The sequence below is a fragment of the Janthinobacterium sp. SUN176 genome (assembly GCF_030587335.1).
GTDB lineage: Bacteria > Pseudomonadota > Gammaproteobacteria > Burkholderiales > Burkholderiaceae_D > Janthinobacterium > Janthinobacterium kumbetense.
The window spans coordinates 3,702,640-3,759,650 of sequence record NZ_JAPWIA010000001.1 but is presented as its reverse complement, the minus strand read 5'-3'; the positions used below and the strand labels follow the sequence as shown (position 1 = coordinate 3,759,650).

General features: G+C 63.3%; 53 protein-coding genes (2 of these 53 only partly in view). 30 read left to right on the top strand and 23 right to left on the bottom strand.

Annotated elements, in window-relative coordinates:
* The 4 genes from O3299_RS16990 to O3299_RS16975 form a co-directional block, all read left to right on the top strand.
* On the top strand, positions 1–305 hold the end of the coding sequence (locus O3299_RS16990; RefSeq protein WP_370385287.1) for a sigma 54-interacting transcriptional regulator. Its footprint begins 775 nt before the window's first position; 305 of the gene's 1,080 nt are visible here — the last part of the coding sequence; its start codon lies off the left edge, out of view; it ends in the stop codon at positions 303–305.
* The gene (gene ampD, locus O3299_RS16985; RefSeq protein ID WP_305062765.1) at positions 283–894 is read left to right on the top strand and encodes a 1,6-anhydro-N-acetylmuramyl-L-alanine amidase AmpD; all 612 of its coding nucleotides are present in this window, start codon (positions 283–285) and stop codon (positions 892–894) included. Before O3299_RS16990 ends, ampD begins: the two co-directional genes overlap by 23 nt.
* Before the next feature lie 391 nt (positions 895–1,285).
* A complete protein-coding gene (locus tag O3299_RS16980; protein WP_289900290.1) occupies positions 1,286–4,237 on the top strand; it encodes a ribonucleoside-diphosphate reductase subunit alpha in 2,952 nt (983 codons plus the stop codon).
* 118 nt (positions 4,238–4,355) lie between these two features.
* On the top strand, positions 4,356–5,507 hold the full coding sequence (locus tag O3299_RS16975; RefSeq protein WP_071322017.1) for a ribonucleotide-diphosphate reductase subunit beta: 1,152 nt from the start codon (positions 4,356–4,358) through the stop codon (positions 5,505–5,507).
* 835 nt (positions 5,508–6,342) lie between these two features.
* Here O3299_RS16975 and O3299_RS16970 read toward each other — a convergent pair.
* Entirely contained in the window at positions 6,343–7,329 is a 987-nt protein-coding gene (locus tag O3299_RS16970; protein ID WP_305062764.1) for a hypothetical protein, read from the bottom strand.
* Between the two features lie 286 nt (positions 7,330–7,615).
* Between O3299_RS16970 and O3299_RS16965 the strand changes: the two genes are divergently transcribed.
* A complete protein-coding gene (locus O3299_RS16965) occupies positions 7,616–8,149 on the top strand; it encodes a YggT family protein (protein ID WP_251350272.1) in 534 nt (177 codons plus the stop codon).
* 49 nt (positions 8,150–8,198) lie between these two features.
* On the opposite strand, the gene O3299_RS16960 is transcribed toward O3299_RS16965, so the two are convergent.
* The 8 genes from O3299_RS16960 to O3299_RS16925 form a co-directional block, all read right to left on the bottom strand.
* Positions 8,199–9,137, bottom strand: a complete 939-nt coding sequence (locus tag O3299_RS16960) for a carbohydrate kinase family protein (RefSeq protein ID WP_034746615.1) — start codon at positions 9,135–9,137, stop codon at positions 8,199–8,201.
* Between the two features lie 11 nt (positions 9,138–9,148).
* Positions 9,149–10,420 (bottom strand): DUF3426 domain-containing protein, encoded by a 1,272-nt coding sequence (locus O3299_RS16955; protein ID WP_305054014.1) that lies wholly within the window; start codon positions 10,418–10,420, stop codon positions 9,149–9,151.
* Positions 10,421–10,428: 8 nt separating this feature from the next.
* On the bottom strand, positions 10,429–11,373 hold the full coding sequence (gene prmA / locus O3299_RS16950; protein WP_251350274.1) for a 50S ribosomal protein L11 methyltransferase: 945 nt from the start codon (positions 11,371–11,373) through the stop codon (positions 10,429–10,431).
* Positions 11,370–12,785, bottom strand: coding sequence for an acetyl-CoA carboxylase biotin carboxylase subunit (accC, locus tag O3299_RS16945; protein WP_099666524.1), 1,416 nt, complete (start codon positions 12,783–12,785; stop codon positions 11,370–11,372). The genes prmA and accC overlap by 4 nt, the downstream gene beginning before the upstream one ends.
* 101 nt (positions 12,786–12,886) lie before the next feature.
* The gene (gene accB / locus O3299_RS16940) at positions 12,887–13,351 is read right to left on the bottom strand and encodes an acetyl-CoA carboxylase biotin carboxyl carrier protein (RefSeq protein ID WP_077408497.1); all 465 of its coding nucleotides are present in this window, start codon (positions 13,349–13,351) and stop codon (positions 12,887–12,889) included.
* A 91-nt stretch (positions 13,352–13,442) separates the two neighbouring features.
* Entirely contained in the window at positions 13,443–13,880 is a 438-nt protein-coding gene (gene aroQ, locus O3299_RS16935) for a type II 3-dehydroquinate dehydratase (protein ID WP_034746628.1), read from the bottom strand.
* Between the two features lie 82 nt (positions 13,881–13,962).
* Positions 13,963–14,529 (bottom strand): TlpA disulfide reductase family protein, encoded by a 567-nt coding sequence (locus O3299_RS16930; protein ID WP_305062763.1) that lies wholly within the window; start codon positions 14,527–14,529, stop codon positions 13,963–13,965.
* A gap of 19 nt (positions 14,530–14,548) precedes the next feature.
* On the bottom strand, positions 14,549–15,187 hold the full coding sequence (locus O3299_RS16925) for a hypothetical protein (RefSeq protein WP_035822115.1): 639 nt from the start codon (positions 15,185–15,187) through the stop codon (positions 14,549–14,551).
* A 115-nt stretch (positions 15,188–15,302) separates the two neighbouring features.
* On the opposite strand from O3299_RS16925, the gene mpl reads away from it, so the two are divergent.
* The 9 genes from mpl to O3299_RS16880 all read left to right on the top strand — a co-directional run bounded on the left by mpl (position 15,303) and on the right by O3299_RS16880 (position 24,745).
* Positions 15,303–16,691, top strand: a complete 1,389-nt coding sequence (gene mpl, locus O3299_RS16920) for a UDP-N-acetylmuramate:L-alanyl-gamma-D-glutamyl-meso-diaminopimelate ligase (RefSeq protein WP_305062762.1) — start codon at positions 15,303–15,305, stop codon at positions 16,689–16,691.
* Entirely contained in the window at positions 16,688–17,272 is a 585-nt protein-coding gene (locus O3299_RS16915; RefSeq protein WP_305062761.1) for a YqiA/YcfP family alpha/beta fold hydrolase, read from the top strand. The genes mpl and O3299_RS16915 overlap by 4 nt, the downstream gene beginning before the upstream one ends.
* Complete coding sequence (locus O3299_RS16910; RefSeq protein ID WP_305062760.1) at positions 17,269–17,883, top strand: chorismate lyase; 615 nt, start codon at positions 17,269–17,271, stop codon at positions 17,881–17,883. The genes O3299_RS16915 and O3299_RS16910 overlap by 4 nt, the downstream gene beginning before the upstream one ends.
* A gap of 2 nt (positions 17,884–17,885) precedes the next feature.
* Positions 17,886–19,976, top strand: coding sequence for a ribonuclease catalytic domain-containing protein (locus tag O3299_RS16905; RefSeq protein ID WP_099666530.1), 2,091 nt, complete (start codon positions 17,886–17,888; stop codon positions 19,974–19,976).
* Positions 19,977–20,113: 137 nt separating this feature from the next.
* Complete coding sequence (locus tag O3299_RS16900; RefSeq protein WP_305062759.1) at positions 20,114–20,971, top strand: energy transducer TonB; 858 nt, start codon at positions 20,114–20,116, stop codon at positions 20,969–20,971.
* Positions 20,968–21,810: a shikimate dehydrogenase gene (gene aroE / locus O3299_RS16895; RefSeq protein ID WP_305062758.1), complete on the top strand. Its 843-nt coding sequence runs from the start codon at positions 20,968–20,970 to the stop codon at positions 21,808–21,810. Before O3299_RS16900 ends, aroE begins: the two co-directional genes overlap by 4 nt.
* The gene (gene mtgA / locus O3299_RS16890) at positions 21,792–22,532 is read left to right on the top strand and encodes a monofunctional biosynthetic peptidoglycan transglycosylase (protein ID WP_370385303.1); all 741 of its coding nucleotides are present in this window, start codon (positions 21,792–21,794) and stop codon (positions 22,530–22,532) included. The genes aroE and mtgA overlap by 19 nt, the downstream gene beginning before the upstream one ends.
* Positions 22,533–22,753: 221 nt before the next feature.
* Positions 22,754–23,719, top strand: coding sequence for a magnesium/cobalt transporter CorA (gene corA / locus O3299_RS16885; RefSeq protein WP_077408488.1), 966 nt, complete (start codon positions 22,754–22,756; stop codon positions 23,717–23,719).
* A gap of 309 nt (positions 23,720–24,028) precedes the next feature.
* On the top strand, positions 24,029–24,745 hold the full coding sequence (locus O3299_RS16880; RefSeq protein WP_305054007.1) for an HAD family phosphatase: 717 nt from the start codon (positions 24,029–24,031) through the stop codon (positions 24,743–24,745).
* A gap of 2 nt (positions 24,746–24,747) precedes the next feature.
* On the opposite strand, the gene hemL is transcribed toward O3299_RS16880, so the two are convergent.
* Complete coding sequence (gene hemL / locus O3299_RS16875; protein ID WP_305062756.1) at positions 24,748–26,037, bottom strand: glutamate-1-semialdehyde 2,1-aminomutase; 1,290 nt, start codon at positions 26,035–26,037, stop codon at positions 24,748–24,750.
* Between the two features lie 50 nt (positions 26,038–26,087).
* Complete coding sequence (locus tag O3299_RS16870; RefSeq protein ID WP_305054006.1) at positions 26,088–26,945, bottom strand: hydroxymethylpyrimidine/phosphomethylpyrimidine kinase; 858 nt, start codon at positions 26,943–26,945, stop codon at positions 26,088–26,090.
* Positions 26,946–27,041: 96 nt separating this feature from the next.
* On the opposite strand from O3299_RS16870, the gene O3299_RS16865 reads away from it, so the two are divergent.
* From O3299_RS16865 to O3299_RS16840, 6 genes are all read left to right on the top strand, one after another.
* Complete coding sequence (locus O3299_RS16865; RefSeq protein WP_305062980.1) at positions 27,042–27,194, top strand: rubredoxin; 153 nt, start codon at positions 27,042–27,044, stop codon at positions 27,192–27,194.
* Positions 27,195–27,279: 85 nt separating this feature from the next.
* Positions 27,280–27,702, top strand: coding sequence for a response regulator (locus O3299_RS16860; RefSeq protein ID WP_305062755.1), 423 nt, complete (start codon positions 27,280–27,282; stop codon positions 27,700–27,702).
* A gap of 36 nt (positions 27,703–27,738) precedes the next feature.
* Complete coding sequence (locus tag O3299_RS16855) at positions 27,739–28,104, top strand: PleD family two-component system response regulator (RefSeq protein WP_077408483.1); 366 nt, start codon at positions 27,739–27,741, stop codon at positions 28,102–28,104.
* 2 nt (positions 28,105–28,106) lie between these two features.
* Positions 28,107–28,736: a chemotaxis protein CheW gene (locus tag O3299_RS16850; RefSeq protein ID WP_305062754.1), complete on the top strand. Its 630-nt coding sequence runs from the start codon at positions 28,107–28,109 to the stop codon at positions 28,734–28,736.
* A complete protein-coding gene (locus O3299_RS16845) occupies positions 28,736–30,973 on the top strand; it encodes a methyl-accepting chemotaxis protein (RefSeq protein WP_289913197.1) in 2,238 nt (745 codons plus the stop codon). The genes O3299_RS16850 and O3299_RS16845 overlap by 1 nt, the downstream gene beginning before the upstream one ends.
* Positions 30,974–31,013: 40 nt before the next feature.
* The gene (locus O3299_RS16840) at positions 31,014–36,293 is read left to right on the top strand and encodes an Hpt domain-containing protein (protein ID WP_305062753.1); all 5,280 of its coding nucleotides are present in this window, start codon (positions 31,014–31,016) and stop codon (positions 36,291–36,293) included.
* A gap of 1 nt (position 36,294) precedes the next feature.
* Here O3299_RS16840 and O3299_RS16835 read toward each other — a convergent pair whose 3' ends face one another.
* Positions 36,295–37,758 carry a deoxyribodipyrimidine photo-lyase gene (locus tag O3299_RS16835; protein ID WP_305062752.1) on the bottom strand — a complete coding sequence of 488 codons (1,464 nt, stop codon included), beginning with the start codon at positions 37,756–37,758 and terminating at the stop codon, positions 36,295–36,297.
* Positions 37,759–38,144: 386 nt separating this feature from the next.
* Between O3299_RS16835 and O3299_RS16830 the strand changes: the two genes are divergently transcribed.
* The 6 genes from O3299_RS16830 to O3299_RS16805 all read left to right on the top strand — a co-directional run bounded on the left by O3299_RS16830 (position 38,145) and on the right by O3299_RS16805 (position 42,823).
* Positions 38,145–38,747 carry a YqgE/AlgH family protein gene (locus tag O3299_RS16830; protein ID WP_034746689.1) on the top strand — a complete coding sequence of 201 codons (603 nt, stop codon included), beginning with the start codon at positions 38,145–38,147 and terminating at the stop codon, positions 38,745–38,747.
* The gene (gene ruvX / locus O3299_RS16825) at positions 38,744–39,142 is read left to right on the top strand and encodes a Holliday junction resolvase RuvX (RefSeq protein ID WP_223278885.1); all 399 of its coding nucleotides are present in this window, start codon (positions 38,744–38,746) and stop codon (positions 39,140–39,142) included. The genes O3299_RS16830 and ruvX overlap by 4 nt, the downstream gene beginning before the upstream one ends.
* Positions 39,143–39,180: 38 nt before the next feature.
* A complete protein-coding gene (gene pyrR / locus O3299_RS16820; protein ID WP_034780225.1) occupies positions 39,181–39,705 on the top strand; it encodes a bifunctional pyr operon transcriptional regulator/uracil phosphoribosyltransferase PyrR in 525 nt (174 codons plus the stop codon).
* Positions 39,698–40,663 (top strand): aspartate carbamoyltransferase catalytic subunit, encoded by a 966-nt coding sequence (locus O3299_RS16815; RefSeq protein WP_034746695.1) that lies wholly within the window; start codon positions 39,698–39,700, stop codon positions 40,661–40,663. Before pyrR ends, O3299_RS16815 begins: the two co-directional genes overlap by 8 nt.
* Before the next feature lie 24 nt (positions 40,664–40,687).
* Positions 40,688–41,989: a dihydroorotase gene (locus tag O3299_RS16810; RefSeq protein WP_099666542.1), complete on the top strand. Its 1,302-nt coding sequence runs from the start codon at positions 40,688–40,690 to the stop codon at positions 41,987–41,989.
* Between the two features lie 87 nt (positions 41,990–42,076).
* Positions 42,077–42,823, top strand: coding sequence for a 1-acyl-sn-glycerol-3-phosphate acyltransferase (locus O3299_RS16805; RefSeq protein WP_305062751.1), 747 nt, complete (start codon positions 42,077–42,079; stop codon positions 42,821–42,823).
* Here O3299_RS16805 and O3299_RS16800 read toward each other — a convergent pair.
* The 7 genes from O3299_RS16800 to O3299_RS16770 all read right to left on the bottom strand — a co-directional run bounded on the left by O3299_RS16800 (position 42,820) and on the right by O3299_RS16770 (position 49,253).
* Entirely contained in the window at positions 42,820–43,584 is a 765-nt protein-coding gene (locus O3299_RS16800) for an ABC transporter permease (RefSeq protein ID WP_305062750.1), read from the bottom strand. The two genes, O3299_RS16805 and O3299_RS16800, sit on opposite strands and share 4 nt — an antisense overlap.
* A gap of 2 nt (positions 43,585–43,586) precedes the next feature.
* On the bottom strand, positions 43,587–44,831 hold the full coding sequence (locus tag O3299_RS16795; protein WP_305062749.1) for an ABC transporter substrate-binding protein: 1,245 nt from the start codon (positions 44,829–44,831) through the stop codon (positions 43,587–43,589).
* Positions 44,832–44,848: 17 nt separating this feature from the next.
* On the bottom strand, positions 44,849–45,643 hold the full coding sequence (locus tag O3299_RS16790; protein WP_305062748.1) for an ABC transporter ATP-binding protein: 795 nt from the start codon (positions 45,641–45,643) through the stop codon (positions 44,849–44,851).
* Positions 45,640–46,725, bottom strand: coding sequence for an acyl-CoA dehydrogenase family protein (locus tag O3299_RS16785; RefSeq protein WP_305062747.1), 1,086 nt, complete (start codon positions 46,723–46,725; stop codon positions 45,640–45,642). The genes O3299_RS16790 and O3299_RS16785 overlap by 4 nt, the downstream gene beginning before the upstream one ends.
* A 1-nt stretch (position 46,726) precedes the next feature.
* Positions 46,727–47,281: a carboxymuconolactone decarboxylase family protein gene (locus tag O3299_RS16780; RefSeq protein ID WP_099666548.1), complete on the bottom strand. Its 555-nt coding sequence runs from the start codon at positions 47,279–47,281 to the stop codon at positions 46,727–46,729.
* Between the two features lie 118 nt (positions 47,282–47,399).
* Positions 47,400–48,320 (bottom strand): AraC family transcriptional regulator, encoded by a 921-nt coding sequence (locus O3299_RS16775; protein ID WP_289917271.1) that lies wholly within the window; start codon positions 48,318–48,320, stop codon positions 47,400–47,402.
* 93 nt (positions 48,321–48,413) lie between these two features.
* Entirely contained in the window at positions 48,414–49,253 is an 840-nt protein-coding gene (locus O3299_RS16770; protein ID WP_305053997.1) for a symmetrical bis(5'-nucleosyl)-tetraphosphatase, read from the bottom strand.
* Between the two features lie 451 nt (positions 49,254–49,704).
* On the opposite strand from O3299_RS16770, the gene O3299_RS16765 reads away from it, so the two are divergent.
* The 4 genes from O3299_RS16765 (at position 49,705) to waaA (ending at position 53,810) form a co-directional block, all read left to right on the top strand.
* The gene (locus tag O3299_RS16765) at positions 49,705–50,013 is read left to right on the top strand and encodes an H-NS histone family protein (RefSeq protein WP_289917266.1); all 309 of its coding nucleotides are present in this window, start codon (positions 49,705–49,707) and stop codon (positions 50,011–50,013) included.
* Positions 50,014–50,104: 91 nt separating this feature from the next.
* The gene (locus O3299_RS16760) at positions 50,105–51,487 is read left to right on the top strand and encodes a phosphomannomutase/phosphoglucomutase (protein ID WP_305053996.1); all 1,383 of its coding nucleotides are present in this window, start codon (positions 50,105–50,107) and stop codon (positions 51,485–51,487) included.
* A gap of 4 nt (positions 51,488–51,491) precedes the next feature.
* Positions 51,492–52,514 (top strand): lipopolysaccharide heptosyltransferase I, encoded by a 1,023-nt coding sequence (waaC, locus tag O3299_RS16755; protein ID WP_305053995.1) that lies wholly within the window; start codon positions 51,492–51,494, stop codon positions 52,512–52,514.
* Between the two features lie 18 nt (positions 52,515–52,532).
* Positions 52,533–53,810 (top strand): lipid IV(A) 3-deoxy-D-manno-octulosonic acid transferase, encoded by a 1,278-nt coding sequence (waaA, locus tag O3299_RS16750; protein ID WP_289900314.1) that lies wholly within the window; start codon positions 52,533–52,535, stop codon positions 53,808–53,810.
* Here waaA and O3299_RS16745 read toward each other — a convergent pair.
* The 4 genes in view from O3299_RS16745 to glyS are tightly spaced (at most 44 nt apart) and all read right to left on the bottom strand, a layout consistent with a single transcriptional unit that may run on beyond the window.
* A complete protein-coding gene (locus O3299_RS16745) occupies positions 53,807–54,730 on the bottom strand; it encodes a M48 family metallopeptidase (protein WP_099666555.1) in 924 nt (307 codons plus the stop codon). The genes waaA and O3299_RS16745 overlap by 4 nt on opposite strands.
* A 44-nt stretch (positions 54,731–54,774) precedes the next feature.
* Complete coding sequence (locus tag O3299_RS16740) at positions 54,775–55,515, bottom strand: 1-acyl-sn-glycerol-3-phosphate acyltransferase (RefSeq protein ID WP_034746739.1); 741 nt, start codon at positions 55,513–55,515, stop codon at positions 54,775–54,777.
* 16 nt (positions 55,516–55,531) lie between these two features.
* Complete coding sequence (gmhB, locus tag O3299_RS16735) at positions 55,532–56,119, bottom strand: D-glycero-beta-D-manno-heptose 1,7-bisphosphate 7-phosphatase (protein ID WP_072455078.1); 588 nt, start codon at positions 56,117–56,119, stop codon at positions 55,532–55,534.
* A protein-coding gene (glyS, locus tag O3299_RS16730; RefSeq protein ID WP_305062746.1) for a glycine--tRNA ligase subunit beta crosses the window boundary here: on the bottom strand, positions 56,119–57,011 show its 3' portion. 1,210 nt of this gene lie beyond the right edge of the window; only the last 893 of its 2,103 coding nucleotides appear in the window; the start codon falls outside the window, past its right edge; its stop codon occupies positions 56,119–56,121. Before glyS ends, gmhB begins: the two co-directional genes overlap by 1 nt.

Sequence of the window (57,011 nt, the reverse complement as noted above, 5' to 3'; positions counted from 1 at the left end):
GGCTGGCCTTGCCCTTCGCGGCGGGCAACGTGCCCTTGCGGGCGGCGCCGGCCATGCCGGCTGTGTCCGAGCGGCAACAGTGTCTGCCCGGCATGGCGGTGTATGGCGTGGCCCCGGTCTTGCCGCTGGACGTGTATTTGCGCCAGGCCGAGCGCGACATGATCATGCTGGCGCTGGTGCAGGCGCGCTACCACCGCGCACGGGCGGCGCGCCAGCTGGGTCTGAGCGTGCGCCAGTTGCGTTACCGCATGCAGAAATTGATGATACAGGAAGCCATACTTGATGAGCGCATGGACGATAGATGAAGACGGCTGGTGCGACGGCGCGCTGCGCTATGACTCCCAATACTACGATGCGCGTCCGGACGGTGCGCAAGTCGACTTGCTGGTGATCCATAACATCAGCTTGCCGGGCGGGCACTTTGGCGGGCCGCATGTGTCGGACTTGTTTACGGGCCGGGTAGATTATAATGCCGATCCTTCTTTCGCCGACCTGCGTGGCTTGCAGGTGTCGGCGCACTTTTTTGTGCGGCGCGATGGTGCGCTGTTGCAATATGTTTCTGCTGATCAACGTGCCTGGCATGCGGGCGCGTCCGCCTTCGAAGGACGCCCGCAGTGCAATGGCTATTCCATCGGTATCGAAATGGAAGGCGCCGACGATGTGCCTTTCCAGCGGCGGCAATACCAAGTCCTGGCGGTGCTGACGGCGGCGCTGGTGGCGCGCTACGGGCTGAGCCAGGTGCGCGGCCACGAGCATATCGCGCCGGGCAGGAAGACGGATCCGGGGCCGTTTTTCGACTGGCATTTTTATCAAGAATGCTGGCTGGAAACCCTGCGTGGGCAAGCTGCGTTAGCGCTTACTTCGCGGGGATTGGGCTTCCCATCCATGCCCTGAAAAGTCAACCGAAATCGTATATGAAAATACAAAAAATTACATTGGCGGATGCCGGAAAACTATTGCATCGCCCTTCGATGGGTACTACAATTAGTGCAGAAGTTGGATGTAAAGACTATATGTAGTGCCATCACAGACGTTTTCAGAATTATTGTCAAAGCTATCCGGATTGCTGATAAGGCACTGGAACTGGCGGTTCATCACCCTTGATCGTGTTTCGCGCCAGCCGGGCAGTGCGGTGTGGCGATATGGATACTGAGCTGTTTTATGCATTATAAATTTACTATTTAGCAACAAATACCTGAAGAAACCCTGACCATCGGGCGTTCTATTCAACAACACACGCGGCAGCAAAACTGCAGGCTGACTTTAGCTGACAACGGGAGCTTCAATGCAATCACCACAAGATATTTCCATCCATCCAACGCCAGTATCGCCAGCGCCAGGCGCGGCCAACAGCGTGGCGAGCACGGGCGCGGCATTGGGCGACTATCGCATCATCCGCCGCAACGGCGCGGTGGTGGCATTTGAGCCTTCGAAGATCGCCATCGCCATGACCAAGGCGTTTTTGGCCGTTAACGGCGGCCAGGGCGCAGCCTCGGCACGCATCCGTGAACTGGTGGAACAACTGACCGACGGCGTCGTCGCTGCGCTGGTGCGCCGCCACCCGGGCGGCGGCACCTTCCATATCGAAGACGTGCAAGACCAGGTGGAACTGTCGCTGATGCGTTCGGGCGAACACGACGTGGCGCGTGCCTACGTGCTGTACCGCGCCAAGCACATGGAAGAGCGCCGCCTGCAGAAGGAAGCGCAAGGCGCCTCGGCGCAAGTTTCCGCGCCACAACTGAACGTGACCGACAACGGCGTGCGCCGCCTGCTGGACATGCAGGAAGTACGCGACCTGATCAACGCCGCCTGCGCCGGCCTGGAAAAGCACGTCGATGCCGACGCCATCCTGGCTGAAACCGTGAAAAACCTGTACGACGGCGTGCCGGTGGAAGAACTGCACAAGTCGGCCATCCTGGCAGCGCGCGCGCTGATGGAAAAAGACCCGGCCTACAGCCAGGTCACGGCCCGCATCTTGCTGCACACGGTGCGCAAGGAAGTGTTCGGCAAGGAAGTGCCGCAAGCGGCCGCTGCCGCCGAGTACCTGACGTATTTCCCGCAATATATCGCCAAGGGCATCGCCGCCGAGCTGCTGAACCCGGTACTCGCCAGCTTCGACCTGGAACGCCTGGCCAAAGCCATCGTGGCCGACCGCGACTTGCAATTCGGCTACATCGGCCTGCAAACCCTGTATGACCGCTACTTCCTGCACATCCAGGACGTGCGCATCGAAATGCCGCAGGCGTTCTACATGCGCGTGGCCATGGGCCTGGCGCTGAACGAGGCGGACCGCGAAGCGCGCGCCATCGAGTTCTACAGCCTGCTGTCCTCGTTCGACTTCATGAGCTCGACCCCGACTCTGTTCAACTCGGGCACCCTGCGCTCGCAGCTGTCGTCGTGCTACCTGAGCACCGTGTCGGATGACCTGGAAGGCATCTACGACGCCATCAAGGACAATGCGCTGCTGGCCAAGTTCGCCGGCGGCCTGGGTAACGACTGGACGCCAGTGCGCGCCCTGGGCGCCCACATCAAGGGCACCAACGGCAAGTCGCAAGGCGTGGTGCCGTTCCTGAAAGTGGTCAACGACACGGCCGTGGCAGTCAACCAGGGCGGCAAGCGCAAGGGCGCCGTCTGCGCCTACCTGGAAACCTGGCACATGGACATCGAGGAATTCCTCGACCTGCGCAAGAACACGGGCGACGACCGCCGCCGCACGCACGACATGAACACGGCAAACTGGATTCCCGACATGTTCATGAAGCGCGTCATGGAAAAAGGCGAATGGACCCTGTTCTCGCCGTCGGACACGCCAGACTTGCACGACAAGGTCGGCAAGGCTTTCGAACAGGCTTACGTGGGCTACGAAGCCAAGGCCGCCGCTGGCGAAATCCGCGTCTTCAAGAAGATCGCCGCGCTGGATCTGTGGCGCAAGATGCTGTCGATGCTGTTTGAAACGGGCCACCCATGGATCACGTTCAAGGACCCTTGCAACATCCGCAGCCCGCAGTCGCACGTCGGCGTCGTCCACAGCTCGAACCTGTGCACGGAAATCACCCTGAACACCAGCAGCGATGAAATCGCCGTCTGCAACCTCGGTTCCGTGAACATGCCGGCGCACATGAAGGAAGGCAAGCTCGATCACGTCAAGCTGGCCAAGACCGTCCGCACCGCCATGCGCATGCTGGACAACGTCATCGACATCAATTACTACGCCGTCGACAAGGCGCGCAATTCGAACATGCGCCACCGTCCGGTCGGCATGGGCGTGATGGGCTTCCAGGACTGCCTGCACATGATGCGTATCCCGTTCGCCTCGGACGCCGCCGTATCGTTTGCCGACACCTCGATGGAAGCCGTCTGCTACTACGCCTACCTGGCGTCGACGGAACTGGCCGAAGAGCGCGGCCGCTATGAATCGTATGCCGGTTCGCTGTGGGACCGTGGCATCCTGCCACAGGACTCGGTCAAGCTGCTGGCTGAAGAGCGCGGCGGCTATCTGGAAGTCGATTCCTCGTCGGCCATGGACTGGACACCGGTGCGCGAACGCATCGCCAAGTTCGGCATGCGCAACTCGAACTGCGTGGCGATCGCCCCGACGGCGACGATTTCGAACATCATCGGCGTCTCGGCCTGTATCGAGCCGACATTCCAGAACCTGTACGTGAAATCGAACCTGTCGGGCGAATTCACCGAGATCAACGGCTACCTGGTGCGCGACCTGAAGGCGCGCGACCTGTGGGATGAAGTCATGATCTCCGACCTGAAGTACTTCGACGGCTCGCTGGTGAAGATCGACCGCATCCCGCAAGACCTGCGCGATATCTACGCCACGGCCTTTGAAGTGTCGCCAAGCTGGCTGGTGGAAGCGGCTTCGCGTCGCCAGAAGTGGATCGACCAGGCCCAGTCGCTGAACATCTACATGGCTGGCGCATCGGGCAAGAAACTGGACGAGACCTACAAGCTGGCATGGCTGCGTGGCCTGAAAACCACCTACTACCTGCGTACCATCGCCGCTACCCACATGGAGAAATCGACCTCCAAGACGGGCGCCCTGAACGCCGTGGCAGTCGATGGCGGCATGTCGGCCAGCGCGCAGAGCGCCCAGGCGGCGGTCGTGGCGGCAGCAGCAGTGGCCGTGGCGCCGGTAGTGGCAGCGGCAGCGGACGACGCCGATGGCGAAGCTTGCTACCTGCGTCCGGGTGACGATGGCTTTGAGGAATGCGAAGCCTGCCAGTAAAATTTTAGTTGTCAGCCCGGCACGGTCGGGCTGATTCAATGTTGTCAATGTCCGCATTGTCCGATACAACGGGCCTGTTGCGGATCGCCGGTTCGCCGGCATGGAAAGGAAGAAGAATATGTCGTTGTCATGGGATGATGAAACCACGTCGGCAGCTGCGCCGCGTCCGGCGCAGCAAGCGCCACTGGGTAATACCGAATTGAACCTGCCGGCCGGTGCCGAGCCGTCCGAAGCGAACGCCGAGCAAGTCGCGCGCCGCGTGAATGCCGACGACAAGCGCATCATCAACGGCAAGACGGACGTCAACCAGCTGGTGCCGTTCAAGTACAAGTGGGCGTGGGACAAATACCTGGCCGGCTGCGCCAACCACTGGATGCCGCAGGAAGTGAACATGCAGCGCGATATCGAGCTGTGGAAAAACCCGAACGGCCTGACGGACGACGAGCGCCGCCTGGTCAAGCGCAACCTGGGCTTCTTCGTGACGGCCGACTCGCTGGCCGCCAACAACATCGTGCTGGGTACCTACCGCCACATCACGGCGCCGGAATGCCGCCAGTACCTGCTGCGCCAGGCGTTTGAGGAAGCGATCCACACGCACGCCTACCAGTACATCGTCGAATCCCTGGGCCTGGACGAAGGCGAGATCTTCAACGCCTACAACGAAGTCAAGTCGATCCGCGACAAGGATGAATTCCTGATTCCGTTCATCAACACCCTGACCGACCCGGCGTTTGTCACCGGTACGGTGGAAAATGACCAGAAGCTGCTCAAATCCCTGATCGTGTTTGCCTGCCTGATGGAAGGCCTGTTCTTCTACGTCGGCTTCACGCAGATACTGGCGCTGGGCCGCCAGAACAAGATGATGGGCGCGGCCGAGCAGTACCAGTACATCCTGCGCGACGAATCGATGCACTGCAATTTCGGCATCGACTTGATCAACACGATCAAGATGGAAAACCCGCAGCTGTGGACGGCAGCCTTCCGCGAAGAGATCAAGGACCTGTTCATGAAAGCCGTGGAACTGGAATATGCGTACGCGGAAGACACCATGCCGCGCGGCGTGCTGGGTCTGAACGCGCCGATGTTCAAGGGCTACCTGCGCTTCATCGCCAACCGCCGCGCGCAGCAGATCGGCATCGAGCCGCTGTTCGCCCAGGAAGAAAATCCATTCCCGTGGATGAGCGAAATGATCGACATGAAGAAGGAACGTAACTTCTTCGAAACGCGCGTGACCGAGTACCAAACCGGTGGTGCGCTGAACTGGGAGTAACCCTTTTTCAGTCAACGCCCAAAAGCGCCGTCATTGAGACGGCGCTTTTTTTTCGCCTGCATGGTGGCGGAAAAATGCGTGCCTCATCGCGTCATGCGACGAGGCTTGCGCCAGGATTTTCGGCTGCCGCGAATGGCCGCATCGCGGGCCCCAAAAATCATTTCCGGAGACGCTGGCGGCGGCATTTGCCGCGCGATTGTGCGATAGCACGCGTAACGTGCAAAAAAGCGGGCGAAAACGTGTCGTGCCGGTTGCGCATTGACAAGGTTTTCGTGTACTTTATGAGATTGCAAATGCGAGCGTTAGAATGCGGGGTTTTTTAACCAGCGCGGTAGCGAAAAAACCTCGCAAAACAGGGATACAGATTTACACGGATATGCACAAAACCACACCGTTTTCGTCTGCCGCCGTGCCCGAATTTTTTCAGGCATGGCGGTTTTTTATTTGACGGATGGGTGTTGTGGCGAGCGCGATGCGAGGAGCGAAAAAACGCACGGCATCGAAAACGAATGACCGAATTCAGACTTTGCCACCAGCTGCGAGATAAAGCAGGGTGGCACCGACGATGGCTGAAGTGCTGCAAACGTGAGGAGTTGCAGCAGTTCAGCTGGTGCCGAATTCATTAGCGCAAACGACCGTTTGTGCCGATGAATAATTCGCCTGGCCTATCCCTGTGGTGGGTCGGACGGGTTTAAATCTTGTAGCTTAAATTTCTCATCTCAGATGAAGGAGAGACAAATGGCAACAGCCGCTAAGAAATCAGAAGTAAAGAAACCAGCCGCCAAGGCTGCTCCTGCCGCGAAGAAGCCGGCAGCCGCAGCGAAGACGGTTGCCGCTAAACCAGCTGCCAAAGCCGCAGCAAAACCAGCCGCCAAACCAGTCGCCAAAGCCGCAGCCAAGCCTGCAGCAAAAGTGGCTGCCAAGCCAGTAGCGAAAGCCGCAGCGAAACCAGCGGCCAAGGCAGCAGCAAAACCGGCCGCCAAGCCGGCAGCGAAAGCCGCAGCGAAACCTGCAGCCAAGGCAGCAGCCAAGCCGGTCGCGAAAAAAGCCGCAGCCAAACCGGCCGCCAAGCCAGCAGCAAAAGCCGCAGCAAAACCAGCGGCCAAGGCAGCAGCCAAGCCAGCGGTGAAAAAAGCTGCAGCGAAACCTGTAGCCAAGGCAGCAACCAAGCCAGCAGCGAAAAAAGTCGTCGCCAAGGCAGCAGCCAAGCCGGCCGCCAAAGTAGCAGCGAAACCTGCAGCAAAAGCAGCAGCCAAGCCAGCGGCAAAAGCAGCAGCCAAGCCAGCAGTGAAAAAAGCCGCAGCGAAACCTGCAGCCAAGGCAGCAGCGAAACCGGCCGCCAAGGCGGCAGCCAAGCCAGCAGCGAAAAAAGTCGTCGCCAAGGCAGCAGCCAAGCCGGCCGCCAAAGCCGCAGCCAAGCCAGCGGCCAAAGCAGCAGCCAAGGCCGTAGCGAAGCCAGCAGCAAAAGCTGCAGCCAAGCCAGCGGCCAAGCCAGCGGCCAAGGTAGCGGCGAAGCCAGCAGCGAAAGCGGCAGCCAAACCTGCGGCCAAGGTTGCAGCGAAGCCAGCAGCCAAGGTAGCAGCGAAACCGGCAGCCAAGCCAGCAGCGAAAGTCGCAGCCAAGCCGGCAGCCAAAGCAGCAGCGAAACCTGCCGCCAAGGTCGCAGCAAAACCTGCAGCCAAGCCAGCGGCCAAGGTAGCAGCGAAGCCAGCAGCGAAGCCAGCAGCAAAAGCTGCAGCCAAGCCAGCCGCCAAGCCGGCAGCGAAAGCCGCAGCGAAACCTGCCGCCAAGCCAGCCGCAGCGCCAGTCGTGGCAGCCGCACCAGCCGCAGCGCCGGCCGCAGCTCCAGCGGCACCAGCCGCCGTGGCAGCCAAGCCAGCAGCCAAGAAGGCCGCGCCTAAAAAGGCCGCACCGAAGAAGGCAGCTCCTGTCGCCAAGCCATCGGCGCCTATCGCACCTGTAGCAAAAACCGTGTTGGCACCGGCTGCAGCCTGGCCATTCCCAACCAGCACCCGCCCATCGTAATTTCTGCGATACGGGTGCCTGGATGAGGCAACACGCCGCTGTGTGACTCAATCACACAGCGGTTTTTTTTTGGAGAATTAGTCGTGCTGATCGTTATCCTTACATTGATCGTTGATACCATCGCCACCTTGCTGGGCGGCGTGTTGCTGCTGCGCTTCTGGATGCAGGCGGTGCGCGTGCGGCCGCCCTCGTCGGTGGCGCAATTCACGTTTCAATTGTCCGACTGGCTGGTGCGCCCCCTGCGCCGCGTGGTGCCGGGCGTGGGCGGGTATGACTGGGCCAGCCTGATCGGCGCCTTCCTGATCGTGCTGCTGGCCAGCTCGGTGCTGTTTATTTCCGGCTATCCCGTCGAGGTGGTGCTGCTCAAGTCGCTGCAACGCTTCCTGCAATGGATACTCTACGGTTTCATGGCCTTGCTGATCATCGAAGCCATCTTCAGCTGGGTCAACCCGCATGCGCCGCTGGCGCCGTTCGTACGGGCCCTGAACGAGCCGCTGCTGCGCCCGATCCGCAAGGTCGTGCCGCTGGTGGGCAGCCTGGACCTGTCTTTGCTGGTGGCGTTGATCTTGCTGCAGATTGCGCAAGTGCTGGTGGGGATGATTATTGTATTGAGGTAAAACGAGGAGGTCGGCCTGGCGCTAGTGCACAAGCCGACCGGACTACATATTAATAGCGGTAACCGAACGCCGCTTCGAACTGGTCGGCGATGCTTTCCGGCGTAAATACGTGGTTTTGCGCGCCTTGGGTGGCGATCTTGATGGCGCCCAGCAGGCTGGCCAGGCGGCCGCTGGTTTCCCAGCCCAGGTCGTTGGTGATGCCGAACAGCAAGCCAGCACGGTAGGCGTCGCCGCAACCGGTCGGATCCAGCACTTCCTTGGCGGTCACGACAGGAATGTCGATGCGCTTGCCGTCCGTATAGATTTCCGATCCTTTTTCGCCACGCGTGACGATCAGCGCTTCCAGGCGGCTGGCGATGTCCGGCAGGGTCAGGCCCGTGCGTTCCATCAACATCTCCATTTCATAGTCGTTGGCCGACACATACGTGGCTTTGTTGATGAAGTCGATCAACTGTTCGCCGTTGAAGCGTGGCAACTGCTGGCCTGGGTCGAACATGAAGGGGATGCCCAGCTCGGCCAGGTCGGCGGCGTGCTTGAGCATGCCCTGGTCGCCATCCGGCGAAATGATGGCCACCTTGGCCGGCCCTGCATTGGCGATCGGGTTTTCATGCGCAAACGACATGGCGCCCGGGTGGAAGGCGTTGATCTGGTTATTGTCCGCGTCGGCCGTAACGAAGCATTGCGCGTTGTAGCTGTCGGCCTTGATCAGGATGTTGGCGGTGGAAATGCCCAGCTTTTGCAGGCGCTCCAGGTAGGCGGCGCTATCTTGCCCCATGACGCCGACGATGCGCGGGTCGCCGCCCAGCATTTTCAGGCTGTAGGCGATGTTGCCCGAGCAGCCGCCGAACTCCGTGCGCATGGTGGGCACGAGGAAGGAGACGTTTACCTTGTGCAACTGGTCGGCCAGCAGGGATTCGCCGAAGCGGCCGGGGAATTGCATGATGGTGTCGGTGGCAAGCGAGCCGCAGATCAGCGATGTTTTGGTCATGATAGTGTCTGTTAAGGGTAAAAGATGGCGATATGGTAGCCAGACGCCGTGAGCTGGTCTAATGCAAAGTACAGTTTGATGGCTTGTTCCGAACGCGGCGCAAACCCCGTGCTCACGTCGATCGTGGCCGGCAGGTAGTCGCGCGGCGCGATTACGCGGCGCAAGACCGGTTTGTCGTTGGCGTCGTTGAGGATCAGTTCGATGCTGGGCCAGGCTTGCACGCTGCGGCCCTGGTTGCGCAGCAGCGAGACGTAGGAAAAGGTTTGGTCCTTCAAAGTTTGCAACTCGCCTTGCTCGATGGACAGCGCCTCGATCTGCGCCGGCAAGTCGACTTGGCAGCCACTGAGCTTGCACAGGGCTACCAGGGGCGGTTTCCACTGCGGAAATTGCGCCGCCAGCGGATTGCGGAAAGTGGTCATCACTTGCAGGAATAATAATAGCAGCAGTACCACCGAGCCGAGGGCCATGGCCACGCGCAAGGCCTTGCCGCTCTGTTCGCGGCGCCGGCCCAAGGTCACAAAGGCCGGCTCGTCGTCGGACGGCGGCTGGACGGGTTCTTCCTGCTCTTCGGCGGCATCCGGCGTAATGGGGGGGGCGGGCAGCGGGTTGGCCAGCGTGGGTTCCCGGCGCGCGGGGCTGGTTGCGGCAGGCGCCGCCGGCAGGGGCTTGTCCAGGTTGACTTTTTCGGCGGCAGGCAATGTCGGGGCCACTGGGGCTGCCGCTGCTTCCAGGTTCGGTTCGCGGCGGCTATCGCGCAAATACGTGGCGAAGGCGGGCGCGTCATCGACCTGGCGGCGCTTGAAGGGCGCCATTGGCTGGGGCAACGGTGGTTCGGGCAGTTCTGCCGGTATTTCTACTGGTGTTGCTTCAGGTATATCGAGCGGTGCGGCGGCCGGCACGTGGTCCAGCGCCTCGTCGGGCAGGGCCACGTCGAGGTCCAGTTCGATGTGCTCGCCATCGTCTGCATCGTCCTTGAGCTGCGCCGTTTCCGGCAAGATGCCGAACGGGTCGAACGAGGTATCGAAGTCGAGGGAATAAATGGGTTCGTCGTCCGTGGAGGACGGCAGGCTGTTGTCGATCGGGTAACTGGTCGACAGGGGGGCGGCAGTGCCGGGGCCGGATGTTAAAAACGGCGATGCCGCAGCTGGATCGACTAGCGCGGCATTGCCGTCAAAGACTTCCCTGCACGTGCCGCAGCGCACGATGCCCCCACGTAACTTCAACTGGTCAGCAGCGACCCGAAATATCGTGTTGCAATGGGGGCATTTGGTGGCGAGGGCCATTGCTGTGCTTATGCACCTTCCGCGCGGGGCGCAGGTGCTTGCGTGCTGCCCAGGCGGCCATGCAGGGCCACCCAACCGTCTTGCTCGGCCCATACACCCAGCTGGATGAACGGTGCGTAGGCAGCGGCCACTTCTTCCGCCTGGCGTGCCAGCACGCCGGACAGGATCAGGGCGCCGCCGTCGGCAACGCGGCCCGACAGCATCGGTGCCATCAGTTTCAATGGGCTCGACAGGATGTTGGCGACGACGATGTCAAACTTGGCCGTGGCGTGTGCCGAAGTGGCAAACGTGTCCGGCAAGAAATATTCGATCTCGCACTGGTTACGTTCGGCATTGTCGCGCGCCGATTCGATCGCTTGCGGGTCGATATCGACGCCGGCGACAGTTTCCGCACCGAGTTTCTTGGCCACCATGGCCAGGATGCCGGAACCGCAACCGTAGTCGAGCACGGTCTTGCCGGGAGCAGGGTTCGCTTCCAGCCATTCCATGCACAGGCGCGTGGTCGGGTGACTGCCCGTGCCGAAAGCCAGGCCAGGGTCCAGTTCCAGGATCAGGCCGTCAGGATCCGGTGCCTCGTGCCAGCTGGGCACGACCCAGATATTCTTGCCGATGTGAATCGGTGCGAATTGCGACTGGGTCAGGCGCACCCAGTCCTGCTCTTCCACGGGACGCATGGTAAAGACAGGTACGTCCGTCATGCCGACCGCCTGGGCGGCGGCGGCCACGATGGCGGCCTGGTCGGCGTCGACGTCCGTCAGCGCCACCACGCGGCTGCGTTCCCACGCCGCTTCCTTCGGTTCCATGCCTGGCTCGCCAAACAAGGGCTGCTCGGCATCCGTGCCTTCATCGGCGTCTTCCACCGAGACCGACAGGGCGCCCGCTTCCATCAACGCGTCGGACATGGCCTCGGCGTTGTCACGGGCGATTTCGATGACGATTTCCGTCCAGCTCATGCGCCCGCCTTGATTTCGGATTTCTTGGCGATGCTGGGGCTGCCGCTATTCAGGTTCTTGCCCAGGTCCGGCATGTCGGCCAGTTTCTGTTCCAGATAGTGAATGTTGGTGCCGCCTTCGATGAAGCGCGCGTCGATCATCAGTTCGCGGTGCAGGGCGATATTCGTGTTGATGCCTTCGACCACCATTTCGGACAGGGCGATCTGCATGCGGCGGATCGCTTGCTCGCGCGTGGCGCCGTAAGCGATCACTTTGCCGATCATCGAGTCGTAGTGCGGCGGCACGTAGTAGCCGGCGTAGGCGTGCGAGTCGACGCGGATGCCGGGGCCGCCCGGTGCATGCCACGAGACGATCTTGCCTGGCGATGGCGTGAACTTGAAGGGATCTTCCGCGTTGATGCGGCACTCGATGGCGTGGCCCGACAGCAAGACGTCGCGCTGGCGGAAACGCAGTTTTTCGCCGGCGGCGATGCGGATCTGCTCTTGCACGATGTCGATGCCGGTGATCATCTCGGTGACCGGATGTTCCACTTGCACGCGGGTATTCATTTCAATGAAATAGAACTCGCCGTTTTCGTACAGGAATTCGAACGTGCCGGCGCCGCGGTAGCCGATCTTGCGGCACGCTTCGGCGCAACGGTCGCCAATTTTCTCGATCAGCTTGCGCGGGATGCCCGGCGCCGGTGCTTCTTCGATCACTTTCTGGTGGCGGCGCTGCATGGAGCAGTCGCGCTCGCCCAGCCAGACGGCGTTCTTGTGTTCGTCGGCGAGGATCTGGATTTCCACGTGGCGCGGATTTTCCAGGTACTTCTCCATATATACTTCAGGATTGCCGAAGGCCGTGCCGGCTTCCGTCTTGGTCATCGCCACGGCGTTGATCAGGGCCGCTTCCGTGTGCACCACGCGCATGCCGCGTCCGCCACCGCCGCCGGCGGCCTTGATGATGACCGGGTAGCCGATCTTGCGGGCAATTTGCACGATCGCTTTCGGATCGTCCGGCAACGCGCCTTCCGAGCCGGGGACGCACGGTACGCCAGCCTTGATCATGGTTTGCTTGGCCGACACTTTGTCGCCCATCAAGCGGATCGATTCGGAGCGGGGGCCGATGAAGACGAAGCCCGATTTCTCGACGCGTTCGGCAAAGTCGGCGTTTTCCGACAGGAAGCCATAGCCTGGGTGAATCGCTTGCGCATCCGTCACTTCAGCGGCGCTGATGATGGCGGGCATGTTCAGATAGCTCAGGGACGACTGGGCCGGGCCGATACAAACGGATTCGTCGGCCAGCTTGACGTATTTCGCGTCCTTGTCGGCTTCGGAGTGGACTACAACCGTTTTAATGCCCATTTCGCGGCAGGCGCGCTGAATACGGAGGGCAATTTCACCACGGTTGGCAATCAGGATTTTTTCAAACATGGTAGGTTCGCGTATGTCTGTGAGAGCCGGCGAGCCGGCGAAACAACAAGTGTGAGGGGCTAAAACTGCAAACGGCCGTTGCCGGCCGTGTGGACTGGGTTTTAGCCGATCACAAACAAGGGTTGACCGAATTCGACCGGTTGGCCGTTTTCGACCAGGATCTGGGTCACGACACCGGCTTTATCGGAGTCGATTTCATTCAGGAGCTTCATCGCTTCGATGATGCACAGGGTATCACCTTCCTTGACGGTCGAGCCCACTTCAACATAGGCGGCGCTGCCAGGAGCGGAAGAGCGGTAGAAGGTACCGACCATCGGCGACTTGACCACATAGCCCGTTGGCTCGGCGGCGACCACGACGGCGGCTGCCGCAGCGGGAGCGGCGGCTGGCGCGGCTGGCTGGTATTGGGCTGGCATGCCTTGCGGCTGCATCATGACCATCTGGTTTTGCGGCATGGCCGACGATTTGACGATGCGAACCTTGCTTTCGCCTTCGGTAACTTCCAGCTCTGCGATATCCGATTCGGCGACCAGGTCGATCAAGGTCTTGAGTTTTCGTAGATCCATGTAAAACCCCTAGGAATGTAGTTTGTTTTATGAGTGATGCGGTGATGTCCAAGAACCTATCGCCGCGCTAAATGCGTGCAGATCGCGTAGATTAACGTTTTTTAAGCGCAAAGTCGATGGCAAACCGATATCCATCGATACCCAGGCCGCAGATCGTCCCCTGCGCGATCGCGCTGAGAAATGAGTGATGTCGAAACGTTTCGCGTTGATAAATATTCGAGATATGGACTTCCACGAACGGGATGGCGACCCCGGCCAGCGCATCGCGCAAGGCAACGCTGGTATGGGTCAGGCCGCCCGGATTGATGACGATGGCATCGATCCCTTCCGCTCGCGCGGCATGGATGCGGTCGATCAGCGCGCCTTCATGGTTGCTTTGAAAGCAAACCAGGTCGGCACCGGCCGCCATGGCTTGCGCCATTGCTGCCTGCTCGATATCGGCCAAGGTGCTGGCGCCGTAGACCTCAGGCTCGCGCGTTCCCAGCAAATTCAGGTTGGGACCGTTGAGCAGAAGGAGGTTTTTTGCCATGTATGGAAGACCGTTTTAGCGAAAGTTCCGCATTTTGCCGCCAAAGATACGCATTGGCAAGAGAAAAAAGCACGCTCCGAATTTACAATTTATCCAGATCGGCGCGCAACTGATCAAATTTCAAGCGGCCCAGATAGGTCTTTTTGACTTCGCCATCGGCGCCGATCAGCACCGTAAAGGGCAAACCGCCCGTGGCATTGCCAAAATGACGCGACAGGTCGGTGCCGCTCATGCCGGACACATACACGGGATAGGCGATCTTGACCTTGCTGGCAAAAGTGGCAATATTACTGGCCGAATCGATACCGATGCCGATCACCTGCAGGTTTTTCGCCCCGTAGTGGCCTTGCACTTCGGATAACTCTGGCATTTCTTCCACGCAAGGTGGGCACCACGGCGCCCAGAAATTCACCAGCAGGTTTTTTCCTTTCCATTGCGATAACGCCTGCGTGACGCCCGCCGCGTCCGGCAGGGACAGCGCATACAGTTCGTTGACGGGACCCGTCGCGCCTGGCGCGATGGCGGTCGTCTGCGGTCCCGCTTCTTTCCCCGCTTCTTTCGCTTTTTCCTTGCTCAAACCGACGTAAGCACCCATGCCGCCGAACATCAGCGCCACGATGGCGCAGGCGATCCAATTCTTTTTTGTCATAACTTTATCTATATCAATGTTAGTCGGCAGCCGGTACGCCGTCGGCGAGGCTGGCGGCCAGCAGGCTGCGCAACCCGGCGATGTCGGTGCGCAGCACTTTTCCATCCGCCTTGGCTTTCAGCGCGCCGCGCATATCGTCGAGCTCATACATGGCCGCGTGCACGCCTTCGTTTTTCCACAAGAAACTGGCTGTCTCGACCGCATCATAACGCGCTCCCTTGAAATGCGGGCTTTCCGACATGTCGAGCACGACATTTTTATTCAGCAAGAAGATGTGGATGTCCTTGGCGCTCTCGGCAAACAGCTGCAAATAGATCTCGTCATGGGGGCCGGCCGTGCCATTGAGCACGGGGCCGCTGAGCAGGGGATGAAATTGTTGCAACGCTTCCATCACCTGCAACGCAATCGTGCGCAGCTGGAACAATCGCGCCGGCTGGCTGTCGGCCAGAAACAGGGCATTGTATTGCCGCACCTGTTCCTCGATCATGTCGTTGTCCGGCAGGATATTGGGACGGTTCGGCGCGTCGCCCAGGACTTGCCGCGCCGCCTTGCGCTTGGCGCTGCCATAGTCGGCACCATCCTGCGCCACGAGGCGCGCGGCAGCGGCAGCGATTTCCAGGCGCAACTGCGCGCTATCGTCAAATGCATCGTTCGTCATGAGCGAGATGATACTCCGAAGCGGAAAAAGTCATGGCGTCAGGTAAAATCCTGCACTTGCTGTTTTTTATCTCACCGTCTTACTTACTTAAGCGTGCACCTTTCGCACTGATCACATGCATATTCATATTCTCGGCATTTGCGGTACCTTCATGGGCGGCCTGGCTGTCCTGGCCAAGGAAGCCGGCCATAAAGTCACTGGTTGCGATGCCAACGTGTATCCGCCGATGAGCACCCAGCTGGAATCGCAGGGAATCGAACTGATCCAGGGCTTTGATCCGGAACAAACCAAGCTGAACCCGGATTTGTATGTGATTGGCAATGTGGTCTCGCGCGGCAACCCGCTGGTGGAAGAAATCCTCAACCGCAGCCTGCCGTATGTGTCCGGCCCCCAGTGGATCGGCGAACACATCTTGCGCAACAAGTGGGTGCTGGCCGTGGCCGGCACGCATGGCAAGACGACAACGTCGGCCATGCTGGCCTGGATACTCGAAGACGCGGGCTACGCGCCGGGCTTCCTGATCGGCGGCGTGCCGATGAACTTTGGCATTTCCGCCCGCCTCAGCGGCAAGATCGACGGCAAAAGCGCCGATTCGGACTTCTTCGTCATCGAAGCCGATGAATACGACACGGCTTTCTTCGACAAGCGCAGCAAGTTCGTGCATTACCACGCGAAGACGGCCATCATGAATAACCTGGAATATGATCACGCCGACATCTTCCCCGATCTGCACGCGATCGAGACGCAATTCCACCATCTGGTACGGACCGTGCCCGGCATCGGCCGCCTCGTGTTCAACGGCGACGAAGCGTCGCTGCAGCGCGTGCTGGCGCGCGGTTGCTGGAGCGAAAAAGAAAGTTTCGGCCAAGATGCCAACTGGCAACTGCAAGAGCAGGCCGATGGCAGCTTCGACGTGTACTTCAATGGCCAGCAGGAAGGCCATGTGGCGTGGGCGCTCACGGGCAAGCACAACCGCAGCAATGCGCTGGCGGCCATCGCCGCCGCGCGCCACGTGGGTGTGCCGATTGCCCAGGCGTGCGTCTCGCTGGCCACGTTCGAGAGCGTCAAGCGCCGCATGGAAGTGCGCGGCGAGGTCAACGGCATTACCGTGTACGACGATTTCGCGCATCACCCGACGGCCATTGCCACCACCGTGGGCGGGCTGCGCCAAAAAATGAACCAAACCATCGGCAACATCGGCCGCATCCTGGCCGTGCTGGAGCCGCGTTCGAACACCATGAAGCTGGGCGCCATGAAAGATGCGCTGCCCGGCAGCCTGAAGGATGCCGACCTGGTCTTCGGTTTCGGCAGCCATGCCGCGCTGGGCTGGAGCCTGGGCGACGCGCTGGCGCCGCTGGGCCAGATTGCCAGCGCCTATGAAGACATCGATGCGCTGGTAGCGGCCGTGGCAGCTGCCGCCCGTCCCGGCGACCAGATCGTCGTCATGAGCAACGGCGGCTTTGGCGGCGTGCACCAGAAGTTGCTGGAGGCGCTGGGCCGATGATTCTGTACCTGCATGGATTTCGCTCGTCGCCCCTGTCGATGAAGTCGCGCCTGCTGGCCGCGCAGATGCAGGCGCTGGGCCGCGAAGCAGAATGGCTGTGCCCGCAGTTGCCGGCCTCGCCCAAGCTGGCCATCGAACTGGCCTTGTCGCTGGTCAAGGAGGTGGCGCCGGCCGACCTGACGATTATCGGCTCCTCGCTGGGCGGCTATTACGCCACCTGGCTGGCCGAACAGCTCGGTTGCCGCGCCGTGCTGCTCAATCCGGCGATTGTTCCCCTGATTGACCTGGAACAACATGTGGGCGTGACGACCGAATTCCATTCGGACAAGCCATTCGAGTTCAAGCGCGAATACATCGATGAGCTGCGCACGTTTGCTGTAGAGAAAATTACGCAGCCGCAACGCTATTTCCTGATTGCCGCCACCGGCGATGAAGTACTCGACTACCGCGACATGGTGGCGCATTATCAGGGGGCGCAGCAGTGCGTCATCGATGGCAGCGACCATGGCATCAGCGAATTTGCCGATTACCTGGCGCCCGTGCTGGCCTTTTGCGGCATTGACGCGGACGCGACACGGTGAGGCCGGGTTCGCTGCGCCAGGCGCAATGGCATGCGCACGTGAATGCCGTTAATGCGCCGCCGGCCTTGCGCCACTGGCTGACGGGCGGCGGTTCGCTGACGGCCAAGCTGAAAGCGCATAGCAGCGCGTTCCGCGTGCAATGTTTGCATCAGGAAACATCGCGCTGTTTGACCGACGAGGCCGCCATCATCGGTTTGCACCGTGCGGGCCGGGTGTGGGAACGCGAAGTGCTGTTGCGTTGTGATAACAAACCGGCCGTGTTTGGCCATACCGTCGTGCCCATGCAGGCGACGGCCACGGACTGGCCCTTGTTTTCCGCGCTGGGCGAGCGTTCGCTGGGCACGACCCTGTTTGGCGACCGCATGGTACGGCGCGGTGAACTGGAATTTGCCCGCTTGCGCGCCGGGCACCCGCTGGTGCAGCGGGCGCAGGCGGCGCTGGCAGGGGACGGGCAGCGCGTCGGTGACAAGTCGCTGTTTTTTGCCCGCCGCTGCCTGTACCAGCGTCACCAGGGGTTGCTGCTGGTAACCGAAGTATTTTTGCCGGCGGTGCTGGAGTTGACGTCCGTCACTCGCACCGTTGCAACCGACACATTAATAAACAAAGCATAACAATGAATCTATTTTTTGAAGAATCCGGCGATTTCAAGGTCGGCACGGTCCTGTCGCAAGCGGGTGAAGCGTACCAGGTCGAAATGGCCAGCGGCAAGCGCACCAAGGTCAAGGTCAAGGATGTGCTGCTGCAGTATGAAAAGCCGTCCCCGGCCGAGCTGCTCGAGCAAGCCAAGACTGTTGCTGCCGAGATCGACCTCGATTTCCTGTGGGAAGTGGCGGGCGAAGACGAGTTCGGCTTTGCCGAGCTGGGCGCCGAGTATTTCGGTCACGCACCATTGCCGCCGGAAGCTGCCGGCCTGATCCTGGCCTTGCATTCGGCGCCCGTGTATTTCTACAAGAAGGGCCGTGGCCGCTACAAGGCGGCGCCGGAAGCGTCCCTGAAGGCGGCCCTGGCCGGCATCGAAAAGAAAAAACAGCAGGCGCTGGTGCAAGCCGCGTATGTGGAAGAGCTGAAACAGAACCGCTTGCCTGCCTCCATGCAGCCGATGGTGCTGCAACTGCTGTTCAAGCCGGACAAGAACACCATCGAATACAAGGCACTGGAAGCGGCGTGCACGGAATTGCACACGACGCCGCCGCGCCTGATGCTGGCCGTCGGTGGTATTGCTTCGCCGAAAGACTTGCACCTGTCGAAATTCCTCTTCGAAAATTTCCCGAAAGGCGCCGGCTTCCCGAGCGTACCCGTGCCATCCGTGACGGCCAAGCTGCCACTGGCCGACGTGGCCGCCTTCTCGATCGACGACGTGACCACGACCGAGATCGACGATGCTTTCTCCGTGCAACCGTTGCCGGACGGCACCGTGAAAGTAGGTATTCACATCGCCGCGCCGGGCCTGGGCATCCGTCCGGAAGACGTGATCGACAAGATGGCGCGCCAGCGCATGTCGACCGTCTACATGCCGGGCGACAAGATCACCATGCTGCCGGATGAAATCGTGAATGCTTTCACGCTCGCGGAAGGCACGACGTGCCCGGCGCTGTCGCTGTACGCCACGCTGGACCCGAAAGCGGACTGGGCAGTTGTCAGCACGCACACGCGCGCGGAACTGGTGCCGATCGCCAGCAATTTGCGCCATAACCAGTTGGACGACCTGGTCAACGAGGAAACCCTGGCCAGCGGTGAAGGCGAGTATCCGCACAAGGCCGATTTTGCCGTGTTGTGGCAGTGGGCGCAGCAGCTGGAACAGGGCCGCATGAAAAAGCGCGAAGCGTTCGGCCTGAAGCCGGAACAGAATAACCGCGTCGATTTCAATTTCTATGTGGAAAATGACATCGTCACCGTGGCACGCCGCAAGCGTGGCGCGCCGCTGGACAAGATCGTTGCCGAATTGATGATTTTTGCCAACAGTACCTGGGGCAAGATGCTGCACGACCATGGCGTGCCCGGCATCTACCGCAGCCAGGGCGGCGGCAGCGGCAATAGCTGGGCGGCAAAGATGCAGGTGCGCATGGTCACCCATGCTGCGCCGCACCAGGGCCTGGGCGTGGATCAGTACGCGTGGAGCACCTCGCCCTTGCGCCGCTACACGGACCTGGTGAACCAGTGGCAAATCATCGCTTGCGCCGAGCATGGCGTGACGGCCCCGCTGGTGGCGCCGTTCAAGCCGCGCGACGCGAATTTGTTCGCCATCGTCTCGGCCTTCGACGCCGCATATGCCGCGTATGGCGATTTCCAGTCGAACATGGAACGCTACTGGTGCTTGCGTTGGCTGCATCAGGAAAACGCGCGCCAGGTCGATGCCGTCGTCTTGAAAGATGAAATCCTGCGCCTGGTCGACATTCCGCTGGTCATCAAGCTGCCGGGCATGCCATCGGTGGCGCGCGGCGCCCAGGTCAAACTGGACTTGCTGCGCTGGGATGAAGTCGACCTGAGCATCGAAGCGCGCCTGTTGGAAATCGCCGCCGTGCCGGACGCGGCGGCCGACGACGCCGAGCTGGACTACGAGGAAGATGCGGGCGACGAAGGCGCAGACGAGGGCGATGTGGCGCCGGAAGCATCGCCGGAAGCGGCCAACCAGGTCAGCGACGCCGAGGCGGAAGTGGCGGAACTGGCCAGCGAAGACGTGGTCAGCGAACCCGGGGTCAAGTAAGGCGTCCGTCAGGCCATCAGGCGGTGCTGAAAACTGTTGCCGGCATCGCCCTTTGACGTAGAATTCAGCCATCTTGTATCTTGTGCTTGTTGCGAACTGGGTTGCGCGTGAAGTCTTTCCGAGAGAATCGTTTCCTGATGATAGCCGTGGCGGTCTCGCTGCTGGCGCACGGCGCCTTGCTGGCGATGCATTTTGTCGCCCCGGCGCCGCAGCGGGCCGTGGCCACCGATCCCGGCCTGGAAGTGATCCTGGTCAATGCCAAGCATGTGAACAAGCCGCTGAAGGCCGAGGCGCTGGCGCAAGCCAACCTCGACGGTGGTGGACAGGCCGACAAGGGGCGCGCCAAGTCGCCCTTGCCCGACATGCGCAAGGTGGAAGAGGGCGACAGCGTCAAGGCCAGCGCCCGGCGCATTGCCGAACTGGAACAAAAACAGCAGGAATTGCTGACGCAGGCGGCCAAGCCGACGCCGTACAGCGCCGCGCCCGTCACGGAAAAGGACAAGCCCAATCCCCTGGCCAGCGGTTCGGACTTGATGGAAAGCAGCAAGGCCATCGCCCGCATGGCGGCCGAGATCAGCCAGACCGTGGAAGACCAGAATAAACGTCCGCGCAAGACTTTTATTACGCCCAGCACGCAGGAAGTCGGCTATGCCATGTATTACAAGACCCTGCAAAAGCGCATCGAGGAAATAGGCACCTTGAATTTCCCGCAAAAGAATGGCCGCAAGATGTATGGCGAACTGGTCGTCTATATCCCCATCTTCCAGGACGGCACGATTTACCAGAAGGAAGGCGGCGCCCGCGTGGAAAAAAGCTCGGGCAACCCGGCGCTCGATGCGGCGGCCCTGGCCATCGTGCGCCGCGCGGCGCCGTATGGCCGTTTTCCACCGAATATGTTGTCGAGTGACAAGGATGACCTGTGGGTCGTCATCACCCGCTTCAAATTTACGCGCGAAGAAAAAATGGAAGCTAACCTGACTGGCGGCAGCAATTGAGCAAGCAAAACATTCATCCAGATCAATATTGCGTTTTCGGCAATCCCATCGCCCACAGCAAGTCCCCCTTGATCCACGCCGCGTTTGCCTTGCAGACAGGGCAAGCCATGGTCTACGATCGCCGGCTGGCGCCGCTCGACGGTTTTGCGCTGGCGGCCCGTACGTTTGCCGCCGAGGGCGGCAAGGGCGCGAACGTGACGGTGCCCTTTAAACTGGACGCGTGCGCGCTGGCCACCGAGTTGACGCCGCGTGCGCAAGCGGCCGGCGCCGTCAATACCTTGCGTTTCGATAATGAAACCATTCTTGGCGACAATACCGATGGCGCGGGCCTGGTGGCGGACATCGTGCGCAACGCGGGCGTGAGCGTCGCGGGCAAGCGCATCCTGCTGCTGGGCGCCGGCGGCGCGGCGCGCGGCGTCGTACTGCCCTTGCTGGAGCAGGGGCCGCAGGAAATGTTCATTGCCAACCGCACCGTGGCTACGGCCGAGGCGCTGGTGGCGCAGTTTGCCGACGCGCTGGCGCACCCCGGGCAGTTGCGCGCCGGCGGCTTCGCGCAGCCCGATGGCCAGTTCGATATCGTCATCAATGCCACCTCGGCCAGCCTGGCGGGCGACTTGCCGCCCGTGCCGCCGGGTATTTTCGGCCGCCACACCCTGGCGCTGGACATGATGTACGGCGCCCGGCCCACCGTCTTCATGGACTTTGCCGCCCAGCATGGCGCGCAGGTACGCGACGGCCTGGGCATGCTGGTGGAACAGGCGGCCGAAGCGTTTTACGTGTGGCGCGGCGTGCGGCCGCAGACGCAGGATTTGCTGGCGCAATTGCGCAGTGCCCTGTGAGCGCCGGCAAGAAGGGCGCGCGCCGCAGCGGCAGCCGCTACGGCTGGATCAAGTGGCTGTTCATCCTGCCCGTGCTGGCGTTTATCGTCGTGCAACTGTATTTCTTCCTGCAAATCTGGTGGTGGGTCGACCATAACCCGTCCAGCACGGCTTTCATGCGCGAACAGTTGTCTGTCTTGCAGGACAAGAATTCCAATGCCACCATCCAGCAGACGTGGGTGCCGTACAACCGCATTTCGAACAACCTGAAACGGGCCATCATCGCCTCGGAAGACGCGAATTTTTCCGAGCACGAAGGCGTGGACTGGGAAGCCTTGCAAAAGGCATATGAAAAAAACAGCAAGAAGCAGAAGGTCGTGGCGGGCGGCTCCACCATCACGCAGCAACTGGCGAAGAATCTGTTCCTGTCCGGCTCGCGCAGCTATGTGCGCAAGGGCCAGGAATTGATCATCACGTACATGCTGGAAAGCCTGATGGAGAAGCAGCGCATTTTCGAGATTTATTTGAATGTGGTGGAGTTTGGCACGGGCATCTTTGGCGCCGAAGCGGCCGGACGCCACTATTACCGGGTCAGCGCGGCGGGCCTGAGCGCCGGACAGGCGGCAAAACTGGCCGTGATGCTGCCAAATCCCCGCTATTATGACCGTCACCGCGATACGGGCTACCTGAACCGGCGTACCAGTGTCATCCTGCGCCGCATGGGGGCGGCGGAGTTGCCTTGAGGATAGCGGAATTTATTTTCATAAAATCAAGGATGCCTGATTGGCATTATTGCGGCGCAGCATCTTAATCGGCCCGGTTGGTGCAACGCCGCACTTTTTCCGTGAAAAAGCGGTGCCGGGGGTGGTCGTGAAAAGGCCTTTGCGGGTACACTTGCGCTGTTTTCATTTTTGGCGCCAGCGCCAGCACATCACGATAACCCAACATCCGGCTGAGAGCGCGCATGATCAATGTCTTTGTATTACAGAATGGCCGGCTCAACCAGGTGCCGATCGACAGCCGCGCAGACCTCGAAAATGCCGAACCGGTGTGGGTCGACCTGACCGACCCCACCGATGATGAACGGGCCTGGGTCAAGGCCATCTACAACGTCACCTTGCCGGGCGAAGACGAAGTCAAGGATATTGAAGCGTCGGCCCGCTATTACGAAGCGGAAAACGGCGACTTGCACCTGCGCACGGACTTCCTGCGCGAAGAAGACGACGGCCCGTCGCGCGTCATCACGGTAGCCTTCATTCTTGCCCGCAAGATCCTGTTTTCCATGCATACGGACGACTTGCCCGTGTTCCGCCTGGTGCGCATGCGCGCCCGTTCGCGGCCAGGCTCGATTGCCGACTACATGGACGTGCTGCTCGACCTGTACGCCACCGATGCCGAATACTCGGCCGACGTGCTCGAAGGCATCTACCAGAATCTGGAAGAAGTCAGCACGCGCGTGCTGCAAAAGGAATTTACGGATGCGCACGCGGCCGAAGCGCTGAATGCTATTGCCCACGAGGAAGATTTGAATGGCCGCATCCGCCGCAACATGATGGATACGCGCCGCGCCGTGAGCTTTTTGATGCGCGGCCGCTTGCTCAATTCCGAGCAATTCGAGGAAGCGCGGCAGATCTTGCGCGACATCGAATCGCTGGACGGTCACACGTCTTTCCTGTTTGATAAGATCAACTTCCTGATGGATGCCACTGTCGGTTTCATCAACATCAACCAGAACAAGATCATCAAGATCTTCTCGGTGGCCAGCGTGGCCTTCCTGCCGCCTACCCTGATCGCCAGCGTGTACGGCATGAACTTCAAGCTGATGCCGGAACTGGAATGGTCGTTCGGCTATCCGTGGGCCTGGGGCCTGATGGTTACCAGCGCCATCGCCCCCTTCCTGTACTTCCGCCACCGCGGCTGGCTGAAATAAGCCCTTGTCGCCGGGACGCGTCCGCGCCCCGGCGCCACCACCGGATATTGTCCGGATTTCAATGCGAGCGCAGCAATTTCAAAAATCAGCGATAATCACTGGTGTTGCGTGGTATTGAATTGGTATTTTCGCGTAGCCGCTTGCCTGACGCCCGATTCTTTCCCCGTTGGCTGCCTTTGGCAGAAAAGTATCGTCATTCAGACGTTTTCTGCGTGGTAGCGTCCGCCCGTTCCACCTATGATCGTTGCGATGCCAGCCTTGGCCGGCTGGCCGCCGCATTTCCCGTCACTGTTGCCTTCTGGAGAGTCCATGCCTGATACCGCCACCATCCCAACGCGCTTTACCCACCTGATCAGCGACTGCGACGGCGTGCTGGTCGACAGCGAGGCCGTGGCCCTGCAAGCGCTGCTGGAATTGCTGGGGCCGCGCCTGCCCAACCTGCCCGAGGGCGTCACCCTGCAGGGCTTGATCGAGCCGCGCCTGGGCCAGCGCCTGGTGCCGCTGATGCAGGACATCTACAAGGAGCTGGGCTTGCCGCAATTGCCGGCCGACGAGATCATGGCCATCGGCAACGCCGTCGATGTGGCTTGCGATGCGCAGTTGCGCGCCGTGCCCGGCGTGGCGCAGGCGCTGGCCGCCATTCCCCTGCCCAAGGCCGTGGCCTCGAACAGCGTCAGCGCGCGCGTGCTGTCGTCGCTCGAGCGGACTAGCATGGCGCCGCTGTTCGACAAGCGCGTTTTCACGCCGGACCTGGTGGGGCACGCCAAGCCGCATCCGGGCCTGTACCTGGCAGCGGCGGCTGCTTTCGGCGTGCCGCCTGGCCAGTGCCTGGTGCTGGAAGACAGCGTCACGGGCGTGACGGCCGCCGTGGCGGCGGGCATGACGGTATTGGGATTCATTGGCGGCGGGCATATCGCCGCCGGCCAGGAAGCGCGCCTGAAGGCGGCTGGCGCGCATGTCGTGTTCAGCGACATGGCCAGCCTGCCGGCGCTGGTGGCCGCGGTGATGGACACCGCGGTGGTGTAACTTTACGCGAGCTTGGCAAACACCTTGCGTGCGGCGGCGATGGTGGCGTCGATGACGGCATCGTCGTGCTGCGCCGAGACGAAGCCCGCCTCGAAGGCGGCTGGCGCGAAGTACACGCCTTCGTCCAGCATGGCGTGGAAGAAGGCGTTGAACTTGCTGCGGTCGCCCGCCATCATTTCCGCGTAGCTGGTCGGCGGGGTGGCGCTGAAATAAATGCCGAACATGCCGCCGATATAGTCGGCGCAGAAGACCACGCCCGCTTCTTTGGCTGCGGCCGTCAGGCCTTCGGCCAGGCGCTTGGCCGTGGCGCCCAGCTGCTCGTAGAAGCCTGGCTGCTGGATCAGTTTCAAGGTGGCCATGCCGGCCGCCACGGCGACGGGGTTGCCGGACAAGGTACCGGCCTGGTAGACGGCGCCCAGCGGCGCCATATGGTGCATCAGCGCCGCGCTGCCGCCGAAGGCCGCCACCGGCATGCCGCCGCCGATCACCTTGCCCAGCGCCGTGAGGTCGGGCTGGATGCCGTACAGCGCCTGCGCGCCGCCCAGGGCCACGCGCAAGCCGCACATGACTTCATCGAAAATGAGCAGGGCGCCGTGCTGCGTGCACAGGTCGCGCATCGCCTGCAGGAATGCCGGGGTGGCTTTCACCAGATTCATGTTGCCGGCCACCGGTTCGACGATGACGCAGGCGATTTCCGCGCCGAAGCTGTCGAAGGCATCCTTCAGCTGTTCCACGTTGTTATAGTCGAGCACCAGCGTGTGCTTCACGAAGTCTTCCGGCACGCCGGCCGACGTCGGGTTGCCGAAGGTGAGCAGGCCGCTGCCCGCTTTCACCAGCAGCGAATCGGCGTGGCCGTGGTAGCAGCCTTCGAACTTGACGATCTTGTCGCGTCCCGTGGCGCCGCGCGCCAGGCGCAGGGCGCTCATGGTCGCTTCCGTGCCCGATGACACCAGGCGTACCTGCTCGATCGACGGCACCAGGCGCGTGATTTCCTCGGCCATCAGCACTTCGCCTTCCGTCGGCGCGCCGAACGACAGGCCCAGCGCGGCGGCATCCTGCACCGCTTTCACTACTTCCGGGTGGGCGTGGCCGACGATGGCAGGGCCCCAGGAGCCGATGTAGTCGATATAGCGCTTGCCATCCGCGTCCCAGAAGTACGGGCCTTCGGCGCGCGTGATGAAGCGCGGCGTGCCGCCCACGGAGCGGAAGGCGCGCACGGGCGAATTGACGCCGCCTGGCGTGGTTTTTTGTGCGCGGGTAAACAGGATGTCGTTCTGTGAAGTCGTCGTCATGATAATCGTGCCTTGAAAGTGGATCGTTGTCTGTGTCGTCTGGTCAGTGTTTATTGGCCGCCGCGCGGGCGCTGCTGCAGGAACAGCCGGTTCGGCACCAGCTTGCCCATGCCGTGGCGCTGTGCGTGGGCCAGTGCGCCGGTGGTGAATTCCTGCGCCGCCACGACCACCTGCGGCACATCGTCTTCGTTTTCCGCCAGGGCCAGCAGGGCGGTGGCCGCGGCCGACAGGGTGCTGCCGGCGCCGTTGAAGATGCCGGGCAGGTGCTGCCATTCGTCGTGGCGCACGACGCCGTCCTCGCCGAACAGGGTATTGGCGCGCAATTTTCCTTCGGCCGTGCCGGATTTGCTGGCGTCGGCCGGCATGCCGGTGACGAGCACGTATTCGCAGCCCAGGGCCACCAGATAGTCGACGTCATTTTGCAGGGTGTCGTCCGGATCGGCGTCGCGCCAGGTCTCGGCCAGGCGTTCCAGCTCCACCGGCGAGAGCACCAGCAGGGTCGTTTGCGGGATCAAGAGCTGGCGCACGGCCGTGAGGATGTCTTCGTCGTCCATGCCCTGTTCCGGCAGCGCCGAAATGAAGGGATCGAGGATCAGCGGCACGTTCGGATAGTCGGAGACGATTTCGGCGATGGCCGTGACGTTTTCCACGCTGCCCAGCGCGCCGATCTTGATCGCGGCCACGGACATGTCTTCCAGCAGCACGCGCGCCTGGTCGGAAACCCAGTCCGGGTCGACCGCCTGCACGTCTTCCACGCGCGCCGTATCGCTGATCAACAGGCCCGTGGTGACGGACAGGCCATGGCAGCCGAAGGCTGAAAACGTGGCCAGGTCGGCCTGGATGCCGATCGCGCCGACCGGATCGGACACGCCGAAGCTTAATATGAGGGGAGAAGTTTGGTTTTGCACGGCGGGTAGATTAAGATACCTAATTCAGCATTTTACTTGATTGAAGGGTGGCAGAACGTGAGTAGCAACGAAACAACGCAGCAATTCCAAACGTGGATGTGTCTTATTTGCGGCTGGGTTTATGATGAAGAGGCCGGCCTGCCGGACGAAGACATCGCTCCGGGCACGCGTTGGGCCGATGTTCCGATGAACTGGACCTGCCCTGAATGCGGTGCGCGCAAGGATGATTTCGAGATGGTGGCGCTGTAATTGATCGCAGTCCATGGGATGCCGCTGCCGCACGCAGGTATCGCGGCAGGCTGTGCTATGGTATGAAAGATTGTCGAATAATCACATGACGCGTCCCTTTTTGCCCGAGGCGCCGGCCGATGCCGCGTGCACCGGCACCACGATACTCATCATCGACGACAGCGCGACGATACGCAGCGCGGCCGCGAAGATCCTGGGCGAGGCCGGTTATCGTGTGGTGGTGGCGGAAAACGGCTTCGAGGCCCTGGCCAAGATCGCCGACTGCCAGCCGGCGCTGATCGTGTGCGACATTGTGATGCCGCGCCTGGACGGCTACCGCACCTGCGCGCTGATCAAGGCCAGCGCGGCGCATCACGCCACGCCGGTGCTGATGCTGTCGTCGAAGGAGGGGCTGTTCGACCGCGCGCGCGGCGCCATGGCAGGCGCCAGCGCCTGCCTGGCCAAGCCGCTGGCGCGCGAGGCGCTGCTGGAGGCCGTGCGGCTGCACCTGGCCGGGCATTTTGAGTAAGTGGTTTTATTGATTGACAACGCAGCAAGGAAGCAGATGGCCATACACACAATTCTGATCGTCGACGACTCGCCGACAGAACGCTATTACCTGAGCGAGATCCTGGTGCGTGCCGGCTACGCCGTCCTCACGGCGCAGGATGGCGCCGACGCGCTGGCGCAACTCAAGCAGGCCAGGCCCGACCTGATCCTGATGGACGTGGTGATGCCCGGTGCGAATGGCTTCCAGATCACGCGCGCCATCGCGCGCGATCCCGAATTGCAGGACGTGCCGGTGATTATCTGCTCCAGCAAGAGCCAGGAAACGGACCGCATCTGGGGCTTGCGCCAGGGCGCGCGCGATTACCTGGTCAAGCCGGTAGTCGAAGCCGAGTTGCTGGCCAAGATCGCCGCGATTTCCTGAGCATGCAGACGATGCCAGGTCACGGCGTATCCACCGCGGCTTATCCGTCCGCCGCCATGCTATCTTTCGAGACGGGTGCGCGGCAGGGGCGCTTGCGCCAGTATCAGCTGCAATTGATCGAGCGGATACAGGCCGCGCGCAGCGGCGCGCTGGCGGCGCGCAAGGAACTGGGCGTGATGCTCGGTGGCCGGCCGTGCCTGCTTGACCTGACGCAGCTTGGCGAAATCGTCATTGCCGCCGGTGTGCAGATCCAGGGTGTGCCGCTGGCGCAGGACTGGTATCTGGGCCTGGCGGCCATGCGCGGGCGTTTGACGGGGGTCGTCGACCTGGCCCGCTACATGGGCGAAGCGGCTTGCGCGCCCGGCAATCACTGCCGCATCATCACCTTTTCTCCCCGCCTGGGCCTCAATTGCGCATTGCTGGTCGAACGCGTGCTGGGTTTGCGCCAGTTGCGCGCGATGCAGCACGTGCAGGATACGGCGCAGGGCGTGCTCCCATCGTGGGCGGCGCAGGCGCTGCGCGACAGCGAAGGGCAGCAGTGGCTGCGCCTGGACCTGGCGCAGCTGGCGCAGTCGGCACGCTTCCTCGATGCCGGCTTTGACGGCCTCCCTGACCACAAGGATATTTGCTGATGGGTGCCCATTCCCCGATCCTGGCGGCCGGCTTGCCCGAAGCGCAGCACGCTCCGGAAGCGCCGGCATCGACGGCCGACCTGCCGCTGCGCCTGCGCGACGCGCTGGGACGGCGCAAGTCGCTGGCCAGCGCGCCTGCCGGGGACTGGAAGCTGCCGCTGATCGGCCATTTTCCGCTGCAAAAACAATTGAGCATCCTGTCGACGGTGATGGCCCTGAGCCTGGCCGCCAGCCTGCTGTTCGTCGGGCTGAACACGCGCAGCGGCAATATTGCCTCGGCGCAGACGCAGCTGGCCAGCGATGCGCTGATGCATTCGCAGCGCATCGGCAAGGCTGCGCCGAACGCCGTGCAAGGCAATCCGGAAGCCTTCCGCCAGCTCGAGGAAAGCCGCAATGAACTGAATCAGGATTTCCGACTGATGCTGCGCGGCGGGACGTATCACGGGCGCGATATCGGCGAGTCGCGTTCCGCCCTGTTGGCGGCGGTGGCCGACGCGCGCAAGAAGTGGGCCAGCAGCGACCGCGCGGCCAGCACCATCTTGCGTCTGAAACTGGAACTGGGCGAGTTCGACAAGACCTTGCAGCAATTGAATGCGCTGTCGCCGGCGCTGCTGGCGCAGACCGAGGAAATCGCCGCGCTCAAGGTGCAGCGTGGCGGCAATGCGCGCGACCTGGCCGTCATCGGCCGCCTGATGATGCTGAGCCAGCGCATGAGCCGCAGCGCCAGCGAGTTCCTGTCGTCGGGCAGCATCAGCTCGGAAACGGCGTTCTCGCTGGGACGCGACACGACGTATTTCCGCACCGCCGTCGAAGGCCTGCTCAATGGCAGCGTGTCGCTGCAATTGGCGCCCACGCGCGACGCCGAACTGCGCGACCGGCTGGTGGCGCTGAAAGCCAGCTTCGACACTTACCAGAAGCTGGTTTCGTCGATACTTGACCGGCTCGATAAATTCAGCTCGGCGAAAAGCGCCGAACAGCTGATTTTCAACGAGAACGAAGACCTGCGCCAGCGTTTGACCCTGCTGCAGCAGATGTACCACGTGAACCAGGAAACCCTGGGCGTCGCCTTCTGGATGATGGTCGGCGGCGTGTTGCTGACCCTGATCGCGGCGGCCGGTATCGGCCGCGTGCTGCTGCAGGACTCCGTCAACCGCACGCGCGACGCCGAGCGGCGGCGCCAGGAAGCGGAAATCCTGCGTCTGCTGTCGCAGGAAAAGGAAGAGCAGGCCAAGGCCAAGAATGAGCAGAACCAGGCGGCCATTCTGCGCCTGATGAACGAATTGCAGAAGGTCGCCGACGGCGACCTGACGGTGCAGGCGACCGTCTCGGAAGACATCACGGGCGCCATCGCCGATTCCGTCAATTACACGGTCGAGGAATTGCGCGGCCTGGTGGGGCGGGTGACGGCAACGGCCGAACAGGTCAATCGCGCCTCGACGCAGGCGCAAAGCATCTCCAGCAAGCTGTTGATCGCGTCGCAGCAGCAGTCGCGCGAAATCCAGGGCGTCAGCGCCACCGTGGTCAAGATGGCCAATGCGATTACCGATGTGTCGAAATCGGCCAGTGTCTCGGCTGACGTGGCGCGCCAGTCGGTGGCTGCGGCGCAGCAGGGTTCGACGGCGGTGGAAAACGCCATCAAGGGCATGCATGAAATCCGCGAGCAGATCCAGGATACGTCCAAGCGCATCAAGCGCCTGGGCGAATCCTCGCAGGAAATCGGCGAAATCACCGAGCTCATTTCCGACATCACCGAACAGACCAACGTGCTGGCGCTGAATGCCGCCATCCAGGCGGCCTCGGCCGGCGAGGCGGGGCGCGGCTTTTCCGTCGTCGCCGAGGAAGTGCAGCGCCTGGCCGAACGCTCGGCCGCCGCCGCCAAGCAGATCGGCGCGCTGGTGCGCACCATCCAGGCCGATACCCAGGATGCGACGCGGGCGATGGAAACGTCCACGCAGGGCGTGGTCGAGGGCGCGCGCCTGTCCGACGCGGCCGGCGCAGCCTTGAACGATATCAGCCAGGTGTCGAAACACCTGGCTGAACTAATCCAGGGCATCTCGTTCGCCACCGGCACGCAGGCCGGTTCGGCCAGCGGCGTGGCCTTGAATATCCAGCATATCCTGAGCGTGACGGAGCAGACCCAGGATGGCACGCAGCAAACGGCGCAGTCGATCCATAAACTGTCGATGCTGGCGCAGGAACTGAAAAATTCGGTGTCGCGCTTCCGCGTCGCCGCCTGAACGCCGCGCCAGTCCAGGCGATTTCCTTACCGAGGCATGCATGAGCACACCTGATAGTCCACTGCAGTCCAAGCCGTTCGACAGCGAACCTTTGTCGTGGGTGATGGTGGAAATCCGCGAAGCGCTGGGCCGCTCGAAAACAGCTTTGTTCGAGGCGGGTGGCCGCGAGCGCGAGGAACGCGCCACGGCCCTGCAGCATGCGCGCTCGCATCTGCACCAGGCGCACGGCGCACTGGTGATGGTCGACGTGGCCGGCGCCAGCCTGCTGACGGACGGCGCGGAGCAGGCGCTTTCGCGCTTTCGCGACGGCAGCCTCGAATACACCCTGGACCATGCGCAAGTCGTCGCCGAACTGTATCAGGCCCTGACCGAATATCTGGAAGACCTGGTGGCCGGCACGCCGCCGCAGCCGACGCGCTTGTTCCCCTACTACCGAGACCTGCAAACCATGCTGGGCGCCGAGCGCAGTCACCCGGCCGACCTGTTCTTTCCGCCGGCGTCGGTGCTGGAAGGGTATGCGATTGCGCTGGCGGACGCGCCCCCGGTAGCCGACTATCCGGCCTGGCGCGGGCGCTTTGAAAAGTCCCTGCTGCCCTTCCTGAAGGCGCAGGATGACGCGGCGCGGCGCCAGCATGCGAGCGACTTGCACGCCACCTTGACGCTGGTGGCCGATGCGCAGCAGGAAGCGCCGGCGCGCACCTTCTGGTTCGCCATGCAGGCGTTTGCCGGATTGGCGGCCAGCGGCGAGGGCATGGGTACGCTCAACGTCAAACAGTTGTTCGGCCTGATCAATCTGCAGTTGCGCCGCCTGGCGCAGGGCACGGCCAGCCTGCCCGAAGCGATGCTGCGCGACGCTCTGTTCTTCATTGCCGCCGCCACCGAGCCCACGCCGGAGGCGCGCCAGCTGCGTGCCGCCTTCGCTCTGGACGGGCAGGTGCCCGCCGATCTGGAAACGCGGCGCTACGGTCAGGTCGACCAGGAGGCCTTGCAAGGCGCCCGCACGGCACTGGCGCAGGCGCGTGCCAGCTGGAGCCGCCTGGCGCAAGCCGACCTCGATCCCGCCCTGGGCACGGATTTTGACGCATCCCTGCAACAGGTGGCCGCGCATGCGGAGTCCCTGAAGCAGCCGGCCCTGGCCAGCCTGTTGCGCGAATGCGCGGCCGTGGCGCGGCAAGCCGTGGCCAGCGGACGCAGTGCGGCCCTGGAAAATGAAATCGGCATGGCGCTGCTGTTTGCCGACACGGGCCTGGAGCAGGTGCGCCGCCTGCCCGACGATTTCGCCGGCAATGCGGAAACCATCGCCGCGCGCCTGCAGGCGCTGCTGGCTGGCGAAGCGCCGCCGCCCGTCACGGCGGGCGAGCTGTCGCGCCAGATCGAACAGGGGCAGACGGTGGCCGCGCTGGCCGAGGAAATGAAGACGGGCCTGCGCCAGGTGGAAAAGGTGCTCAATGCGTATTACGCGGATGCAGCGGGGGCGAAGGCGGGGGCACTCGATGGCGTCGCGCCCGTGCTGGAGCAGTTGCAGCAGCAGTTGGCCGGGCTGGAACAGGAAGAGGCGCGCGCCGCCGTGCTGCAGGTCGATGCGGCCGTGCGGCAGCTGGCCGGTGGCGACGCCAATACGGAGGCGCGCGCCGGGGCGCTCGACGAGATCGCGCAAAATGTCAGCGCGCTGGGATTTTTTGTCGACATGCTGGGCCGTAACGCGCAGGCGGCCAGCGGGCGTTTCCATTTCGACGCCGCCGCCGGCGCCTTCCGCGCCCTGCCATTTGAAAAAGTCGCCGCCGCCGGCGCCGTGCCCGTACCCTTGCTCGACCAGGCCCTGGCGCCCGCCGCGCCTGCCGGCATGGATGCCGCGCCGGCAGTGACCGATGTCGATGCGGAGATGCTCGACATTTTTATGGCCGAAGCGCGCGAAGTGCTGGCCTTTGTCGACACCACGCTGGCCCTGCCGCGCGAGCAAGCCGCCAGCGGCGACCACCTGGCCATGCTGCGCCGCTCGTTCCACACCCTGAAGGGCAGCAGCCGCATGATCGGCCTGGCGCAGTTTGCTGAAGCGGCCGGCGCCATCGAGCGCGTCATGAATACCTGGCTGGCCGAAGCGCGACCCGTCAGCGACGATCTGTTTACCCTGCTGAATTACGGCTGGTACCAGCTCAGCGAATGGGTGGCGGAACTGGAAGGCGGCGCAGGGCGAGAGCGCGAGGCCGGCATGCTGCTGGCAGCGGCAGAGCGCGTGCGCGAAGGCGGTCCGTTCGAATTGCGCAAGCCGCGCCCGGCCGCGCCCGTGGCCGGCAATGGCAATGTGATCGGCCTTCCCCTGGCCACGGCGCCCGCGCTCCACGAAGCGCCGGACGATCACCTCAAGCACGTGGGCGAACTGCGCATCAGCCTTCCCTTGTACAACATCTACCTGGCAGAGACGGATGAATTGCTGCGCGTGCTCACGCGCGACTTTGGCGAATGGCGTCATGAGCAGCGCGCCGTCAGCGCGGAAGCGCTGCAAGCCGTGCATACCCTGGCGGGGACGTCGGGCACGGTCGGCTTCCAGTCCCTGCGCGACCTGGCGCATGCGCTCGAGACGGTGATCGAAACGGTGGTGCCGCCGCTGGCCGGACTGCGCGCCGAACAGCACGACGTGCTGGAGCAGGCCACGCAGCGCATCGGGCAAATGCTGCAGGCGTTTGCGCTGGGCGACCTGGCACCAACGCAGCCGGACATGATCGAAGCGCTCAACACCCTGTGGCGCGCGCTGACGGCGGCACCCGGCGAGAGCAAGGAAGAGCGGCTCGACGCCCTGTTTGCGGCCGCTTACGCCAGCATCGTCGGCGCACCGGCGCACTCTGCGAAAGCGCTGCCCGACGCGCTGGCCGAGGTTCCTGTGCCGCAGCTCGAGACCCTGTTCGAGGCGACGTATGCCAGCATCGTCGCCGACGCGCTGCAGCCGGCTGCTGCCGAAGTACCTCTGCCAGCGCCGTTGCAGGACAGCGGCGCCAGCGACGACCTGTTCGACGCCGGTTTCGAGCACGCGCCGCCATTGGAGCACGCGGCGCCGGAAGCGCCGGCGCCCGCCATCATGCCAGCCGATGCGGCCGCGCTGCTGGCGGCCAGCGCCGGCATCAGCGATGAACTTGACCTCGATTTATTGTCCGTCTTCCTGGAAGAGGGCGCCGACCTGCTGCCGCAGATCGGCGAGGCGCTGCGCAGCTGGCAGCAGCAGGTGCACGACAGCGGCCAGGCACAGATGCTGTTGCGCACCCTGCATACGGTCAAGGGCAGCGCGCGCATGGCCGGCGCCATGCGCCTGGGCCAGCATGCGCATGAAATCGAGACGCATATCGAAAACATGCTGCACGCGGGCACCGCCACGCCGCAGGCCTTCGAGGAATTGCTGGCCCATTACGACCATGCGCTGCACCTGTTCGAGCAGTTGCAGCAGCCCTTGCTGCCCTTGCCGGGCATGGAAGACACGCCGGCCGCCGAACCGAAGGCAGCCCTGGTGCGCGTGCGCGCCGATATTCTCGACCGCCTGGTGAACCAGGCCGGCGAAGTGTCGATCACGCGCTCGAAGATGGAAAATGAGGTCGGCGTGCTGGGCGCTTCCCTATCCGAGTTTTCCGACAACCTGGCGCGTTTGCGGCGCCAGCTGCGGGAGGTGGAAATGCAGGCCGAATCGCAGATCGCCTCGCGCATGGCCGTCGGCAGCGAGCGCGATTTCGATCCGCTCGAATTCGACCGCTTTACGCGCCTGCAGGAACTCACGCGCATGATGGCCGAAAGCGTCAACGACGTGGCCTCCTTCCATGAAAACCTCAGCCACAGCGTCGATGCGGTGACGGACGACCTGGTGCTGCAGGCGCGGCTGACGCGCGAGCTGCAGCGCGACCTGATGCAGATCCGCATGGTGCCGTTTGCCAGCATCGCCGAACGCCTGTTCCGCGTGGCGCGGCAAAGCGCCAAGGAAGTCGACAAACGCGTCAATCTCGACATCCGCGGCGGTGGCGTGGAAATCGACCGCAGCGTGCTCGAACGCATGGCGGCACCGTTCGAACACCTGCTGCGTAACGCCATCGTGCACGGCGTCGAGCCGCGCGACGCGCGCCTGGTTGCGGGCAAGAGCGAAACGGGCGAGTTGCTGGTGCAGGTCAGCCAGCAGGGCAACGAAGTGGCGATCGCCTTTTCCGACGATGGCGCGGGGCTGGACCTGGAACGCATCCGCGCCAAGGCGCACGGCGCCGGCCTGCTGGCGACGGACGCGCCATTGACCGACGCGCAGGCGGCCGAGCTGATTTTCACACCGGGTTTTTCCACCGCCGACAGCCTGACGGAATTGGCCGGACGCGGTTTTGGCATGGACATCGTGCGCTCCGAAGCGCTGGCGCTGGGCGGGCGCGTGGAAACGCTGACGCAGGCGGGCCTCGGCATGCGCTTCACCATCCACCTGCCGCTGACCCTGGCCGTCACCCAGGTGGTGCTGCTGGCGGCGAACGGCAAGACGTATGCCTTGCCATCGGTGCTGGTGGAGCAGGTGCTGCACCTGAAAGGCGAGCAGCTGGAGCAGGTGCGGGCGGCCGGGCGCGTCGAGTCGCACGGGCAGTCGCTGGCGCTGCACCACCTGTCGGCCATGCTGGGCGAGACGCCGGCGGCGCAGGCCACGCAGCGCTATGCGCCCGTGCTGTTGCTGAGGAATGGCAATGACAGGCTGGCCTTGCAGGTCGATGACGTGGTGGGTAACCGCGAAGTCGTGGTCAAGCACGTGGGCCCGCAACTGGCGCGCATGCCGGGCATTGCCGGTGCCACGGTGCTGGGCACGGGCGACATCGTGCTGATCCTGAACCCCGTGGCGCTGGCGCAGCACCTCGAGCACCATCCGGAACTGCTGTCGCAATATGCGCTGGCCAGCCGCGAGCAGCATGCCGTTTCCAGCGCGCTGGCCGCGCCGGTTGCGCGCGTGATGGTGGTCGACGATTCGCTGACGGTGCGCCGCGTGATGCAGCGCCTGTTCGAGCGCGAAGGCTACCAGGTGCTGCTGGCCAAGGATGGCGTCGATGCGCTGGAGCAGTTGCATGCGCTGGAGCCGGCTGCCATGCCGGCCCTGCTGCTGGTCGACGTGGAGATGCCGCGCATGGATGGTTTTGACTTGACGCGCAATGTGCGCAGCGACGACAAGACGCGCGCCATCCCCGTCATCATGATCACTTCGCGCAGCGCCGACAAACACCGCGCGCATGCGTTCGAGCTGGGCGTGAATGCGTATTTCGGCAAGCCGTTCCAGGAAGAGGAATTGCTGGCGGAAGTGGGGCGCTTGTTGACCGAGTCTTGACCTACGCCACCACCTTTACCACGGCATAGCGCTCCAGGGTCTCCTTGCGCGCCTCGTCGTGCTGCACCAGCGGTTCCGGATAGTCGCGCCCCAGCACGATGTTTTTTTGCTCGAGCAGCATGCGCGGCACCAGCCAGGGTGCGTGGATTTCCTTGTCGCCCAGCGCCTTCAGCTGCGGCAGATAGCGGCGGATGAAGCGCCCGCTGGCATCGAATTTTTCCGATTGCGTGATCGGATTGAAGATGCGGAAGTAGGGCTGGGCGTCGCAGCCGGACGACGAAGCCCATTGCCAGCCGCCGTTGTTCGACGCCAGGTCGAAGTCATTCAGGTGCAGCGCGAAATACGCTTCGCCGCGGCGCCAGTCGATACCCAGGTCCTTGATCAGGAAGCAGGCCGTGACCATGCGCAGGCGGTTGTGCATATAGCCTGTCTGGTTCAGTTGCGCCATCGCCGCGTCCACCAGCGGATAGCCGGTGCGTCCCTCGCACCAGGCGGCAAAGGCGGCATCGGCTTCGGGACCCGTGTCCCAGGCGATGGCGTCGTAGGCCGGTTTGAAGGCGCCGCCTTCCACGTGCGGGTTCTGGTACAAAATCATGGCGTAGAAATCGCGCCAGATCAGTTCGGCCAGCCAGACGGGCGCGCCATCGCCTCCGCCGCCCCTATCCATCAGGTCGACGATGGTGCGCACCAGGTAGCGCAGCGACACGGTGCCGAAGCGCAGATGCATGGACAGGTAGGACGGTCCCTTCAGGGCGGGGAAATCGCGCGCCACGTCGTAGCGGGCCACGCGCGGCAGGAAATCCTCGAACAGCATGCTGGCGCCCGACATGCCGGTGGGAATGGCCAGCTCGGCCAGGTTGCTCGGTTCGAAACCCAGCTCGCCCAAGGTGGGCAGGGGCACCGGTGTGCCGGCGCGCGGCGGCGCCAGGCTGGCCGCATGCGGCTCGATAGCGAATGGCGCCAGGCAGCCGGGTTCCGCGCGCATTTTCTTCAGCCAGGCATTCTTGTACGGCGTGTAGACGGTATACGGCTTGGCCGAGAGCGTCAGCACTTCGTCCTTTTCAAAGATCACCTGGTCCTTGAAACTGAACCACAGGCGCGCATCGCGCGTGAGCGCGGCGGCCACCGTGGCGTCGCGCGCGATGGCCTGCGGTTCGTAGTCGTGGTTGGCAAAGACGGCGTCGGCGTTCAATTCGGCGGCCAGGCGCGGGATGGCCTCGGCCGCGTCTGCGTGCAGCACGATCAGGTCGCCGCCCAGCTGGCGCAGCTCGCCAGCGAGCTCGGCCAGGCTGGCATGGATGAAGTCGACCCGCCGGTCGCGGCGCGGCAGGACCGCCAGGATGGCGGTGTCGTACACGAAGACGCAATGCACGGTCTGGCTCTGGCGCAGGGCGTGATGCAGTGCAGCATGATCAAACGCGCGCAGATCGCGCCGGAACCACACCAGGGAAGTCTTGATTGTCATTATTTCGCGTGTTCAGGGTCAAAGATAGGCCATTTTTTGCCGCCAACGGGGCTTTATCGCCGCTCGCGTCGCGCCTTTGGCGTCGCTGCGGCGGCAATTCAGTGTAAACTACCGGGTATGTTCGTGGTGCTTTATGTGCGACAGCGATTTTGCAATCAATTTTACAATTGGCATTGAAATGCGCCTGCAGGCAAAGCGAATTGACCATTAATTTATAACATAACAAGAATAGCGCCTGGCAACACGGCTCTCGCCGCCCAACATTCGCGGCAGGAGGTGCCAGGCGTACGATAGCGGGGTAAGCGAGACTTGCCAGCAAGCCCACAGAGAGAGCATCGCGTATGAAAAAGAGTAAAATCGACCAGACTCTACCAGGACATCGTTTGATGCAGGGTGTGGGAGAGCCGGCCGCGACCGGTTCCTCCACCCTGAATCTGGCCAACCATTTCCTCATTGCGATGCCGGCCATGCAAGATCCGATCTTCGGCGGCACGGTCGTGTACGTGTGTGAACATAATGAAAACGGCGTGCTGGGCGTCGTCATCAACAAGCCCACCGACATGACCATGGAAGTGCTGTTCGACCGTATCGACCTGAAACTGGCGGCCGGCAGCGACACGCCCATCATCAACGAACCGATCATGTTCGGCGGTCCGGTGCAGGACGACCGCGGTTTCGTGCTGCATACGCCGGGCGCGCGCTATTCCTCGTCGCTGACGGTGACCGATGAAGTGGCGTTTACCACCTCGATCGACGTGCTCGAAGCCGTCGCCAAGGGCGATGGCCCCGAGCGCATGCTGGTCTCGATCGGCTACTCGGGCTGGAGTCCGGGCCAGCTGGAAGACGAGATCGGCCGCAACGGCTGGCTGACGGTGGGCGCCTCGGCCGACATCCTGTTCGATTTCCCCATCGAGCAGCGCTATGTGGCGGCCATCAAGTTGCTCGGTATCGATCCCCTCATGCTCGCCAGCGAGGCTGGCCACGCATGAGCGGTGACGCCATCGACACCATCCTCGCCTTCGATTTCGGCTTGAAACGCATCGGCGTGGCCATCGGCAATACCATGATTTGCCAGGCCAAGCCGCTCAGCGTGATCACGGCCACGGCGAATGAGCCGAAGTTTGCCGCCATCGATAGCCTGATCAAGGAGTGGGGCGCGAGCCGCATCGTGGTGGGCTTGCCCAGCCATCCCGATGGCACGGAACACGAAATGAGCGCGCGCTGTCGCCGCTTCGCCAACCAGGTGCATGGCCGCTTCAACCTGCCGGTGGAACTGGTCGACGAGCGTTATTCATCGGCCGTCATCGCCGCCAAGCGGGGTGAAGTCATCGATGACCGCGCCGCCGCCATCATCCTGCAACAGTATTTCGACGCGAATTATTAATCTGACCTTTGACCCATTCCTGAATGATCAAGAACCCTATGCCGCATCCTACGAATCCTTCCCAACTCGACGCCGAGGCCCTGTACGCGGTCTTGCTGCAACAGGTGCAGAGCGGCCTGGCGGGCATCCCCAACGTGGCCATCGTCGGCATCCATTCGGGCGGCGCCTGGCTGGCTGAACGCCTGGCGCGCGACCTGAACCTGCTCGACCGCCTGGGCGTGCTCGATGTCTCGTTCTACCGCGACGACTTCGCCCAGAAGGGGCTGCATGCCGACGTCAAGCCGACGCAAATCAGCTTTGACGTGGCCGGCGCCACCATCCTGCTGGTCGACGATGTGCTGTACACGGGCCGCACCACGCGCGCGGCCATCAACGAATTGTTCGATTATGGTCGCCCGGCGAAGATCATGCTGGCCGCCCTGGTCGACCGCGGCGAACGCCAGCTGCCGGTTGCCGCCGATTTCGTGGCCGCCTTTACAGCCGTACCGCCGGGCCAGGCCCTGGTCCTGAAGCAAGCCGACGATGGAAAATTCACGCTCACCATAGATACCCACCATGCTTAATCCGCAACTGAATAAACACGGCGAACTGCAACATCTGCTGACGATTGAAGGCTTGCCGAAGTCTATCGTCAACCACATCCTCGATACCGCTTCCTCGTTCGTCGGCATCTCCGACCGCGATGTGAAAAAGGTGCCGCTGATGCGCGGCAAGAGCGTTTTCAATCTGTTCTTTGAAAACTCCACACGCACCCGCACCACCTTCGAGATCGCGTCAAAAAGGCTGTCGGCCGACGTCATCAACCTGAACATCCAGGCGTCGTCGGCCAGCAAGGGCGAGTCCCTGCTCGACACCATCGACAACCTGTCGGCCATGCATGCCGACATGTTCGTCGTGCGCCATGCGCAGTCGGGCGCACCCTACCTGATCGCCAAGCACCTGATCGACACGAAGCAGCCGCACGTCCACGTGGTCAACGCGGGCGACGGACGCCATGCGCATCCGACCCAGGGCTTGCTCGATATGTACACGATCCGCCACTACAAGAAGGATTTCACCAACCTGACGGTGGCCATCGTGGGCGATATCCTGCACAGCCGCGTGGCCCGTTCCGACATCCACGCGCTGACCACCCTGGGCGTGCCGGAAGTGCGCGCCATCGGTCCGCATACCCTACTGCCGGGCGGCCTGGAACAGATGGGCGTGCGCACCTTCACCAACATGGATGAAGGCCTCAAAGGCGTGGACGTGATCATCATGCTGCGCCTGCAAAATGAACGCATGAGCGGCGCGCTGCTGCCGTCGGCGCAGGAATATTTCAAGAGCTATGGCTTGACGCCCGAGCGCCTGGCGCTGGCAAAACCGGATGCCATCGTCATGCATCCGGGCCCGATGAACCGCGGCGTGGAGATCGATTCGGCCGTGGCCGACGGTCCGCAGGCGGTGATTCTGCCGCAGGTGACGTTCGGTATCGCCGTGCGCATGGCGGTGATGAGTATTTTGGCTGGTAATCAGGGCTGATAGCCCAAGGACGAGTAAGCGAGCATGACGACACTACATATCAAGAATGGCCACCTGATCGACCCTGCCAACGGCATCGATGGCTTGCAAGACCTGTTTATCGCCGACGGCAAGGTGCTGGCCGTGGGCAGTGCCCCGGCCGGTTTCACCGCCGACACCACCTTTGACGCGGCCGGCCTGGTGGTCTCCCCCGGCCTGGTCGACCTGTCCGCGCGCCTGCGCGAGCCGGGCTACGAATACAAGGCAACGCTGGAATCGGAATTGCAGGCAGCCCTTCAGGGCGGCGTCACGAGCCTGGTGTGTCCGCCCGACACGGACCCCGTGCTCGACGAGCCGGGTCTGGTGGAAATGCTGAAATACCGCGCCAAGACGCAGAACAAGGCGCACGTGCATCCGCTGGGCGCACTGACCATGGGCTTGAAGGGCAAGTCGCTGACGGAGATGGCCGAATTGACGGAAGCGGGCTGTATCGGCTTTGCGCAGGCGGAAGAGCCGATCGAAGACACCACCGTGCTGCTGCGTGCGATGCAGTACGCGAACACCTTCGGCTACACGGTCTGGCTGCGCCCGCAAGACCCGCACATCGGCCGCGGCGGCATCGCCCACAGCGGCCCACTGGCATCGCGCCTGGGCTTGTCCGGCGTGCCCGTGATGTCCGAAACCATCGCGCTGCACACGATTTTCGAGCTGATGCGCGCCAGCCGCGCGCGCGTGCACCTGTGCCGCATTTCGTCGGCGGCGGGCCTGGAACTGATCCGCGCGGCCAAGGCCGAAGGCTTGCCTGTCACCTGCGACGTGGGCGTGCACCATGTGCACCTGACGGACGCCGATATCGGTTTCTTCGACCCGAACGCGAGGGTCACGCCGCCGTTCCGCAGCCAGCGCGACCGCGATGCGATCCGCGCCGGCCTGCTCGACGGTACGGTCGACGCCATGTGCTCGGACCATACGCCCGTCGACGACGATGAGAAACTGCTGCCGTTCGGCGAAGCGTCGCCCGGCGCCACTGGCCTGGAACTGCTGCTGTCGCTGGCCCTGAAATGGGCCGACGACTATGCGCTGGCGCAGCCGCAGGCGGGCGCCCGTCCGCTGGCGCGCGCCGTGGCCAAGGTCACGGCCGACGCGGCCCGTGTCGCCGGCATCCCTGCCGGCAGCCTGGCCGTGGGCGAAGCGGCCGACATCTGCGTCTTCGATCCCGCCGCGCGCTGGACCGTGTCGTCGGCGTCGCTGGCCAGCCAGGGCAAGCACACGCCTTTCCTCGGCTATGAGCTGAGCGGCATCGTCAAGGCGACCATCGTCGCCGGACAGGTGGCGTTTCAGCGTTAAAAAATCAGATCCGTGGACCGGGGCACGCTGCCCCGGCATCCCTTGTCTGCTCCCGGATTTCGGTTCTGGTTTATTTGTTGGTGTGATTTGAAACTTCTGCTTACCTACCGCCTCGCGCGCATCGCCATTCACCTGAGCTGCGGCATGGCCAAGAGCGCCGTGCTCTTTCCCTGGCTGGACCTGGAGGGGCGCAACCGGCGCATCCGCCGCTGGTCGACGCAGCTGCTCGATATCTGCGGCGTGCACGTGGCGCAGCCGGCGGACAGCGTGCCGGCGCTCGACCATGCGATGGTGGTGGCGAACCACGTGTCGTGGCTCGATATCTTCGTCATCAATGCCGTGCACCCTTGCCGTTTCGTCGCCAAGGCGGAAATCCGCGCCTGGCCCATCCTGGGCTGGCTGGCGGGACGCGCCGGCACCATCTTCATTTCGCGCGGTAGCAAGCGCGATTTGCGCCTGATCTTCCAGGGCCTGGTGGATAAATTGACGGCGGGCGAGCGCATCGCGTTCTTCCCCGAAGGCACCACCGCCGCGCAAGGACAGATACTGCCGTTTCACGCCAACCTGTTCGAGGCGGCCATCGACGCGCAAGTGCCGGTGCAGCCGTTCGCGCTCGTGTATGTGGATGACAAGGGGGCCTTGCACCATGCCGTCGACTTCATCGGCGACATGAGCTTTGCGCAAAGCATGGTGGCGATCCTGAGCGGCCCGCCCATCACGGCGCGCCTGACCTGTCTGGCGCCAGTGGCGACGCTCGATGCGCACCGGCGCGAACTGGCGACGGCAACGCAGGCGGCGGTGGCCGCCGCGCTGCCGCTGGAAAAGACCGCCTAGTTTTTGACGTGCAGCCAGCGCGCATGCGCGGCACGGGCCAGGTGGTCGAGGATAAACCCGAGTATGCCGATCAGCACGATGGCGGCCATTAGCTCCGAATACGCGAGGCGGTCGCGCGTATCGAGGATGAAGTAACCGAGACCCGCCGACACGCCCAGCATTTCCGCCGGCACCAGCACGATCCAGATGATGCCGATGGCCAGGCGCACGCCCGTCAGGATATCGGCCGTGATGCCCGGCAAAATCACCTTGAAGACGATTTCGCTGCGCGTGGCCGACAGGCTGCGTGCCAGCAGCAGCCAGTTCGGATCGAGCCGCGCCACACCGGCCGCCGTATTGAGCAAAATCGGCCAAACGGCCGCAAACGCCAGCAGGAAGTACACGGGCGCATCACCGACGCCGAGCACCATCACGGCGATCGGCATCCACGACAACGGCGAAATCATGCGCAGCAACTGGAACAGCGGCATGGCCGCACCGGAAAAGCTCTTCGACATGGCCACCAGCACGCCCAGCGGCACGCCGATGACGATCGCCAGTCCCAGGCCCACGGCCACCCGTTGCAGGCTCAATACCACGTGCAGCCAGATATCCGAACCGCCCACCATCTCCTGGAACGCCAGCGCCGTGGGCAAGGGCGCGAAGGCGGTGGCGATGGGCGTGGATTTCTCCAGTGCCGTCACGCCCATGGACCACAGCAGCAAGGCACAGGCCAGCCCCACCAGGGGCAGGCCGAACTTCGTGAACAACTTGCTTGCCATCGTCAGACCGCCACGGTTTCGCTGCGCAGCAGGTTGGCCGGCAAGCCGAAGGCGGCTGGGCCGCCGACTGCCGTGATGGTCTTGCGCACGAAGCGGTCATCGACCAGGTCGCGCGCGGCGAACTTCGGATCGAGGTTGGCCAGGAAGCGCGTATCGCCTTCGACCTTGGTACGGCCGATGGCGCGCACCAGTTCTTCCGTGTACGAGGCAAACGGATATGGCTGGAAGTCGATGCGGCGCTGCTGCCAGTTCTTGTGCACGATCAGGCCCTGCTTTTCATAGCCGGCGTAATCGGTGGTGGCCAGCACCTTGGTCAGCACCTGCAGCGGATGCGGCGTGTAGCGGTGCTCGCCCACGTTCGACAGCAGCTTGGCCGTGTCGACCTGGTTCGAGCGCGTCCACAACTGCGCCTTGACGATGGCGTTGGTGACCTTCTGCGCCCATTCGGGGCGCGTGTTGATGTCGCGCTCGGACAGGAAGGTGACGCAGCATGCATGGTTTTTCCACACGTCGCCCGAAAAACGCAGGATCTTGCCGATGCCGGCGTTTTCCGCCGCCGCGTTGAACGGTTCGGCCACGATGTAACCGGCGATGGACTTGCTGGCCAGGGCCGAGACCATTTCGGCCGGCGCCAGCACGATCAGGTTGACTTCATTCGGCTTGATGGCGGCATTGCGCGCCCGCGTGACCGGGGTCAGGCCGTTGGAGGACAGGATTTGCTGCAGCAGGATGTTGTGGATCGAGTACCAGAACGGGATGGCGACCGTGCGGCCGCCCAGGTCGGAGACCTTGTTGATCTCGTTGGCCACCGTCAGCGCGGAACCGTTGACGTGGTTCCAGGCGACGACTTTCGCGGGGAACTTGGCGCCGTAGCGCACCCACAGGGTGGCCGGCGACAGCAGGTGGATGACGTTGACCTGGCCGGCGACGAAGGCTTCGATGATCTGCGCCCAGCTGCGGAACAAGCGAGGTGTTTCCGCCTGCAGGCCTTCCGCTTCAAACAGCTTGCGGGCGTGGGCGACGAGCAGCGGGGTGGCGTCGGTAATCGGCAGGTAGCCGATTTTCACGGGCTGGTCGTCGCCTTTCGGGCCTTGCTGGGCCATGGCGTCACCGGCGAACAGCAGGGGAGAAGCCACGCTGGCCGTGGCCAGGGCCGACATGCGCAGGAAGTCGCGCCGCGTCAGGCCGCAGTCGCAATCGGACGAGGCGCAGATATGCAGGGGTTTGTTTTGATCTTCGAATGTCATGGGAAAGTTCCGGTCGATTAATTGGGAGCGAGGGCGGGCGTTTGATCCTGCTTTTGCAGCGCTTGCAGGGCGTCGAGGATGTCCATCTTGAGGGCGATGACGTCTGCGCTGTGGCCGATGCGGGGCTGAGCGATGGCGACGGGCCATTCGCGCACGATGTTGCCCGGCTTGCCGCCCATCAGCAGAATGCGGTCCGCCACGAGGATCGCTTCATCGATATCGTGCGTGACGAGCAGCACGGCAGTGTGCCAGCGGTGCACCACGTCGACCAGCAGCGACTGCATCTCGGCGCGCGTGATGGCGTCGAGTGCGGAAAACGGTTCATCGGCGAACAGCAGTTCCGGTTCGCGCGCCAGCGCACGGGCCAGCGCCACGCGTTGCGCCATGCCGCCCGAGAGGGCGGATGGATACAGCTTTTCGCGTCCCTTCAATCCCACCGCCTCGATGGCTTGTGCCACGCGCGCCTGGTGCGCTTCGCACGTCAGTTGCGGCTGGTGCTTGAAGTCCAGGCCGAAGCCGGCGTTGCCCGTGACGTTCAGCCAGGGCAGCAGGCTGGCTTGCTGGAAGACGAGGGCGCTGCGCGGGTCCGGTTCGCGCATGGGGGCATCGAGGAATTGAATCTCGCCCGTGGACGGCGGCTGTAAGCCGGCCAGCACGCGCAACAGGCTCGATTTGCCGCAGCCGCTGCCGCCCAGCAGGCAGACGATTTCGCGCTTGCGCACACCCAGAGACACGTGCTGGAACACGGGCGCGCTGCCCGCATAGGCATAGCTCAGATCCTGCGCCTGCAAGGCCCAATCAGCAACGCTCATGCCGGCGCTCCCGCCGCCTTGGCCGCCTGCTGGCTGTCGAACAGCTGCAAGGCTGCCTGCAACTGCGTCAGGCTGGGAGTGACGATGGGGATGAACGACGATTCGCGCCAACGGCGGGCAAAGCCCTGCTGCTCGGCGTTCAGATAGGCGCGCCCGCCCATGGCTTGCAGTTCCAGCATCAGCGCCTGCTGCAGTACGTCGGCCAGCTGTATGCGCAGGCGGAACATGGCCGGCGCCTGCGCCTTGAAGCGGCCATCGTGCACGCCGGCCAGCAAGGTGGCGACGGCGGCCTCCAGGGTCGCTTGCAGCGCTTCGATGCGCGGCGTGAGCGCGTTGCGCGAACCGGCCGAAATCTGCGCCGCCTTGGCCAGGCTGGCGCGCGCCAGGCCGATCGACAGGCCGCACTGCATGCCGAGGAACGATGGGCGCACCTGCGGCAGCCAGGCCGGCGCGTTGTCGCTGATGATGTCCGCGGCGGGAATGTGCACCTGTGCCAGCTTGACGGAAGCCGTATTGCTGCCGCGCAGGGCGATCAGGTCCAGGTCGTCGCTGCGCTGCACGCCTGCCGTGCCGCTGTCGAAGGCGACGATGACAGGGGGCGCGCCATCGTTCGGCGCCACGGCGGCCGCCGCGACAAAGCCCGCCTTGCGCAAGTTCGTCACCCAGGCCAGGCCGCCGTCGACCAGCAAGCCGTCTTCCTGGCGCGCGCCCGTGATTTGCAGTTGTTCGATGCCGGACAAGAATTTCATGGCGTTCGACAGGCCGCTGGCGCCGGCCTGCGTGCCTGCCAGCAGGCCAGGCAAGCGGCGTTCGGCCAGGGCGCGGTTCTCGCTTTGCAGCAGGAATTCGATGAAGCAGCGCTGGCCCCAGAAAACAAAGGCCGCCGTCACCGATTGCTCGGCAACTTTGGCGATGGCGTCGATGGCGTCGCGTACGTCGCCGCCCGCGCCGCCGTGTTCCTGCGGCACGCCGATGGCCAGCAACTGGTCGCCAGCGAGGGCTGGCAAAATGGTTTCAGCCAGGTCCGACGATTGGTCCAATTGGTCGGCATGCGTGTGCAGCCAGTGATTGAGGTGGCCCATGTCAGACGGCGCCAGGCAGGTAGGGCGTCAATTGCGGATTGACGGGCGTGCCGGCCAGGCTGTTGGAGAAATTGCACAGCGTCGCCAGGCTGATGCCCAGCACCACTTCCAGCGCCTGCTGTTCGTTGTAGCCGGCCGCCAGGAAGGTTTGATATTCGGCGTCGCTGACGGCGCCGCGCGTGGCGATGACGGCCGTGGCGAAGGCGGCGACGGCGTCGAGCTTTGTATCGCCCGTCGGCTGGCCATGCTGCAGCGCGCGCACGGTATCGGGCGTCTGGCCCGCTTTTTTCAGCGAGATGGCGCTATGGCCGGCGATGCAGAAATCGCAGCCGTGGATGCGCGCGGCCGTGATTTGCACCACTTCGCGTTCCATTAACGTCAGGCTGGCGCGCGCATTGATGCCGGAGACGGTCAGATAGGTTTCCAGGGCCAGCGGGGCATTGGCCAGCACGCCGATCAGGTTGGGCAGGAAGCCATTGTTGGCGATGGCCTTTTCCACGAAGGGGCGGCTATCGGCCGGGGCGGTATCGAGAGTGTGCAGCGTCAGACGGGACATGGGGTACCTTGCTAAGTTGGTAAGTCACTCATGCATTATATCGGCCATGCCGTGCAGGTAACAGACGTCAGCGTCGTCCTTTTGTGCTCGTTCGTCTGCGATTGTGCGATCCTTGATTTCAGCTGGCCAGTTGGCGCTGGCGCTGGTCGCGCCGGTAGGCGCCTGGCTGTTCACCCGTGACCCGCTTGAAGGCGCGCGTAAAGGCGGCGTGCGAGCGGTAGCCCACCAGTTCGGCCGCGCGTTCGACGGAGACGCCATCGTGCAGGCGCCGCGCGGCGATCTTCATGCGCAGCAGGAGCAGGAACTGTGCCGGCGAGTGGCCGCTGGCGCTGGCGAAATGCTTGCAGAAGCTGGCGCGCGACATGCACGCGGCCTTGGCCATGTTCTCGATCGACCAGTCGTCGGCGGGGGCGTCGAGCATGCGTTCGAGCAGCGGCGAAAATGCGGGCTGGTGCAGCAGCGACAGCAGGCCGGCCGCCACCTGTTCGCCCTGCGCCACATGGCGTATCAGGTAAAAGAACAGCAGTTCGACCAGGCGCGCGATGAGCGGCGACGGTTGTTCCGGGTCGCCGCCGGCTTCCGCCAGTATCAGGTCGAACAGCGCGGCAGCGGCGCTGAAGGCGGGCGCGTCGCCGCGTATCAGCAGGTACGGCGGGAAGGAGTCGACGATCAGCGCGGAGAGTGCGCCGCGAAATTGAAAGAAGCCGCAGGCCAGCGCCGTCGCCGGCTGGTCCGTGGACGACTGCAGCGGCAGCATGGCTTGCGCGCTGACCGCCTGCAGCGGGTCGCTGTGCGGGCTGAGGAAGTGCGGCAAGTCGCGCAGCAGGAAGACGCCGTCGCGCGGGCCGAGCGCAATCGGCGCCGCCCCGTCGAGGTGCAGATAGCAGTGGCCATCGAGCACCAGGTGAAAGCTGCCCAGTTCCCGGCCCGCCGTGGAGGCGCGCCAGCGGCCGCAGTACTGGCCCACATGCAGGACGGCGGTGTCGAGTTCCAGGCTGCCGAGCAGCCAGCGCGCCAGTCTGTCGGTATCAGGATGCATGGGATCGCAAAGGCAAAAGCTGCATCATACGGGCTGCGCGCGGCAAGGCCAACGACCGATTTCGACTAAGCATATGCGCGCCATGCTTGCCATCTAGCGCTTGCCGCTGTGCTGCTGGAAGGCGGGGCAGGCGACTTGCAGCAGCGAGCGGTCTTCCAGGCACACGGCCGACAGTTTTCCACCCCAGACGCAGCCGCTATCGAGGCCGATCAGGTGCTCCCGCAGCAGCAGTCCCAGCGCCGACCAGTGGCCGAAGACGATGGTGTCGCCGGCGCTGCGCCGTCCCGGCACGTCGAACCACGGCAGCAGGCCGGAACCCGGCGGCGGGCTGCCGCTCTCCTTCATCTTGAAGTCCATCACGCCTTCCGGCGTGCAAAAGCGCAGCCGCGTCATGGCGTTGACGATGCAGCGCAGCCGGTCGGCGCCCTGCAGGTCGTCGCGCCAGGCGGCCGGCTCGTTGCCGTACATGGTGCGCAGGAAGGCCACCCAGCCGTCGCTGCGCAGCATCGCGGACACTTCCCCGCTCAGGGACAGGGCCTGGGCCGCGCTCCATTGTGGCAGCAAGCCCGCATGCACGAGCACGTGGCCATCGTGTGCCAGTGCCAACGGCCGCTGGCGCAGCCAGTTGATCAACTCGTCGCGGTCGGGCGCGTCGAGAATTTCGGCCAGCGTATCGGACGCATGCTCGGGGCGGATGCCGTTGGTCACGGCCAGCAGGTGCAAGTCATGGTTGCCCAGGACGCTGTCGGCCAGGCCCTGCTGCGCAAGCGCGTGCACGTGGCGCAACGTGGCCAGCGAGGCCGGGCCGCGGTTGATCAGGTCGCCAGCGAACAGCAGGCGGTACGGGCCATTCGCTGCCGCCTGGATCCGTTCGATCAGTTCGATGGTTTGTGCATGGCAGCCTTGCAGATCGCCGATAAAGTAAGTTTTCATATGTGCCGGGGTGAAGTGAACTACGCGCCTGCATTATAAGCATGCCTGCCCTTTGGCGTTGGGTGCATTCCTGGTCGGTACCCGATTGCGCGCACGGCCGGCGGGAAGAAAAGCGGATGCCGATTATGCTGCCGGAGATTTAATGGGGCGGCATTTCCCGCTGGCGTATATCGATAATTATCCGCCAGCGCGTTTATCGGAATGGATAGCCGCGCCACGCTGATCTTGCAAGCGGCCTGCGCAGGCTGCCGGAATACCACTCATCCATGTTTATTTATTTTCTACGCGTACTTTCGGCATATTTTTCATTGAATCTTAATGTGGAGCAGATAAATAAGCCGATAGCCGTGATTCAATAGGCGATGGATTATGCAACTCTGCGCAGATGTTTATGCAATGTAGTATATTTCACGCTATTTTATTATTTAAATTAATATAAAGGATGTACGGGATGGATCTGTCTACGATGACGATGCTGGAATTGCGCAAGCTGGAAGATAATATCAAGCAGGAATTGAACAGCCGCGAACGTGAAGACTTGAACAAGGCGCGCGAACAGATCATGGCCATCGCGCAGCAGGCGGGTATTCCGCTGAAACAGTTGATACTCGACGGCTTGCACCCGCGCACGGGCAAAGTCGCGGTGCGTTACCGCCATCCTGACAATGCGACCGAACAATGGACAGGCCGTGGCCGCCAGCCGCTGTGGGTCAGGCAATGGGTGGAATCGGGCAAGTCGATCGATCTGCTGCGCGTATAATTCGGTATACTCTTGGCGCAGTAGCAAGCCGTCAGCCCCGCGCTGCGCCTTGCCAGGCACCCTATTTGACCCTCTTTATACCGCCCACACCATGCTTCCATTGTCCAGAACGATCTTCAAGGCCTACGATATTCGCGGCATCATCGCTAAAACCCTCGATGCCAGCGTGGCCCACAAGATCGGTCAGGCATTTGGCCAGGCCGCCCTGGCCAAGGGCGAGCAGCGGGTCGTGATCGGCCGCGATGGCCGCCTGTCGGGGCCGGAATTGACGGCGGCGCTGGCGCAGGGCTTGCAAGCTGCAGGCGTCGACGTGATCGACCTGGGCGTGGTGGCCACGCCGATGGTCTACTTCGGCACGAATGTGCTCGACACGCGTTCCGGCATCATGGTCACGGGCAGCCACAATCCGCCCGACTACAACGGCTTCAAGATGGTGCTGGCCGGTGAAGCCATTCACGGCGAAGCGATCCAGGCCCTGTACCACAGCATCGTCGCGCACGACGGCAGCGCCAGCAGCACGCCAGGCAGCTATGCCACGCACGATATCCGCGCCGCCTACCTGGAGCGCATCCTGGGTGACGTCAAGCTGGCGCGCCCGATCAAGATCGCCGTCGATTGCGGCAATGGCGTGGCCGGCGCATTTGCGGGCGACCTGTTCCGCGGCATGGGCTGCGAGGTCATCGAACTGTTCTGTGAAGTCGATGGCAATTTCCCGAACCATCATCCGGATCCGGCGCATCCGGAAAACCTGCAAGACCTGATCCGCTGCCTGGCCGAGACCGATGCGGAAATCGGCATCGCCTTCGACGGCGACGGCGACCGCCTGGGCGTGGTCACCAAGGATGGCCAGATCATCTACCCCGACCGCCAGATGATGCTGTTCGCGGCCGACGTGCTGACCCGCCATCCGGGCGCGCAAATCCTGTACGACGTCAAATGCACGCGCCACCTGGCGCCTTACATCACCAAGCATGGCGGCGTGCCGCTGATGTACAAGACGGGCCACTCGCTGGTAAAAGCCAAGCTGCGCGAGACGGGTGCGCCGCTGGGTGGCGAAATGAGCGGCCATATCTTCTTCAAGGACCGCTGGTACGGTTTCGACGACGGCTTGTATTCGGCTGCGCGCCTGCTGGAAATCCTCACGCGCGAAGCGGATCCGTCAAGCCTGCTGAACTCCTTGCCGCAGTCCGACAGCACGCCCGAACTGCACCTGGAACTGAAGGAAGGCGAGAATGTCGCGCTGATGGACATGCTGCGCCGCGACGCCGTCTTCCCCGGCAATGAGCAGATCATCACCATCGACGGCTTGCGCGTGGAGTATGCGGATGGTTTCGGCCTGGCCCGTTCGTCGAACACCACGCCGGTGATCGTCATGCGCTTCGAAGCGGAAACGCCGGCAGCGCTGGCGCGCATCCAAGGACAGTTCAAGAGCGTGATCCTGGCCGCCAAGCCAGACGCTGTGCTGCCGTTCTGACAGCATGGCCGGCCAAGCTGGCGCACAGGCGCCCTTGAAAATCCTGCTGGTGCGGGTGTCCTCGCTGGGCGACGTGCTGCATAACCTGCCGATGGTAGCGGACATCGCCCGCCATTATCCGGATGCGACCATCGACTGGGTGGTCGAAGAGGGTTACGTCAGCCTGGTGCGCCTGAACCAGCGCGTGGGTACCATCTTCCCGTTCGCGCTGCGGCGCTGGCGCAAGAGCCTGGGCAAGAAAGAAACGCGTGCGGAAATCGCTGCCTTTTTCCGCAGCCTGCGGCAGACGCGCTACGATTATGTGTTCGATACCCAGGGCTTGCTCAAGACGGGCATCATCATGGGTGCCGCGCGCCTGGCGCCGGGCGGACAGAAAGTCGGCCTGGCCAATGGCAGCGAAGGCTCCGGCTACGAAGGCATCTCGCGCATTTTTCATACGAAAAGCATTCCGCTCGACCCGCGTACGCATGCGGTAGCGCGCGGCCGCCTGGTGGCCGGCGCGGCACTCGGCTATACGGTCGACACGCCGGCCGATTTCGGCTTGCCGGACGTATCGGCCAGCGAAGCGCGTCCGGACTGGATGGGCGAGGCGCCCTACTGCGTGTATTTCCACGGCACGGCGCGCGACGCCAAGAAATGGGCGCGGGAGAACTGGATCGCCCTGGGCCACGCGCTCGCGCCCATGCCGATTTTGCTGCCCTGGGGTTCGCCCAAGGAAAAGGCGGAAGCCGAACAACTGGCGGCCAGCCTGCCCAACGCGCGCCTGCTGCCAAAGCTGTCGATGGGCGACGCCACCCTGCTGGCGCGCCATGCGGCGCTGGTGATCGGCGTCGACACGGGCCTGACGCATATCGCCGCCGCCTTTGTGCGTCCGACGGTGGAAATCTATGCCGATTCGCCGCTGTGGAAAACGGAAGGCAACTGGTCGCCGAGAATCATCAACCTGGGCGACAAAGGCGCGCCGCCCGGCGTGCCGGAAGTGCTGGCCGCGGCGCGGCGCCTGCTGGCCGACCACCCTCCCGCCTGACTTCAACGTTAAACAAACATGCGACTTCTTTATACCCTTGCCTGGTGGCTGGCCTTGCCCCTGGTGCTGGCGCGGCTGTGGCTGCGCGGACGCCAGGAACCCGGTTATCGCCGGCACTGGGGCGAGCGCCTGGGCTTTTACGGGCGCCAGGCCACACCTGCCCCCGACACCATCTGGCTGCACGCCGTCTCCGTCGGCGAGACGCGCGCGGCCGAGCCGTTGATCGATGCGCTGCTGGCCGCATGGCCCGCGTGCCGCATCGTCCTCACGCACATGACGCCGACGGGGCGCGCCACGGGCAAGGCACTGTTTGCGAAACACGGCGCGCGCCTTGTGCAAAGCTACCTGCCGTATGACACGGGCGCCATGCCGGCCCGTTTCATCCGCCATTTCGCGCCGCGCATCTGCATCCTGATGGAGACGGAAGTGTGGCCAAACCTGATCCAGCAATGCAATCGCTACAAAGTGCCCGTGGTGCTGGCCAATGCGCGCCTGTCGCAGCGATCGCTGGGCAAGGCGCAGCGCCTGGGTAAACTCATCGCCGATGCGGCGCGCGGCATCACCCTGGTCGCGGCGCAGACGCAGGACGACGCCGATCGCGTACGTCAGCTGGGTGTGCAGGACGTGGTGGTCACGGGCAGCATCAAGTTCGACGTCGTCGTGCCCGAGGCGGCCCTGGCGACAGGCGCCTGGCTGCGCGGCGCCATCGGCCAGCGCCCGGTGCTGCTGTGCGCCAGCACGCGCGAAGGGGAAGAGCAGCTGATCCTCGACGCCTTGACCCGCGTCAGCCTGCCCGCGAATGCGTTGCTGCTGATCGTACCGCGTCATCCGCAGCGCTTTGACGAGGTGGAAAAACTCATCGCGGCGCAGGGCCTGGCCGTGCAGCGCAGGTCCGGCCTGGCGCAGGGCGATGCCGTGGCGGCGGGCACGCAGGTGCTGCTGGGCGACTCGATGGGCGAGATGTTTGCGTATTACGCGGCCTGCGATTGCGCTTTCGTGGGCGGCAGTCTGCTGCCGCTGGGCGGGCAAAACCTGATCGAGCCGGCGGCCCTGGGCAAGCCCGTGCTGATCGGCCCCCACACCTTCAATTTTGCGCTGGTGACCGAACAGGCAATTGCTGCAGGCGGTGCCGCGCTGGTGGCGGACGCCGACGCGCTGATGGCGCAGGCGGCGGCCCTGCTGCAGGATCCCGCGCGTCTGGCGGCTATGGGAGAAAAAGCGCTGGCGTTTGCCAGCCAGCACCGGGGCGCCACGCCGCGCACGATCGCTGCGATCCAGCCTTTGCTGCCAGCTTAATTGAACAGGACTGGTAATTCCTGCGAGCGTTTTCTGAGCGCCTGCTTGGCGCCATCGTAATCGGGATAAATCGATTCCACGGTGGCCCAGAAGCGGGGGCTGTGGTTCATTTCCAGCAGGTGCGACAGTTCGTGCGCCACCACGTAGTCGATCAGCGGCAGGGCGAAATGGATCAGGCGCCAGTTCAGGCGGATCTTGCGCTCGATGGTGCAGCTGCCCCAGCGCGTGCCGGCCGACGACAGCGACAAGGAATCGTACTGGACGCCCAGCTTGTCCGCATACACGTCCAGGCGCGCCTCGAACAGCTGGCGCGCTTCGTGTTGGAACCATCCCTTCACTTTTTCCTTCAACTGCTGTTCGCTGCCCGTGGGCGTGACCCAAACGTGCAGCTCATTCGTCTCGCGCTGGAAGTTGGCGCGGTGGCGCGGTGCCTGGTGCAACCGCAAGGTGATGTCGCCACCGAGGTAGGGCAGCACGGCGCCGTCGATCCATGCCACGGGCGGGCGCTGCTGGCGCTGCACCTTGCGCTCGCCCCGTTCCAGCAGTTTCGAGACGATCCAGCCTTGCTTGGCGCGGATGGCGTTGTCGATTTCGGCCAGGGTGACGCGCTTGGGCGCCGTGACGCGCAAGCCGTTATCGTCGATCATGAAGCCGATGGAACGGCGCGTGGAACGGCGCAGGGCAAATTCGACGAGGTGGCTGCCCAGTTGCAGCTGGCGCAGTGGCGGGCCATCGGCGGTGCGTGGCGGGGAAGGCAGGGGAGGCGGGGCAGGACGAGCGATGGGGGGCGCGGGTGCCACTAGCGGTGGCGCCACGGGCGGCGCTGGCGGTGCCGTGGGGCGCACCGCCGGGGGCGTGCTGGTCGAGACGTCATGCGCGAACAAATCCAGTTGCTGGTCGCCGACCCTGATGGTCTTCATCTGCTGGCGCAGTGTCGGCTCCTGGATGACCGCGCTGATGCCGTCTAGCCAGCGTTGTAGGCGTGAGGCGAAATGACGCGCATTTCTGATTCTATCCAATTTTCCACCTGTTGCATCATGCTGTCCGGGGTTTGCCCTTCCGGCGAAATCGGTTTGCCTATCGAGACGGTAATCAGTCCCGGGCGTTTGAGGAATGACTGCTTGGGCCAGCATTCGCCTGAATTATGCGCAATCGGCACCACCACGGCGCCCGTGGCGATAGCCAAACGCGTGCCGCCGCTCTTGTACTTGCCCGCCTGGCCCACGGGAATGCGGGTACCTTCAGGGAACATGATAATCCATTGGCCATCTGCCAGGCGGCGCTTGCCATGCGCGACGACGCTCTTGAACGCATGCTTGCCCTGCTTGCGGTCGATGGGGATCATGCGCAGCAGCGCCATGGCCCAGCCGAAGAAGGGGATGTACAAAATCTCCTTCTTGAACACATATACGAGTGGACGTGGCAGGCTGGGAAGCAAAAAGATGGTTTCCCAGGCCGACTGGTGCTTCGAGAGCACGATGGCCGGCGCATCGGGGAAGTTCTCTGCGCCCTTGACTTCATAGCGGATGCCGCAAATGACCTTGGCACACCACAGGATAAACACGTTCCAGCGCGAGGTGACCCAATAGCGCTTGTTGTAGCTCAATGGCGCGGCAAAAAAGCACACGCAGGCCCAGACGATGGTGGCCACGATCATGATGATCATGAACAGCAGGGATCGCAGGAACAGGGAAATATTACGCAATGCGGTTCTCCGAAGATTAGATACTGAATGCCACTGTGGGCGCCGGTGTCGCTGGCGCCTTGAGCAGGTGGCTGACGACGGCGGCCAGGTCGGGGAAGACCTGGGTGCCAGGCGGCAGGCCGCCCGTTTCATTGGTCTTCTCGCCCTTGCCCGTCAGGACCAGGTAGGGCACGCAGCCGCTGATGAAGCCTGCCTGCAGGTCGCGCAGCGAATCGCCGACCGTGGGCACGCCTTTCAGGCTGGTGTTGTAGCGCTGCGAAATTTCATGGAACATGCCGGGCTTCGGCTTGCGGCAGTCGCAATTGTCCGCGCCCGCATGCGGGCAAAAGAAGATGGCGTCGATATCGGCGCCCACCTGCTGCGCCAGGGTATGCATCTTCTGGTGGATCGCGTTCAAGACCGTCATGTCGAAATATTCGCGCGCGATACCCGACTGGTTCGAGGCGATGACGACGCGATAGCCGGCCTGGTTCAGGCGGGCGATCGCTTCGAGCGAACCGGGGATCGGCAGCCATTCGGCAGGCGACTTGATGAAGTCCGGCGAGTCATGATTAATGACGCCGTCGCGGTCGAGAATAATCAGTTTCAGCGCCGGCGTGCCCATTATGCCGCCAGCTTCGAAATGTCGGCCACGCGGTTCATCATGCCGTGCAGCGACGACAGCAAGGCCAGGCGGTTGTTGCGCAGGGCGACATCCTCGGCCATCACCATCACGTCGTTGAAGAAGCCATCGACGTCGTCGCGCAGCTGCGCCAGCGTTTGCAGGGTGCTGGTGAAGTCGCCCTTGGCGAAGGCCGCGTCAACTTCCGGCTGCACGCGCGAGACGGCGGCGGCCAGTTTTTTCTCCGCCTCGTCCTGCAGCAGCGCCACGTTGACGCCGCCGGCGGCGACCTGGCTCACGGCTTCTTCGTTCTTTTTCAGGATGTTCGTGATGCGCTTGTTGGCGGCGGCCAGCGAGGCGCTTTCCGGCAGGGCGGCAAACGCCTGCACGGCTTCCAGGCGCTGCACGATGTCGTCCAGGCGGTCCGGATTCTGCGCCACGACGGCTTCGATTTCATTCGGCGAGAAACCGCGCTCGCGCAGGATGCCGCGCAGGCGATCCAGCATGAAGGTGGTGACATCCGCGACCGGGTCCTTGAAGCCGGGAGCGGCTGCGAACTGCGCAGCCGCATCGGCCAGCAAGCCCTGGATCGACAGGGGCAAGCGTTTTTCCAGCAGCATGCGCAGCACGCCCAGGGCATGGCGGCGCAGCGCGAACGGATCCTTGTCGCCCGTCGGCGCCAGGCCGATGGCCCAGATGCCGACCAGGGTTTCGAGCTTGTCGGCCAGCGCCACGGCGGTGCCGGTGGCGGTCGATGGCAGGCTGTCGCCGGCAAAGCGCGGCTGGTAGTGTTCGGAGGCGGCCAGCGCCACTTCTTCCGGTTCGCCATCATGGCGCGCGTAGTACGTGCCCATGATGCCTTGCAGCTCGGGGAATTCGCCCACCATGTCGGTCA

Excerpts from the sequence above, each read along its gene's own strand:
- O3299_RS16925 (WP_035822115.1), bottom strand. The coding sequence starts at position 15,187 with ATGACGAACGATGCATTTGACGATAGCGCGCAGTTGCGCCTGGAAATC.
- O3299_RS16860 (WP_305062755.1), top strand. The coding sequence starts at position 27,280 with ATGACGCGTCCCTTTTTGCCCGAGGCGCCGGCCGATGCCGCGTGCACC.
- O3299_RS16980 (WP_289900290.1), top strand. The coding sequence starts at position 1,286 with ATGCAATCACCACAAGATATTTCCATCCATCCAACGCCAGTATCGCCA.
- O3299_RS16845 (WP_289913197.1), top strand. The coding sequence starts at position 28,736 with ATGGGTGCCCATTCCCCGATCCTGGCGGCCGGCTTGCCCGAAGCGCAG.
- O3299_RS16880 (WP_305054007.1), top strand. The coding sequence starts at position 24,029 with ATGCCTGATACCGCCACCATCCCAACGCGCTTTACCCACCTGATCAGC.
- pyrR (WP_034780225.1), top strand. The coding sequence starts at position 39,181 with ATGCCGCATCCTACGAATCCTTCCCAACTCGACGCCGAGGCCCTGTAC.
- O3299_RS16760 (WP_305053996.1), top strand. The coding sequence starts at position 50,105 with ATGCTTCCATTGTCCAGAACGATCTTCAAGGCCTACGATATTCGCGGC.
- O3299_RS16955 (WP_305054014.1), bottom strand. The coding sequence starts at position 10,420 with ATGGCCCTCGCCACCAAATGCCCCCATTGCAACACGATATTTCGGGTC.
- O3299_RS16850 (WP_305062754.1), top strand. The coding sequence starts at position 28,107 with ATGCAGACGATGCCAGGTCACGGCGTATCCACCGCGGCTTATCCGTCC.
- O3299_RS16835 (WP_305062752.1), bottom strand. The coding sequence starts at position 37,758 with ATGACAATCAAGACTTCCCTGGTGTGGTTCCGGCGCGATCTGCGCGCG.
- O3299_RS16790 (WP_305062748.1), bottom strand. The coding sequence starts at position 45,643 with ATGAGCGTTGCTGATTGGGCCTTGCAGGCGCAGGATCTGAGCTATGCC.
- aroQ (WP_034746628.1), bottom strand. The coding sequence starts at position 13,880 with ATGGCAAAAAACCTCCTTCTGCTCAACGGTCCCAACCTGAATTTGCTG.
- O3299_RS16930 (WP_305062763.1), bottom strand. The coding sequence starts at position 14,529 with ATGACAAAAAAGAATTGGATCGCCTGCGCCATCGTGGCGCTGATGTTC.
- O3299_RS16795 (WP_305062749.1), bottom strand. The coding sequence starts at position 44,831 with ATGACATTCGAAGATCAAAACAAACCCCTGCATATCTGCGCCTCGTCC.
- O3299_RS16855 (WP_077408483.1), top strand. The coding sequence starts at position 27,739 with ATGGCCATACACACAATTCTGATCGTCGACGACTCGCCGACAGAACGC.
- gmhB (WP_072455078.1), bottom strand. The coding sequence starts at position 56,119 with ATGGGCACGCCGGCGCTGAAACTGATTATTCTCGACCGCGACGGCGTC.
- prmA (WP_251350274.1), bottom strand. The coding sequence starts at position 11,373 with ATGAGCTGGACGGAAATCGTCATCGAAATCGCCCGTGACAACGCCGAG.
- accC (WP_099666524.1), bottom strand. The coding sequence starts at position 12,785 with ATGTTTGAAAAAATCCTGATTGCCAACCGTGGTGAAATTGCCCTCCGT.
- O3299_RS16975 (WP_071322017.1), top strand. The coding sequence starts at position 4,356 with ATGTCGTTGTCATGGGATGATGAAACCACGTCGGCAGCTGCGCCGCGT.
- O3299_RS16960 (WP_034746615.1), bottom strand. The coding sequence starts at position 9,137 with ATGACCAAAACATCGCTGATCTGCGGCTCGCTTGCCACCGACACCATC.
- ruvX (WP_223278885.1), top strand. The coding sequence starts at position 38,744 with ATGAGCGGTGACGCCATCGACACCATCCTCGCCTTCGATTTCGGCTTG.
- O3299_RS16905 (WP_099666530.1), top strand. The coding sequence starts at position 17,886 with ATGAATCTATTTTTTGAAGAATCCGGCGATTTCAAGGTCGGCACGGTC.
- O3299_RS16915 (WP_305062761.1), top strand. The coding sequence starts at position 16,688 with ATGATTCTGTACCTGCATGGATTTCGCTCGTCGCCCCTGTCGATGAAG.
- waaA (WP_289900314.1), top strand. The coding sequence starts at position 52,533 with ATGCGACTTCTTTATACCCTTGCCTGGTGGCTGGCCTTGCCCCTGGTG.
- O3299_RS16775 (WP_289917271.1), bottom strand. The coding sequence starts at position 48,320 with ATGCATCCTGATACCGACAGACTGGCGCGCTGGCTGCTCGGCAGCCTG.
- mpl (WP_305062762.1), top strand. The coding sequence starts at position 15,303 with ATGCATATTCATATTCTCGGCATTTGCGGTACCTTCATGGGCGGCCTG.
- accB (WP_077408497.1), bottom strand. The coding sequence starts at position 13,351 with ATGGATCTACGAAAACTCAAGACCTTGATCGACCTGGTCGCCGAATCG.
- O3299_RS16770 (WP_305053997.1), bottom strand. The coding sequence starts at position 49,253 with ATGAAAACTTACTTTATCGGCGATCTGCAAGGCTGCCATGCACAAACC.
- O3299_RS16745 (WP_099666555.1), bottom strand. The coding sequence starts at position 54,730 with ATGAAGACCATCAGGGTCGGCGACCAGCAACTGGATTTGTTCGCGCAT.
- O3299_RS16900 (WP_305062759.1), top strand. The coding sequence starts at position 20,114 with ATGATAGCCGTGGCGGTCTCGCTGCTGGCGCACGGCGCCTTGCTGGCG.
- ampD (WP_305062765.1), top strand. The coding sequence starts at position 283 with ATGAGCGCATGGACGATAGATGAAGACGGCTGGTGCGACGGCGCGCTG.
- O3299_RS16810 (WP_099666542.1), top strand. The coding sequence starts at position 40,688 with ATGACGACACTACATATCAAGAATGGCCACCTGATCGACCCTGCCAAC.
- hemL (WP_305062756.1), bottom strand. The coding sequence starts at position 26,037 with ATGACGACGACTTCACAGAACGACATCCTGTTTACCCGCGCACAAAAA.
- O3299_RS16840 (WP_305062753.1), top strand. The coding sequence starts at position 31,014 with ATGAGCACACCTGATAGTCCACTGCAGTCCAAGCCGTTCGACAGCGAA.
- waaC (WP_305053995.1), top strand. The coding sequence starts at position 51,492 with ATGGCCGGCCAAGCTGGCGCACAGGCGCCCTTGAAAATCCTGCTGGTG.
- O3299_RS16785 (WP_305062747.1), bottom strand. The coding sequence starts at position 46,725 with ATGGGCCACCTCAATCACTGGCTGCACACGCATGCCGACCAATTGGAC.
- O3299_RS16780 (WP_099666548.1), bottom strand. The coding sequence starts at position 47,281 with ATGTCCCGTCTGACGCTGCACACTCTCGATACCGCCCCGGCCGATAGC.
- O3299_RS16830 (WP_034746689.1), top strand. The coding sequence starts at position 38,145 with ATGCAGGGTGTGGGAGAGCCGGCCGCGACCGGTTCCTCCACCCTGAAT.
- corA (WP_077408488.1), top strand. The coding sequence starts at position 22,754 with ATGATCAATGTCTTTGTATTACAGAATGGCCGGCTCAACCAGGTGCCG.
- O3299_RS16815 (WP_034746695.1), top strand. The coding sequence starts at position 39,698 with ATGCTTAATCCGCAACTGAATAAACACGGCGAACTGCAACATCTGCTG.
- O3299_RS16765 (WP_289917266.1), top strand. The coding sequence starts at position 49,705 with ATGGATCTGTCTACGATGACGATGCTGGAATTGCGCAAGCTGGAAGAT.
- O3299_RS16865 (WP_305062980.1), top strand. The coding sequence starts at position 27,042 with ATGTGTCTTATTTGCGGCTGGGTTTATGATGAAGAGGCCGGCCTGCCG.
- O3299_RS16800 (WP_305062750.1), bottom strand. The coding sequence starts at position 43,584 with ATGGCAAGCAAGTTGTTCACGAAGTTCGGCCTGCCCCTGGTGGGGCTG.